The organism is Sulfitobacter sp. 1A12056 (assembly GCF_043558125.1).
Lineage (GTDB): Bacteria > Pseudomonadota > Alphaproteobacteria > Rhodobacterales > Rhodobacteraceae > Sulfitobacter > Sulfitobacter faviae.
Map to the genome: position 1 here is coordinate 164,747 of NZ_JBIFFY010000005.1, position 57,003 is coordinate 221,749.

General features: G+C 62.0%; 54 protein-coding genes (1 of these 54 running past the window's edge). 22 read left to right on the forward strand and 32 right to left on the reverse strand.

Features of this window, described 5'->3' with window-relative positions; translation table 11 throughout:
- The 10 genes from ACGYLD_RS11800 to ACGYLD_RS11845 form a co-directional block, all read right to left on the reverse strand.
- Positions 1-1,590: the 5' portion of a cellulose biosynthesis cyclic di-GMP-binding regulatory protein BcsB gene (locus ACGYLD_RS11800; protein WP_271692093.1), read on the reverse strand. Its footprint begins 354 nt before the window's first position; 1,590 of the gene's 1,944 nt are visible here — the first part of the coding sequence; its start codon is at positions 1,588-1,590; its stop codon lies beyond the left edge, outside the window.
- Positions 1,591-1,602: 12 nt separating this feature from the next.
- Positions 1,603-1,938, reverse strand: coding sequence for an Hpt domain-containing protein (locus ACGYLD_RS11805; protein WP_276153926.1), 336 nt, complete (start codon positions 1,936-1,938; stop codon positions 1,603-1,605).
- A 244-nt stretch (positions 1,939-2,182) separates the two neighbouring features.
- Positions 2,183-4,483 (reverse strand): xanthine dehydrogenase family protein molybdopterin-binding subunit, encoded by a 2,301-nt coding sequence (locus ACGYLD_RS11810; protein WP_271692096.1) that lies wholly within the window; start codon positions 4,481-4,483, stop codon positions 2,183-2,185.
- 4 nt (positions 4,484-4,487) lie between these two features.
- Positions 4,488-4,958 (reverse strand): (2Fe-2S)-binding protein, encoded by a 471-nt coding sequence (locus ACGYLD_RS11815; protein ID WP_271692097.1) that lies wholly within the window; start codon positions 4,956-4,958, stop codon positions 4,488-4,490.
- A 150-nt stretch (positions 4,959-5,108) separates the two neighbouring features.
- Positions 5,109-5,855, reverse strand: a complete 747-nt coding sequence (locus ACGYLD_RS11820; protein ID WP_271692098.1) for an SDR family NAD(P)-dependent oxidoreductase — start codon at positions 5,853-5,855, stop codon at positions 5,109-5,111.
- 39 nt (positions 5,856-5,894) lie between these two features.
- Positions 5,895-7,517 carry an ABC transporter ATP-binding protein gene (locus ACGYLD_RS11825; protein ID WP_394402662.1) on the reverse strand — a complete coding sequence of 541 codons (1,623 nt, stop codon included), beginning with the start codon at positions 7,515-7,517 and terminating at the stop codon, positions 5,895-5,897.
- On the reverse strand, positions 7,514-8,353 hold the full coding sequence (locus ACGYLD_RS11830; protein ID WP_271689235.1) for an ABC transporter permease: 840 nt from the start codon (positions 8,351-8,353) through the stop codon (positions 7,514-7,516). The genes ACGYLD_RS11825 and ACGYLD_RS11830 overlap by 4 nt, the downstream gene beginning before the upstream one ends.
- Complete coding sequence (locus tag ACGYLD_RS11835) at positions 8,350-9,321, reverse strand: ABC transporter permease (protein ID WP_271689234.1); 972 nt, start codon at positions 9,319-9,321, stop codon at positions 8,350-8,352. Before ACGYLD_RS11835 ends, ACGYLD_RS11830 begins: the two co-directional genes overlap by 4 nt.
- 75 nt (positions 9,322-9,396) lie before the next feature.
- Positions 9,397-10,971, reverse strand: a complete 1,575-nt coding sequence (locus ACGYLD_RS11840; protein WP_271692100.1) for an ABC transporter substrate-binding protein — start codon at positions 10,969-10,971, stop codon at positions 9,397-9,399.
- 99 nt (positions 10,972-11,070) lie between these two features.
- Positions 11,071-11,889 carry a GntR family transcriptional regulator gene (locus tag ACGYLD_RS11845; RefSeq protein ID WP_271692101.1) on the reverse strand — a complete coding sequence of 273 codons (819 nt, stop codon included), beginning with the start codon at positions 11,887-11,889 and terminating at the stop codon, positions 11,071-11,073.
- Here ACGYLD_RS11845 and ACGYLD_RS11850 point away from each other — a divergent pair.
- Genes ACGYLD_RS11850 through ACGYLD_RS11870 form a run of 5 tightly spaced genes read left to right on the forward strand, consistent with a single transcriptional unit; the run spans position 11,854 to position 18,196 of the window.
- Complete coding sequence (locus ACGYLD_RS11850) at positions 11,854-12,882, forward strand: histone deacetylase family protein (protein WP_271692102.1); 1,029 nt, start codon at positions 11,854-11,856, stop codon at positions 12,880-12,882. The genes ACGYLD_RS11845 and ACGYLD_RS11850 overlap by 36 nt on opposite strands.
- Complete coding sequence (locus ACGYLD_RS11855) at positions 12,879-14,441, forward strand: acetolactate synthase large subunit (protein WP_271692103.1); 1,563 nt, start codon at positions 12,879-12,881, stop codon at positions 14,439-14,441. Before ACGYLD_RS11850 ends, ACGYLD_RS11855 begins: the two co-directional genes overlap by 4 nt.
- 21 nt (positions 14,442-14,462) lie before the next feature.
- Positions 14,463-15,752 (forward strand): ArgE/DapE family deacylase, encoded by a 1,290-nt coding sequence (locus tag ACGYLD_RS11860; protein WP_271692105.1) that lies wholly within the window; start codon positions 14,463-14,465, stop codon positions 15,750-15,752.
- Positions 15,749-16,861: a phosphotransferase gene (locus tag ACGYLD_RS11865; protein ID WP_271692106.1), complete on the forward strand. Its 1,113-nt coding sequence runs from the start codon at positions 15,749-15,751 to the stop codon at positions 16,859-16,861. The genes ACGYLD_RS11860 and ACGYLD_RS11865 overlap by 4 nt, the downstream gene beginning before the upstream one ends.
- 3 nt (positions 16,862-16,864) lie before the next feature.
- On the forward strand, positions 16,865-18,196 hold the full coding sequence (locus ACGYLD_RS11870) for an aspartate aminotransferase family protein (protein ID WP_271692107.1): 1,332 nt from the start codon (positions 16,865-16,867) through the stop codon (positions 18,194-18,196).
- A gap of 10 nt (positions 18,197-18,206) precedes the next feature.
- On the opposite strand, the gene ACGYLD_RS11875 is transcribed toward ACGYLD_RS11870, so the two are convergent.
- From ACGYLD_RS11875 to ACGYLD_RS11915, 9 genes are all read right to left on the reverse strand, one after another.
- The gene (locus tag ACGYLD_RS11875; protein WP_271692108.1) at positions 18,207-19,823 is read right to left on the reverse strand and encodes an ABC transporter ATP-binding protein; all 1,617 of its coding nucleotides are present in this window, start codon (positions 19,821-19,823) and stop codon (positions 18,207-18,209) included.
- A gap of 19 nt (positions 19,824-19,842) precedes the next feature.
- Entirely contained in the window at positions 19,843-20,661 is an 819-nt protein-coding gene (locus tag ACGYLD_RS11880) for an ABC transporter permease (RefSeq protein ID WP_082852164.1), read from the reverse strand.
- Between the two features lie 2 nt (positions 20,662-20,663).
- The gene (locus ACGYLD_RS11885; protein WP_394402666.1) at positions 20,664-21,620 is read right to left on the reverse strand and encodes an ABC transporter permease; all 957 of its coding nucleotides are present in this window, start codon (positions 21,618-21,620) and stop codon (positions 20,664-20,666) included.
- Between the two features lie 82 nt (positions 21,621-21,702).
- A complete protein-coding gene (locus ACGYLD_RS11890) occupies positions 21,703-23,274 on the reverse strand; it encodes an ABC transporter substrate-binding protein (RefSeq protein WP_271692109.1) in 1,572 nt (523 codons plus the stop codon).
- Positions 23,275-23,669: 395 nt separating this feature from the next.
- Positions 23,670-25,280, reverse strand: a complete 1,611-nt coding sequence (locus tag ACGYLD_RS11895; RefSeq protein ID WP_271689223.1) for a BCCT family transporter — start codon at positions 25,278-25,280, stop codon at positions 23,670-23,672.
- A gap of 48 nt (positions 25,281-25,328) precedes the next feature.
- A complete protein-coding gene (locus ACGYLD_RS11900) occupies positions 25,329-26,456 on the reverse strand; it encodes a mechanosensitive ion channel family protein (protein WP_394402668.1) in 1,128 nt (375 codons plus the stop codon).
- 3 nt (positions 26,457-26,459) lie between these two features.
- Complete coding sequence (locus ACGYLD_RS11905) at positions 26,460-28,061, reverse strand: sodium:solute symporter (protein ID WP_271689221.1); 1,602 nt, start codon at positions 28,059-28,061, stop codon at positions 26,460-26,462.
- 60 nt (positions 28,062-28,121) lie between these two features.
- Positions 28,122-28,889, reverse strand: coding sequence for a PRC-barrel domain-containing protein (locus ACGYLD_RS11910; RefSeq protein WP_271692112.1), 768 nt, complete (start codon positions 28,887-28,889; stop codon positions 28,122-28,124).
- Positions 28,890-28,981: 92 nt separating this feature from the next.
- Positions 28,982-29,998, reverse strand: a complete 1,017-nt coding sequence (locus ACGYLD_RS11915) for a sodium:calcium antiporter (protein ID WP_271692114.1) — start codon at positions 29,996-29,998, stop codon at positions 28,982-28,984.
- Positions 29,999-30,205: 207 nt separating this feature from the next.
- On the opposite strand from ACGYLD_RS11915, the gene ACGYLD_RS11920 reads away from it, so the two are divergent.
- Genes ACGYLD_RS11920 through ACGYLD_RS11955 form a run of 8 tightly spaced genes read left to right on the forward strand, consistent with a single transcriptional unit; the run spans position 30,206 to position 38,485 of the window.
- On the forward strand, positions 30,206-30,817 hold the full coding sequence (locus ACGYLD_RS11920) for a gluconate 2-dehydrogenase subunit 3 family protein (RefSeq protein WP_271692115.1): 612 nt from the start codon (positions 30,206-30,208) through the stop codon (positions 30,815-30,817).
- The gene (locus tag ACGYLD_RS11925; RefSeq protein WP_271692116.1) at positions 30,817-32,601 is read left to right on the forward strand and encodes a GMC family oxidoreductase; all 1,785 of its coding nucleotides are present in this window, start codon (positions 30,817-30,819) and stop codon (positions 32,599-32,601) included. Before ACGYLD_RS11920 ends, ACGYLD_RS11925 begins: the two co-directional genes overlap by 1 nt.
- A 23-nt stretch (positions 32,602-32,624) precedes the next feature.
- Positions 32,625-33,443 (forward strand): c-type cytochrome, encoded by an 819-nt coding sequence (locus ACGYLD_RS11930; RefSeq protein ID WP_271692117.1) that lies wholly within the window; start codon positions 32,625-32,627, stop codon positions 33,441-33,443.
- Between the two features lie 8 nt (positions 33,444-33,451).
- Complete coding sequence (locus ACGYLD_RS11935) at positions 33,452-33,952, forward strand: cytochrome c family protein (protein ID WP_271692118.1); 501 nt, start codon at positions 33,452-33,454, stop codon at positions 33,950-33,952.
- On the forward strand, positions 33,949-34,890 hold the full coding sequence (coxB, locus tag ACGYLD_RS11940; protein WP_271692119.1) for a cytochrome c oxidase subunit II: 942 nt from the start codon (positions 33,949-33,951) through the stop codon (positions 34,888-34,890). Before ACGYLD_RS11935 ends, coxB begins: the two co-directional genes overlap by 4 nt.
- Complete coding sequence (ctaD, locus tag ACGYLD_RS11945) at positions 34,887-37,424, forward strand: cytochrome c oxidase subunit I (protein ID WP_271692120.1); 2,538 nt, start codon at positions 34,887-34,889, stop codon at positions 37,422-37,424. Before coxB ends, ctaD begins: the two co-directional genes overlap by 4 nt.
- Positions 37,421-37,750: a hypothetical protein gene (locus ACGYLD_RS11950; protein WP_271692121.1), complete on the forward strand. Its 330-nt coding sequence runs from the start codon at positions 37,421-37,423 to the stop codon at positions 37,748-37,750. The genes ctaD and ACGYLD_RS11950 overlap by 4 nt, the downstream gene beginning before the upstream one ends.
- A gap of 18 nt (positions 37,751-37,768) precedes the next feature.
- Positions 37,769-38,485, forward strand: a complete 717-nt coding sequence (locus tag ACGYLD_RS11955) for a cytochrome c oxidase assembly protein (protein WP_271692122.1) — start codon at positions 37,769-37,771, stop codon at positions 38,483-38,485.
- 5 nt (positions 38,486-38,490) lie between these two features.
- Here the strand turns inward: ACGYLD_RS11955 and ACGYLD_RS11960 are convergent, their stop codons facing one another.
- The 10 genes from ACGYLD_RS11960 to ACGYLD_RS12005 all read right to left on the reverse strand — a co-directional run bounded on the left by ACGYLD_RS11960 (position 38,491) and on the right by ACGYLD_RS12005 (position 47,367).
- Positions 38,491-39,132 (reverse strand): TrkA family potassium uptake protein, encoded by a 642-nt coding sequence (locus ACGYLD_RS11960; RefSeq protein WP_271692123.1) that lies wholly within the window; start codon positions 39,130-39,132, stop codon positions 38,491-38,493.
- 10 nt (positions 39,133-39,142) lie between these two features.
- Positions 39,143-40,612, reverse strand: coding sequence for a TrkH family potassium uptake protein (locus ACGYLD_RS11965; RefSeq protein WP_271692124.1), 1,470 nt, complete (start codon positions 40,610-40,612; stop codon positions 39,143-39,145).
- 36 nt (positions 40,613-40,648) lie between these two features.
- On the reverse strand, positions 40,649-41,344 hold the full coding sequence (locus ACGYLD_RS11970; protein WP_271692125.1) for a c-type cytochrome: 696 nt from the start codon (positions 41,342-41,344) through the stop codon (positions 40,649-40,651).
- Positions 41,345-41,347: 3 nt separating this feature from the next.
- Positions 41,348-41,782 (reverse strand): cytochrome c, encoded by a 435-nt coding sequence (locus ACGYLD_RS11975; protein ID WP_271692127.1) that lies wholly within the window; start codon positions 41,780-41,782, stop codon positions 41,348-41,350.
- Positions 41,783-41,785: 3 nt separating this feature from the next.
- On the reverse strand, positions 41,786-43,390 hold the full coding sequence (locus ACGYLD_RS11980; RefSeq protein ID WP_271692128.1) for a flavin monoamine oxidase family protein: 1,605 nt from the start codon (positions 43,388-43,390) through the stop codon (positions 41,786-41,788).
- Positions 43,391-43,478: 88 nt separating this feature from the next.
- The gene (locus ACGYLD_RS11985) at positions 43,479-44,447 is read right to left on the reverse strand and encodes a Gfo/Idh/MocA family protein (RefSeq protein WP_271692129.1); all 969 of its coding nucleotides are present in this window, start codon (positions 44,445-44,447) and stop codon (positions 43,479-43,481) included.
- 17 nt (positions 44,448-44,464) lie between these two features.
- Positions 44,465-45,109 (reverse strand): hypothetical protein, encoded by a 645-nt coding sequence (locus tag ACGYLD_RS11990; RefSeq protein WP_271692130.1) that lies wholly within the window; start codon positions 45,107-45,109, stop codon positions 44,465-44,467.
- Between the two features lie 200 nt (positions 45,110-45,309).
- Positions 45,310-45,456 carry a hypothetical protein gene (locus tag ACGYLD_RS11995; protein WP_156505615.1) on the reverse strand — a complete coding sequence of 49 codons (147 nt, stop codon included), beginning with the start codon at positions 45,454-45,456 and terminating at the stop codon, positions 45,310-45,312.
- Between the two features lie 17 nt (positions 45,457-45,473).
- Positions 45,474-46,661 carry a zinc-dependent alcohol dehydrogenase gene (locus ACGYLD_RS12000; RefSeq protein WP_394402674.1) on the reverse strand — a complete coding sequence of 396 codons (1,188 nt, stop codon included), beginning with the start codon at positions 46,659-46,661 and terminating at the stop codon, positions 45,474-45,476.
- A gap of 10 nt (positions 46,662-46,671) precedes the next feature.
- Entirely contained in the window at positions 46,672-47,367 is a 696-nt protein-coding gene (locus ACGYLD_RS12005) for an SRPBCC family protein (RefSeq protein ID WP_271692132.1), read from the reverse strand.
- A 206-nt stretch (positions 47,368-47,573) separates the two neighbouring features.
- On the opposite strand from ACGYLD_RS12005, the gene ACGYLD_RS12010 reads away from it, so the two are divergent.
- Both ACGYLD_RS12010 and ACGYLD_RS12015 read left to right on the forward strand, forming a co-directional pair.
- Entirely contained in the window at positions 47,574-48,329 is a 756-nt protein-coding gene (locus ACGYLD_RS12010; protein WP_276155509.1) for a transporter substrate-binding domain-containing protein, read from the forward strand.
- Complete coding sequence (locus ACGYLD_RS12015; protein ID WP_394402677.1) at positions 48,326-49,342, forward strand: cation transporter; 1,017 nt, start codon at positions 48,326-48,328, stop codon at positions 49,340-49,342. The genes ACGYLD_RS12010 and ACGYLD_RS12015 overlap by 4 nt, the downstream gene beginning before the upstream one ends.
- 98 nt (positions 49,343-49,440) lie before the next feature.
- On the opposite strand, the gene ACGYLD_RS12020 is transcribed toward ACGYLD_RS12015, so the two are convergent.
- The gene (locus tag ACGYLD_RS12020; protein WP_271692136.1) at positions 49,441-50,295 is read right to left on the reverse strand and encodes an SDR family oxidoreductase; all 855 of its coding nucleotides are present in this window, start codon (positions 50,293-50,295) and stop codon (positions 49,441-49,443) included.
- A 269-nt stretch (positions 50,296-50,564) separates the two neighbouring features.
- Between ACGYLD_RS12020 and ACGYLD_RS12025 the strand changes: the two genes are divergently transcribed.
- Positions 50,565-50,789: a hypothetical protein gene (locus ACGYLD_RS12025; RefSeq protein ID WP_276153920.1), complete on the forward strand. Its 225-nt coding sequence runs from the start codon at positions 50,565-50,567 to the stop codon at positions 50,787-50,789.
- Between the two features lie 21 nt (positions 50,790-50,810).
- Here ACGYLD_RS12025 and ACGYLD_RS12030 read toward each other — a convergent pair whose 3' ends face one another.
- Entirely contained in the window at positions 50,811-51,224 is a 414-nt protein-coding gene (locus tag ACGYLD_RS12030; protein WP_271692138.1) for a hypothetical protein, read from the reverse strand.
- A gap of 580 nt (positions 51,225-51,804) precedes the next feature.
- Positions 51,805-52,707: a DUF305 domain-containing protein gene (locus ACGYLD_RS12035; RefSeq protein ID WP_276153919.1), complete on the reverse strand. Its 903-nt coding sequence runs from the start codon at positions 52,705-52,707 to the stop codon at positions 51,805-51,807.
- A 221-nt stretch (positions 52,708-52,928) separates the two neighbouring features.
- Between ACGYLD_RS12035 and ACGYLD_RS12040 the strand changes: the two genes are divergently transcribed.
- The 6 genes from ACGYLD_RS12040 to ACGYLD_RS12065 all read left to right on the forward strand — a co-directional run bounded on the left by ACGYLD_RS12040 (position 52,929) and on the right by ACGYLD_RS12065 (position 56,888).
- Positions 52,929-53,180 carry a metal-sensitive transcriptional regulator gene (locus tag ACGYLD_RS12040; protein WP_271693847.1) on the forward strand — a complete coding sequence of 84 codons (252 nt, stop codon included), beginning with the start codon at positions 52,929-52,931 and terminating at the stop codon, positions 53,178-53,180.
- 756 nt (positions 53,181-53,936) lie between these two features.
- The gene (locus tag ACGYLD_RS12045) at positions 53,937-54,908 is read left to right on the forward strand and encodes a hypothetical protein (RefSeq protein WP_271692140.1); all 972 of its coding nucleotides are present in this window, start codon (positions 53,937-53,939) and stop codon (positions 54,906-54,908) included.
- Between the two features lie 34 nt (positions 54,909-54,942).
- Positions 54,943-55,089 carry a hypothetical protein gene (locus ACGYLD_RS12050; protein ID WP_271692141.1) on the forward strand — a complete coding sequence of 49 codons (147 nt, stop codon included), beginning with the start codon at positions 54,943-54,945 and terminating at the stop codon, positions 55,087-55,089.
- Positions 55,090-55,678: 589 nt separating this feature from the next.
- Positions 55,679-55,984, forward strand: coding sequence for a hypothetical protein (locus tag ACGYLD_RS12055; protein ID WP_276153918.1), 306 nt, complete (start codon positions 55,679-55,681; stop codon positions 55,982-55,984).
- 14 nt (positions 55,985-55,998) lie between these two features.
- Positions 55,999-56,379, forward strand: coding sequence for an MFS transporter (locus ACGYLD_RS12060; protein ID WP_271692143.1), 381 nt, complete (start codon positions 55,999-56,001; stop codon positions 56,377-56,379).
- Between the two features lie 2 nt (positions 56,380-56,381).
- Entirely contained in the window at positions 56,382-56,888 is a 507-nt protein-coding gene (locus ACGYLD_RS12065) for an MFS transporter (protein ID WP_271693848.1), read from the forward strand.
- Positions 56,889-57,003 lie beyond the last annotated feature (115 nt).

Consider the following 57,003-nt stretch of genomic DNA (forward strand, 5'->3'; position numbering starts at 1 on the left):
ATAGATCAGGTTGTCTTGACGGTCGCGCACCTCGATCCGGCCCTGATTGAAGGTGATCAGCGGCTCTGCATCGCCGGGGTTCTGGTCAGAGATCACAAAGAAAGGCTCATCCCCCTCAAGCGCCTCGACAGAGGCGCGCGGCAGAATAGGGGCGCGGTCCGGGATCACACTGCCCGCGACACCTGCCAGCCACGGCAGGGTCTGCGCGAAATCAAGCGAAAGCGCGGGGTCGAGCACGACTTGAACGCCATCGGCGAATTCTTGTCTCAGGGTAAAGAAGTCCCGATCCTGCGCTGTGGAATCCGAAAGCAGCAGGGCGCTGCCGGGCAGGATTTGCGCCGGATAGCCCTGCGGTTTGAAACGACATTCGCCGCCCGAGGGCTGGCGCTGGATCGACACGCGCAGCAGGTTATCCCGGCCCAGCAGGCCGTTCGGAACCGAAAAGGTCAGCTGCTCGGGCTTGCCGCTGCCAAGGGGGCGGTTGCCCAACAGCGTGTCATTCAGAAAGACCGAAGCCGTCGCCCCCCGCCCTTCGGGGTCAAGCGCTGCGGCGACATGCAGGTTCACGCCAGACACGCCCTTGCCCGCCGGAAGGTCGGAGGATTGGAACGGCACAAAGAAGTCTTCGGTCGAAACCACGGGACGCGGGGTGAGGTCGCCCTCCAGCGCCGACAGCGGCAAACGGTCGTCAAAGCGGGCCGGTCCCCCGGCCACATCGACCACGGTCGCGCCTTGGTTCGACAGGGGCGACCATTCCGAGACCAGTTGCCACAGCCCCACCTGCGGATCGCTGCCGCGCAGGTTCAAGACGGGCAGGCCCGCTTGATTGTCCACGGTCATTTCGCTCGCCACGCCGGAGGTGGATACGTCCAGTTGGATGACCCCCTCGGACCATGCGCCGGATGTGCTGGCCCCGTCGCCGCCAAAGGTCAGCCGCCCGGCTTCGGCGTCGAACAGCGCAGCGGCGCGGGTCGCAGCGGCCAAGGCGGCGAGGGAGTCGTTGCCCCCGATGGCCAGACGCGTATCCGCAGGGCGCAGCCCGGCGAATGCCGCCGATGTGTCGATCTCAGACGGGTCCAATTGCAAGGTCACGGAAGAGGACGCCGTGATCTCAAGAAAATCGCCCGAAGCGCGTTCGTCCACGCAGACCCGATCGCTGAAAGCCCCGGAATAGGACAGGCCCACGGCGATAAACCCGCCCGACACGTCCTCGGGGCTAAGCGGGACCGGAACGCTCAGCCGCCCTGCCCCATCGGGCAACGCCTGCGAGGTCACCGGACGGCCCGCGACCGAGACTTGCAAATAGCGGTCCACCTCGGTGGTGGAGGCATGTTCAAGCTCAAGCTGCAAACTGCCCGAACTCAGCGCATCCGGGTTGGGCAGCGGGATATAGATCGTCGCATTGCCCGAAAGCTGCCGGAAGGACAGACCGTTTTGAAAGCCAAGCTCCGCCAGATCGAAGGTCCGCGCGATCAGCCCCTCCTGAACCTGCTCAGCAGGGACGCTCACCGCGCCCTCACCCGTGGTTGTTTGGCCGTGAACTTGAAACGGCAGCAGAGCCGCCAACAAACCGATTGCGGGATACTTCATGGAGAGGCTTTCTTAAATTTTTTCAGCGACGCTGCGGGCATCAGACAGAGCCATCTTAATTATACGAATATCGTCAGTCGACAACGGCGAAGAGGATTCATCGGCATCTTCGGCAACGCGCAGCCCTTTGCGCAGGCAGTCTTCAATCTCAGCATATTCCAACATCGCGGCATTGCCAGCCAGATCGTGCAGCATGCGGTGGACCTTGCGCGCCTTGGTCTCGCGCGGGTCAGCCCCGTCCGTCTCCCGGAGCGCGTCAGAGACGGCCTGCAACCGCTCTGGCATGCCTTCGATGAAACGCTTTCGCGTCGCGGCGACGCGTTGTTCATATGTCTCGGTAGGTGCCACAGATCGTCCTTCGTACCCGCCCGTAAAGGAGCCCAGATAGCTCGTTTAGATTATTGTTCGAAACCTGTCAGAATTATGGCGCAATGGGCGATTTTCTAAGTTTTTAAGCGTGAATGCCCAAAATTTGAGCCGTTGAATTTAGGCAACCGCCGCGCTGCCCGGCGAATGCGCAGCCCACCTCACCAGCCGGCGCCCTCAGACCAAATGGAAGGCGGGCGCGACATGCCGCGCCCGCCTTCTCCTATCAGCTATCCAGCGCCGCAAGAATCGCATCGCCGGTGATTGGCAGATGACGCACCCGCGCCCCGGTGGCGTTGAAGATCGCATTGGCAATCGCCGGGGCGATGACCGTGGTGCCCGGCTCTCCGAGACCCACGGGCACTTCCGTGCTCTCGACGAAAGCGACCTCGATCTGAGGCACATCGACCATCCGCAGCGGCGTGTAAGACCCAAGGTTCAGGTCGATGACATTGCCGTCTTCGATCCGCGTGCCCTCATGCAGAGCCATGGACAGACCCCAAAGCGCCGCGCCCTCGCATTGCGCGCGCGCGCCGTCGGGATCGACCACGGTGCCGCAATCAAAGGCCAGCCACATCTTCTCGACCGCGACGTCACCGGTTTCGGCATCCACCGCCAGTTTGACGGCGGCGGCGGTCCAAGTCGGCATGGTGCGCGATTGGCCAAAGGTGGTGGCGATCCCGATTGCCGTGCCCTCGGGCAACTCCGTCTGGCCATAGCCTGACATCTCGGCCACCCGCTGCAAAACAGCCGCTTGCCGCGACGCCCCGCCCACCGCATTGGGGGCGGAACCTGCGTTGATGCCTTCGGCCTTCAGGTGGTCCAAACGGAACTGCAACGGGTCGGCACCGATCTTATGCGCTGCCTCGTCCATGAAGCTTTCGACAGCAAAGTTGGTCCAGCCCGGCCCGACCGAGCGCAACCAACCGGGGCGGAAGGTCGCGTTTGCCAGATCGTTCGAGATCGCCCGCACACGGTGCGCGCCGACGCTGTACCAGTGATCCGCACCGTCGATGGCGAAGGGATCGTAAGGCTCTTCGTTGACACCTTTGGGCATGAAACCCGGTGCCATCACCTGCGTCGGCCAACCGGCGGCGGCGTGATGCTCCATCCCGGTGATGGCCTTGCCCTCATCGAAAGCCATGCGCAGCTTTTGCACCGAAGGCGAGCGGATGCTGTCAAACTGGGCGTCTTCCTCGCGGGAGAAGACCAGTTTCACCGGCTTGCCCACGGCCTTGGAGGCCAGCGCGGCGGGCACGATGTAATCGCCGTTCAGACGACGGCCAAAGCCACCGCCCAGCATATAGCTGCGCATCACGATCTTGTCGGCGGGCACCTCCAGCGCGGCCGCTAGTGTCGGCAAAATCAGCGATTGCCACTGGTTGCCTGCATGGGTCTCCCAAACGCCATCGGCGTTTTGGAAGACGGTCGCGTTGACCGGCTCCATCTGGAAGTGCAGCACGGATTGCGTGGTGTATTCGGCCTCCAGCGTCTCGGCGGCGGCATCGAAAGCGGCGCGAGTCTCGGGCTGCTCGGTATGCAGGATCGACCCGGCATCGCTGTCGATCAACGCGCGAGAGCGGGCGTAGATATCGTCTTCTGAGACATCCGCCGTTTCGCCCGCCGTCCAATCGACGCTGATCTCATAGGTGGCCATCCGTGCGGCATGGAGCGTCTTGCCCAGCACCACGACCCAGCCCGGCACGGTGCCCGAGGGATCATCCAGCACCACGGTCTCAAGGTAGCCTTTGACCTCTTTCGCGGCGCTGTCATCGACAGAATTCACCTTGGAGCCATAGCGCGTCGGCGGCAGCATCGGCACGCCGTAGACCATGCCGTCGACCTTGGCATCCAGACCATAGATCGCCTGCCCCGTGGTTTTCGTATCCAGATCAAGCGGATGCACGTCCTCCCCCACAAGCCGCAGATCGGCATGGGGTTTCAGCGGCAGGGCCGCCAATTCGTCTTCGGTAAAGCTGCGGTCAAGGCCTTCGGCCACCAGATCGCCATAGCTGATGCTCTGCGTGCCATCGCTCACGGCCCCGTCGCGCGCGGTCAGACCGGCGGGATCGACGCCCCATTTGGCCGCCGCCGCTTCGATCAGGGCGGTGCGCCCGGCGGCACCCGCCTGACGGTAGACCGGCCAGCTTTGCCAGATCGACCAGCTGCCGCCGGTGACCATCAGGCCCCATTTCTCAGCCGTGTCGACATGGGTGATGTGCACATTTTCCCACGCGACCTCCAACTCATCAGCCAAAATGCGGGCGATGGCGGTGCCGACGTGCTGGCCCATCTCGGCGCGGATGATGTTGACGTTGACCTGACCTTCGGCGTCGATCCAGTACCACATCGACGGCTCAAAGGGCTGGCCATTGGGCGCGATCGGCGTGCCATCGGGCACGGCAGGGTTCATCGCGGCATTCGACGCTTGCGGGAAGCCAAAGGCAACGCCCGCGGCGGTCATCGACACCAGAAACCCGCGGCGGGTCATCTGCGGTTGCGCGTCGGAGCCTTTCAGGCGGGACATCAGATTAGCCATTGTCGGAGCCTCCCATTGCGGTGGCGGCGTCGCGCACGGCTTGGCGGATACGGGGATAGGTCATGCAACGGCAAAGGTTGCCGGTCATCACCGCGTCGATGTCTTCGTCGCTGGGGTTGGGCGTGCCTTGCAACAAAGACGCCGCCTGCATGATTTGGCCCGACTGGCAATAACCGCATTGCGGCACGCGCAGGTTGCGCCATGCTTCTTGAACCGGGTGCTTGCCCTCTTCGTCCAGCCCTTCAATCGTGGTGACCGACAGCCCCTCGACGTCGCCCAGATAGGTGATGCAGGACCGTGTCGCGGTGCCGTCGATATGCACGGTGCAAGCGCCGCACGCGCCGATGCCGCAGCCGAATTTGGTGCCGGTGAGGCCGATCTCATCACGGATTGCCCACAGTAGGGGCATGTCCGGGTCAGCATCGATAGAAATCGACCGCCCGTTCAATTCGAATTTTATCATGAAGTGGTGTCCCTTGGGGTATGCTTTGCCTGAGGGGAGCGCGCGTATAGCTGCCCTGATTGAGCGGCTGTACATAGGTCTAATGGCCGGGGATGACAGCGCAAGACTGCGCTGATCACGCGATTGTCAGAATGGTCGCGCGCCGCGCGGTCAGACGTGCTGCCCGCCGTTCACCTCGATCTCGGTCCCCGAGACATAGGAGCTTTCCGCGCTGCACAGGAAATAGATCGCCCGCGCGACCTCATCAGGCTGGCCGAGGCGGCGCATGGGGATGTCGCGTACGATCTTGTCGGTGCCCTCGCTGAGGATCGCCGTCTCAACCTCGCCCGGGGCGATTGCGTTGACCCGCACGCCAAGGGGGCCGAAATCATGGGCCATCTCGCGTGTCAGCGCCGCCAGCGCCGCTTTGGAGGTGGCATAGGCCGCCCCGGCAAAGGGATGCACCCGCGACCCGGCGATGGAGGTGACATTCACCACCGACCCACGCCCGGCAGAAAGCTCATCCTGAAGCCCGCGCGCCAGCACCACGGAGGCGAAGAAATTCACATGAAACACCTCGCCCCATGTCCGCAGATCGGTGTCGAGCGTGCTGAGCCGCGCGCCATCCTCGCCCTTGGGTGAGACGCCCGCGTTGTTGACCAGAGCATGCAAAGGGTTACCGCCCAAAAGCCTTTTGACCTGCGCGACCGCCTCGATCGTCTGGTTCGGATCGCTGAGATCGACCTGCACATGGTCCTGCGCCCCGCCCGGCCAAGGGCATTCGGGTGAAAACGCCTGCCGCGAACAGCCGATCACCCGCCAACCCTTGTCGGCGAAAGCCTTGGCCGTGGCATGGCCGATGCCCCGGCTGGCACCGGTCAGCAGCAGCGTCTTTTGGTCGTGATCCACAGGTTTCATCGTCTGATCCATCTTGGGCGCAGCGGCTGAGGTAGCGCCCTAATCGGCCGCCGCCAGCGCGCGTTCATAGTCCTGCCCCGGAATAGCGTCGAGCAGGCTGCGCGTATAGGCGGTATCGGGGTCGTGCAGCACTTTGCTGACCGGCCCCGCCTCAACGATCTGGCCCTTTTGCATCACGATGATCCGATCGCAGATCCGCGCCGCGACGCGCAGGTCGTGGGTGATGAAAAGCATCGACAGATGGAGCCGGGTTTTCAACTCGGCCAGCAAGTCGAGCACCTGCGCCTGAATGGAGACGTCGAGGGCCGAGACGGCCTCATCCGCGATGATGATCGACGGGTCCAGCGCCAATGCGCGGGCGATGCCGATCCGCTGCCGTTGCCCGCCCGAGAACTCATGCGGGAAACGTTTCATCGCGCTGTCGTCCAGCCCGACCAGTTCCAGCAACTCGCGCGCCTTGGCCTTGGCCTCCTTATCCGGGGTGCCATAGGCAACCAGCCCTTCGGTAAGGATGCGCGACACTCGCGCGCGGGGGTTGAGTGACGAGAACGGGTCTTGAAAGATCATCTGCAACTTGCGCCGCTGCGCCCGCAGTTCTGGCCCCGACATCTCGGCGATGTCGACACCGTCCATCAACACGCGCCCCCCGTCAGGGTCAAGCAGCCGCACCAGAGAGCGCCCGACGGTGGATTTGCCCGAACCGGACTCCCCCACGATGCCGATGGTTTCGCCTGCAAAAAGCTCAAAACTCACGTCCTGCACGGCCTTCACCACCCGACGCTTACCAAAAAGCGTACCAGAGCCGGTGGAGAAGGTCTTTTGCAGACCCTCGACTTTCAAAAGTGGGCTGCGTTCGACTTCTGCCGCGGCTTCGGTCTTGGTCAGCCGGGGGATCGCGTCGATGAGGTCGCGGGTATAGGGGTGTTGGGGCTTCAGCAGCACCTCTTGGACCGGGCCAGCCTCGACGATCTCCCCTTTTTTCATGACGATCACCCGGTCGGCGATATCGGCCACCACGCCAAAGTCATGGGTGATGAAGATCACCGCCATGCCACGCTTGCGCCGCAGGTCTTCGATCAGCTTGAGGATCTGCGCCTGCGTGGTCACATCAAGCGCGGTGGTCGGCTCATCCGCGATCAGGATGTCAGGCTCCAACGCCAAGGCCATCGCGATCATCACCCGCTGCCGCTGCCCGCCCGAAAGCTGGAAGGGATAGGCCCGGATCGCCGCTTCGGGGTCGGGAATGCCGACCTCCTCCAGCAGCTTGAGCGCCCGCGCGCGGCGTTCGGCCCCTGTGAGCGCGCCATGGGCCTCGAACACCTCGGCGATTTGCGCACCGATCCGCATCAGCGGGTTCAGCGCGCTCAGAGGTTCCTGAAAGATCATCGAAATGCGGCTGCCGCGCAGTTTCAACATCTCTTTCTCAGACAGCCCAAGGATCGATTGCCCGTCAAAGGTGATGCTGCCCTTGTCGGGCAGAACCCCCTGCGGCAAAAGCCCCATCACCGCATTGGCCGACATGGATTTGCCCGACCCGCTTTCGCCCACAATGCAGAGGATCTCCCCCGGGGCGAGGTCAAAGTTGATGTCCTTCGCGGCATAGAGCCGATCCGCCCCCATGGGCAGAGCGATAGACAGGTCACGGATGCTAAGCAGGGTCATTCGGATTTCCTCGTCAATCGCGGGTTCAGCGCGTCGTTCAGACCTTCGCCGATCAGGTTCAACGCCAGCACGGTCAGCAGGATCGCCATGCCCGGCAGGAAGGACAGCCACCAAGCGGTGCGGATCACGGTGCGCGCGGCCCCGATCATATAGCCCCAGGACATGATGTTCGGATCGCCCAGCCCCAGAAAGGACAGCGAGCTTTCCAGCAGGATCGCCTGCGCCACCATGAGCGAGGCCAGCACGATGATTGGCGGCAGTGCGTTGGGCAGGATGTGGCGGGTGATGATCTGAAGATTGCCGAGGCCCGACAGGCTCGCCGCCTCAACGAACTCACGGGTTCTGAGCGACAGCACCTCGCCCCGCACCAGACGCGCGACCGGGGGCCATGACACGATGGAAATCGCGATGATCACAAAGGTCAGGCTGGGCTGGAAGATCGCCAAGAGCACGATGGCGAGCGCAAAGCTCGGGATGGTCTGAAAGAACTCGGTAAAGCGCATGAGCGCGTCGTCGATCCGGCCTGCGAAATACCCCGCCGCGGCCCCCACCGGCACGCCGATGGCCAGCGCCACAATGGTCGAGACCAGCCCGACCAGCAGGCTCACATAAGCGCCATGGGCAAGCCCCGCCATGACATCACGGCCAAGCGCATCGGTGCCCAGAAGCAGCCCGTCTTGGGTGAAAGGCGGTAGGAAGGGGCGTTGCACCATTTTCCACGGGCTCTGCGGAAAGAGGATGGGCGCAAGGATGGCGGCGGCTATGACGAAGGTCAGGATAACCAAGCCGATCACCGCGCCACGGTTATAGCTGAAACGTTTCCAAAAACTCATCATGTCGTCAGCCTTATCCGCGGATCAACAATGACATAGATGACATCCGTGATCAGGTTGAACAGCAGCACCATGGCCGCCGAGATGTAGAAGACCCCGAGGATCACGTTGTAATCCCGCTGGTTGATCGCCTCGAACATCAGCCGCCCGATGCCGGGCCATGCAAAGACGGTCTCGGTCAGGATAGCCCCGCCAAAGATTTGCCCGGCCTGAAGCCCGGCCAGCGTGATCACCGGCAAGAGCGCGTTGCGCAGGATGTGCCGCCGCTGGATTACGCCGCGGTTCAGCCCCTTGGCGCGCGCGGTTTTCACGAAATCCAGCCGCGAGACTTCGAGCATCGAGGCCCGCGTCATGCGCATGTAGATCGCCGTGAAGAACAGCCCCAGCGTCGACGCGGGCAAGATCAGATGTTTCGCCACATCCAACACATGAGCGAGGCCGGTATAGCCCGCGCCGATGGTGGAATAGCCAAAACCCGGCAGCCATTCGAGCCAGACCGAGAACACCAGCGTCGCCATCAGCGCCACCCAAAAGAGCGGGGTTGCATAGAACAGCAACGCGAAGGTCGAGATGATCGTGTCACCCCACCGCCCCTGCCGGGCAGAGGCTGCGACGCCGGCGGTCACGCCCAGCACCAACGACAGCACAAAGGCCACCCCGGTCAGCAAGAGCGTCGCCGGCAGGCGGTCGCCGATCATCTCGGCCACCGGCATCTGCTGGCGGAAGGAATAGCCAAGGTCGAGCTGCACCGCGCCTTTGATGTAAATCCACAACTGCATGTAAAGCGGCTGGTCCAAGCCAAAACGCGCCCGCAGGTCTGCAAGAAATTTCTCGTCCGCCGCCCCGGCTTCGCCCGCCATGACCGCCGCAGGGTCACCCGGTGCCGCATGGATCAGCAGGAAATTGAAGACAAGGATCGCCAGCAGGATAAACACTGCCTTGACCAACCTGCCCAATATGAAACGTATCACGCTATCCGCCCCGTGTTGTTCTGATAGATGCCCGAGCCGCCGCGGCGGCTCGGACCTTGAGCGTTGTCGCTCTTGTTACTTATCAAGCCACACGTCGCGGAAACCGTCGTTCACGCCAAAGGCGGTGTTGACCGGGTTCTTCACGTCGCAGCGGTAGATGGTGGGGAAGCCCAGTTCCAAGAGCCAGATGTTCGGCACATCCTCGACGATCGCGTCTTGGATCTCCTTATAGGCGGCCTTGCGCTCTTCCGGGCTGGCCATCAGGGCCGCTTCGGCAAAGAGCTTGTCCGTCTCAGGGTTTTGATAGTTCGCTACATTGTTCCAAGGCGAACCGGGGGCGGCATTGTCGCCCATATAGGTCCGCGAAACGCCAAGCGCGGGATCGCCGTATTGGTAGAGGTAGGTAAAGGCGAGGTCGAAGTCGCGGTCGGCAACCTTCTGGTTCCAGCCCGCCACATCCGAGGGCACGATCTCGGACTTCATGCCGATCTCGCTCAGGTTCTGTTTGACCGCCTCGGCCCAGCGCTGCCAAGTCTCACCGTAAGGCAGGCCCAGAATGCGGATGGTCTCGCCGTCATAGCTGCTCTCTTCCAGCAGGGCTTTGGCCTTTTCCGGATCATAGGAGATATCCGGCGTATCGCCGTCATAGAAACGCGTGGAGGACGACAGCGGCCCGGTCGAAACCTTGCCCAGACCGTTCCACAGCGCGTCCTTGGCGAACTGGCGGTCGACGCCATGCATAATCGCCTTGCGCACCTTCACATCGTCGAGCGGCTTGTTGTCGTTGTTCACCCACATCCAAGACAGCGGGCCGAAATATTCCCAGCCCTTGTCGGTGATGCAGGTATTCTCCATCGCCTGAATGCGCGCCACGTCGAAATTCTCGACCGAGCCGCCGGGCAGCACGTCGACCTTGCCGGTCTCATAGGCCACCGCGCGGGAGGCCGCGTCAGGGATCACATGGTAATAGACTTCGTCAACGTAGGGTTTCCCCTCCATATAGTAGTCTTCGTTCTTCACCAGATGGATGAAGCTGCCTTTTTCCCATTTGTCGAACTTGAAGGGGCCGGTGCCGATGGGCGTATTGTTCGCCTCGTTATTGGCGAAATCCGTGCCTTCATAGATGTGCTTTGGGATCATCGGCGCGGTGCCCGGCTCGAAAATACCGATGAAGGGGCCGAAGGGCTGTTTGAGGTTGAAGACCACCGTGTGGTCATCAGGCGTCTCGATGCTCTCGACATGTTCCATATAGGTGCGCATCCGCGAGTGGCTCTCGCGCAGGAACTTATCCATGGAGAATTCGACATCCTCCGAGGTGAAGGGCTCACCGTCATGGAACACCACGCCCTCGCGCAGCTTAAAGGTATAGGTCTTGCCGTCTTCGGAAATCTCCCATGATTCAGCCAACTGCCCTTCGGGCTGGAGGTCGAAATCATAGCGCAGCAGGCTTTCGTATATATCGCCGCCGACCATCTGTGTCGGGCCGTTCTGCACAAGGCCGATCATCAGGCTGGGCGGCTCGGGCTGGATCACGACGTTAAGCGTGCCGCCGGACTTCGGCTCACCATCCTGCGCGGCCAAAGGCCCGGCCATCGCCAGCGCCAGAACGGCTGCGGTTAATTTAGTGGTTTTTAGCATGTAAATCCCCATTGGTTTTGCTGAAACTCGCCCAAGGGCAGCGTCCGATCTGACGTCGGCTTTTTGCAGTCGCTTGGGTGGTCGCCGCGAGATGGGCGGCGTCTTGGTGGCTCATTCACCTGTGGTGAATGATTGGATGTATCTTATGATCCCCTCCTTTGCGTCATCGATGTCTGCGCGCATTTCCGCAGCTGCGGCTGCGGGATCGCGATTCTCACAGGCTGCAATAATTGCCTGATGATGTCGAACCAGCCCCATCTGCTCTTGCGCATAGTACCCGGCGATTAGCGGCCCCATGCGGAGCCATAGCCCGCTGAGGATGGCCAGCAGGATCGGCATCTCCGCCGCCTCGACCAGCGCGAAATGGAACTCTTGATTATACTTCACCGCCTGCGGCCAGCGCCCGGCCACCGCTGCGGCCTCGTTCCGCTCCACGATCTTTTTCAAGCGGCGGATTTCCTTGGGGCCGACCATCTCAGCGGCGCGACCTGCGGCAAAGCCCTCCAGCTCGCGCCGGATGCTCGCAATTTCAAGATACTGCGCCTCTGTCAGCACCGGCACGCGCACATCGCGCACGCTGCGCTGGACCAAAGCCTCATCCCGCAAGAGCCGCTGCACCGCGTCGCGCACCGGGGTCGAACTGGTACCCAACCGCTCTGCCAAGCCGCGAATGGTGACCTTTTCATTCGGGCGAAGCCTGCCTTCCACCAAGTCCTGACAGACCCGATCATAAATCGCATCGCCCAATGAAACTTGATTGATCTCGGCCATCGCGCCCTCATCCTTACTGGCCGACTTGCCGCCAGTTTTGATGCATGATGCATCATTTCTATTGAGCCTGCAAATTAAAACTGCAATGCTCCGCCGGAACGACATCAGACCACAGGGAATGTGATGAAAGTCTTTTTCGACGAACGCCAGCTTGGCCATGCGCCGACACATTACTTTCGGCGTGGCGCGGCCATGCCGCATCAAGAACAGCCACAACGTGCTGAAATTCTACGCGATATGTTAATCGGCGAAGGGTTCGAGATCAGCAAACCCCAAGACCACGGCCTGGCGCCGATCAAGGCGGTGCACAACCCCGATTACGTCGATTTCCTGCCCGATGCCCATGCCCGTTTCGTCGAAAGCGCGGGGCCGGATGCGCTGGCCATTCCCACCATGCACCCCGGCGTGCGGCGCGGCAAAGAACCCAAAGACATTCACGGGCAATTGGGCTGGTGGATGACCGACACCTCGACCCCGCTGACCGAAGGGTCATGGGACGCGGCCTATTGGTCTGCCCAAACCGCCATTGAGACGGCCCAAACAGTCGCGGCAGGTGCCCGCGCGGCCTATGCGCTCTGCCGTCCGCCCGGCCACCATGCGATGCGCGATTGCTCGAACGGGTTTTGCTTTTTCAACAACGCCTGTATCGCGGCAGAGCACCTGACCCAGACCTTCAAAAAGGTCGCGCTGATCGACATCGACGTGCACACCGGCAACGGCTCGCTCGACATCCTCTATGAACGCGGCGACATCTTCTTTTGCTCGCTGCACCCTGACCCGGCAACATATCCCACCTTCTACCTCGGCCATGCGGATGAGACGGGCGAAGGCGACGGGGCGGGCAAATCGCTGAACCTGCTGCTGGAGCAGGGCGCGAGCCAAGATGAGGTGCTGGCCCTGCTCGACAAAGGTATCGCCGCGATCCGGGAATTTGGAGCCGAGGCGCTGGTCGTCTCGCTGGGCTTCGACATGGCCGCCGACGATCCGCTGGCTGCCGTGAAGGTCTACCCCGACGGCTTTGCCGAAATGGCGCAGCGCTTGGCGGCGCTGAACCTTCCCACCGCATTGATCCAAGAGGGCGGCTACCTTGGCCCCTCCCTTGCCGATAACGCAAAATCATTTCTCACGACATTCCGCGAGGCCACAGCATGAGCAAGACACCCAAAGAAATGAACGGCGCGGAAAGCGTTGTGCGCAGCCTGCATGCGGGCGGGGTGGAGGTCTGTTTCGCCAACCCCGGCACCTCCGAGATGCAATTCGTCGACGCGCTGGACCGCACCAAACTGATGCGCTGCGTTCTGGGCCTGTTCGAGGGGGTGGTGACCGGCGCCGCCGATGGCTATGCGCGCATGGCGGGCAAACCAGCGGTGACCCTGCTGCACCTTGCGCCCGGTTTCGCCAATGCCGCCGCCAACCTGCACAACGCCCGCAAGGCGCGGGTGCCGATGGTCAACCTCGTGGGCGATCACGCGCTGCGGCATCAGAAATACGACGCGCCTCTGTCGGCGGATGTCGAAGGCGCCTGCGCGCCCTTCAGCGATTGGGTGCGTTCGGGCCGTGATGCGGGCAGCTTTGCCGCCGATGCGATGACCGCCCTCGCGGTCGCCCAGGGCAAGCCGGGCAAGGTCGCCACGCTGATCGCACCCGCCGACATCGGCTGGGACGCGGGCGGCCAGATGGCCGAGGTCGTGGCCCCCGCGGCCCCTGCCCCGCTGGACGAAGCCGCGCTTGATGCCGCGGTCAAAGCCTTGGAAAGCGGTGAGAAGACCGTGCTTCTGGTCGGCAGCGGTGTGCTGGAAAACCAAGAGGCGATGGCCTTGCTGCACGGCATCGCGGAAAAGACCGGGGCCGATATCCTCGCCCCAACTTCGAACCGCCGGTTGGAGCGCGGACAGGGGCGGTTTGCCGTCAACAAAATCCCCTATCCGATCAACGCGGCGCTCGAATGCCTTGCACCTTACCGCCGCGCCATCCTGATCGAAACGCCGCCGCCGGTCGCCTTTTTCGCCTACCCCGAAAAGCCGAGCCTGCTGTTGCCGGTCGATTGCCATAACGTGACGCTCGCCCCCGTCGATGCGGATGGCGCCACCGCATTGGCCGCCCTGGCGGACCGCATCGGTGCGAAACCCGCCACCCCGCGCGACCACGCACGGCCCGCGGCACCACAGGCGGGAGGCATCAGCCTGCAAAACCTCGGCGCAGCCTTGGCCAATGCGCTGCCCGAAGACGCAATCGTGGTGGATGAGGCCGTCTCTTCGGGCGGGGCGACTTTCCCGGCGGGCGAAAGTGCCGCGCCGAACACTTGGCTCGCGCTGACCGGCGGGTCGATCGGCATTGGCATCCCCCTCTCCGCCGGGGCCGCCATCGCCTGCCCCGACCGCCCGGTGATCACGCTGCAAGCCGATGGCTCGGCCATGTACACCATTCAGGCGCTCTGGACCCAAGCGCGCGAGAATTCCAACGTCACCACCATCATTCTGGCCAACCAGTCCTATGAGATCCTCAAGGGCGAATTGCACAACGTCGGCGCCCAACCCGGCCCCGACGCGCTGAGCATGCTGAACCTCGACCGCCCGCAATTGGATTTCGTGGCCATGGCCAAGGGCATGGGCGTGCCCGGCAAACGGGTCGAAGACATTGCCGAGTTGATGCGCACCATCGAAGAGGCCGCGAAAGAGCCCGGTCCCTTCCTCATCGAAGCGATGCTGTAACCCCCCCCGAAAGGACACGCCATGCCCCTTGATCCAGACCTCAAGTCTCGCATCCTTCAGGCTGTCGAAGACGGATTTGCCGAACAGGTGAGCTTTACCCAAAAGCTCGTGCAATTGCCCTCCCTGCGCGGCCATGAACATGCGATCCAAGACCTGCTGTTTCGCAGCCTGCAAAGCCGTGGCTACGCGATGGACCGTTTCAAGATGGACCGCGCCGCGATTGAGGCGCATCCCGGCGGATCAAAATACTCGGACGATCATTCCGACGCGCCCATCGTCGTGGGCATCCACCGCCCGCGCGATGAGCGGGGCCGCTCGCTGATCCTGCAATCGCATCTCGATGTGGTGCCCGAGGGTTTGCACGACATGTGGGACGATCCGCCCTATTCGGCCAAGATCGACGGCGATTGGATGTATGGCCGGGGTGCGGGCGATATGAAGGCGGGGGCGGCTGCAAATATCTTTGCGCTCGACGCGCTGCGCCGCATCGGGCTGCAACCGGCGGCGACCGTCTATGTGCAATCCGTGGTCGAGGAGGAATCCACCGGCAACGGCGCTTTGCAGACTTTCCTGCAAGGCTACACCGCCGATGCGGTTTTCATCCCCGAACCCGAAGAGGAAATGCTGGTCCGCGCCAACACCGGCGTCATCTGGTTTCAGGTGCAGTTGCGCGGCGTGCCGGTCCATGTGCGCGAAATGGGCGAAGGGGCCAATGCCATTGATGCCGCCACCCGCGTCATCACCGCCCTGCGCGAGATGGAGGAGGATTGGAACGCCGAGAAGGGCCAGCATCCGCATTTCGAAGACGAAGCGCATCCGATCAACCTCAACATTGGCAAGATCGAAGGCGGCGATTGGGCCTCATCGGTGCCGTCATGGTGCAACATCGATTGCCGCGTTTCCATCTATCCGGGCCGCAGCGCCGAGGACGCCGCGCGCGAGATCACCGAGCGGGTCAAAGCCTTCGCCCAAAGCGACAACTTCCTGTCGAACAACCCGCCCAAGGTGGTCTTCAACGGTTTCCACGCCGAAGGCTATGTGCTGGAGCCGGGCAGCGAGGCCGAAGCCGTGTTGGAACGCGCCCATGAAGAGGCCATCGGCGCGCCGCTGCAATCCTTCATGACGGCGGGCTACCTCGATACGCGGGTCTATGCGCTTTACAACAAGATCCCCGCGCTCTGCTACGGGCCGAAATCGCGCAACATTCACGGGATCAATGAATCCGTCAGCCTCAGTTCGGTCAAGAAGATCACCCAAGCCATGGCGCTCTTCATCGCCGAATGGTGCGGGACCGAAGGCACCACCCCATGACCGAGGCCGGGATCACGCCCCATGGCGGCCTGCCCCCCTTCCTCAGCGGCGTGCTGGTCGAAGAGGCCGGGGCCCAGACCGACCTGCTGGCGCAAGACCCGCCTGCCTTTGACGCGGCCCGCGCGGCAGAGGTCGCGCTGCGCTGCTATGGTATCTCCGGTCAGATCGAACCGCTTGCCGCTGAGAAAGACGCGAACTTCCTGATCACCCTGACCACGGGCGAAAAGGCACTGCTAAAGATCACCAACGCCGCCGAAGACCGTGCGGTGACCGACATGCAGACCGCGGCACTGATGCATCTGGCTGCCGCCGATCCCGAACTGCCCGTGCAACGCATCTGCGCCAGCCTGAACGGCAAAGCTGCCGAGGTCGCCACCGCCGCCGATGGGCAGCCCCATGTCGTTCGTCTGATATCCTTCCTCGGCGGCACCGTGCTCAGCAATGCGACCCCGCAACCGGGCCTCTACCGCGCCTTGGGCGATTTTCACGCGCGGGTCACCCTTGGGCTGCGCGGCTTCTTTCACCCCGCGGGCGGGCATTTTTTGCAGTGGGACATCAAACAAGCGAGCCACCTGCGCCCCCTTCTGGCGGATGTGCGGGACGCCGCGCTACGCCAGCAGTTGCAGCATAGACTTGACCAGTTTGACGCGGAAACCGCCCCGCAACTGCCGCATCTGCGGGCGCAGATCGTGCATAATGACTTCAATCCCCATAACATTCTGGTCGACGCGCTACAGGCGCAGCACCCCGTCGGGCTGATCGACTTCGGGGATATGGTGCATACGCCGCTGGCCTGTGATTTGGCGGTGGCCTGCTCCTATCAACTCGGCCAAGGCACAGACCCGCTCGGCGCCATCTGCGAGATGGTCGCGGGCTTCGCCGCACGGCTGCCGCTGGAGGCCGAAGAGGTCGCGCTTCTGCCCAGTCTGATCCGCTTGCGCCATGCCACCACCTTGGCAATCGGCGCCTCCCGCGCGCGGCGCTATCCCGAGAATGCCCCCTATATCCTGCGCAACGCCGCCGCATCGCAACGCGGGCTGGTCGCGCTCGACCAAGTGGGCGACGCCGCCGCGATCAAAGCCCTGCACCATGCTGCGGGAACGGAGTGACCGATGACCATGATTAACGCCTATGACAGCGCCCAAGCCGAGGCCCTCAGCCCCGCAGACCGCCCCCTGATCGACCGCCGCGCCAAGGCGCTCGGCCCCGCCTATCGGCTGTTCTACGACCAGCCGCTGCATATCACGCGCAGCGAGGGTGTCTGGCTTTATGATAAGGACGGGCGCAGATATCTCGATGCTTACAATAACGTCGCATCGGTCGGCCATTGCCACCCCCGCGTGGTCGAGGCGATCACCCAGCAGTTGGGCGTGCTGAACACTCACACCCGCTATCTGCATGAAAACGTTGTCATTTACGCCGAACGGCTGCTCGCCACCATGCCCGAGGCGCTTGGTCATGTCATGTTCACCTGCACCGGGTCCGAGGCGAATGACATCGCCCTGCGCATCGCCCGCAGCTATACTCGGCGCGAGGGCGCCATCGTCACCCGCCTTGCCTATCACGGGTTGACCGAAGCGGTGGCCGAACTCTCCCCCTCTCTGGGCGACTTCACCCCGCGCAGCCCGCGCATCCGGCTGATCGACGCGCCCGACACGCTGCGCATCCCCGAGGCGCAACAGGGTGCCAAACTCGCCGCCGATCTGGCCCAAGCGATTGCCGAGATGCGCGCCGATGGGATCGAGCCTGCGGCCTTCATCGTCGATACGATCTTTTCCAGTGACGGGCTGCATCCCGATCCGGCGGGGTTCCTGCAACCGGCGGTCGACCTGATCCGCGCCGAAGGGGGGCTTTTCATCGCCGACGAAGTGCAACCCGGCTTTGCCCGCACCGGTGATGCCTTCTGGGGGTTCCAGCGCCACGGTCTGGTGCCTGACATGGTCACGATGGGCAAGCCGATGGGCAATGGCTTCCCCCTTTCCGGCACCGCGATGCAGCCAGAGCTGGTGCAAGAATTTGGCGAAAAGGCGCGGTATTTCAACACCTTTGGCGGCAACCCCGTGGCCGCCGCCGCAGGCATGGCGGTTCTCGACGTGATCGCGGATGAGGGATTGCAGGACAATGCCACAGCCGTCGGCGGTTTCCTCAAGAGCGGTTTGCAGGACATCGCGACCCGCTACCCCGAGATCGGCCATGTGCGCGGCGCGGGGCTGTTTTTGGCGGTCGAATGCGTCACCGCGCGCGAGACCAACGCCCCCGATGCCGCCTGCGCCAAATTCGTGGTCAACCATCTGCGTCAGAATGGCGTCTTGATCAGCGCCACCGGGCCGGGGGCCAATATGCTGAAAATCCGCCCGCCGCTTGTCTTACAGCAGGCCGAGGCCACGCTGTTCCTCCACGCAACAGAAGCCGCCTTCGCCGCTGCGCGGGCCGAGGGAGTTTAACCCTGCGGCCCTACTGCGCCTCGCGCAGGGACCGCTCCCGCGCGCGGGCCTTGGTCAGCCATTCCGGGTCCATCTGCGGCACCGATGTCAGCAGCCGCTTAGTATAGGCCTGCTTTGGATCGCCGAAGATCTCGTCACGCCCGCCCTGCTCCACGATCTGGCCATTCTTGAGAACGATCACCTTATGGGCAATCGCCTCAACCGTGGCCAAGTCATGGGTGATGAACATGAAGGTCAGGTCCAGCTCGGTCTGCAACCGCACCAAAAGCCGCAGGATCCCTTCGGCCACCAATTGGTCCAGCGCGCTGGTAACCTCGTCACAGATAATGAACTCCGGTTCGGCTGCCAGCGCCCGCGCGATGCCCACGCGTTGCTTCTGCCCGCCCGAGAGTTCGCTGGGTTTGCGGTCAAGGAAAGCGCGGTCGAGGTCGACCAGATCCATCAGTTCCGCCACCCGCGCCTGAAGCTCTTGCCCCCTGCGGCCCGTGAACTTGCGCACCGGTCGGGCCAAAATCTCGCGGATACTGTGGCGCGGGTTCAGCGAGGTGTCCGCCGATTGATAAATCATCTGGATATTGCGCAGCGTCTCGGCCCCGCGTTTGGCCAGTTGCGGCTCAAGCGGCGCGTCGTTCCAGAAAAACTGCCCGGCGACGGGGGGCAACAGCCCCGCGATGACCCGGGCGAGGGTTGATTTACCCGACCCGCTTTCCCCCACCACCGCAGTGGTCTGGCCGCGCGGAAAGGTGAAGTTGAGATTATCCAGAACCGTCATCGGCCCATAGGCCGCCGAAACCCCCTCGCAGCGGATCAGCGCCGGAGCCTCCCCCGCCTCTGCATAGGGGCGGCGAAACGACCGCACGGCCCAGAGCGAGCGGGTATAGTCCTCTTGCGGGGCGTCGAGCATGGTCTTGGTCGACGCGGTCTCCACCGCCGCGCCATCCTTCATCACGCAGATGCGGTCGGCCATCTGGCTCACCACCGCCAGATCATGGGTGATATAGATCGCCGCCGTGTCATATTGCTCGACGATATCGCGGATCGCCCCCAGCACTTCGATCTGGGTGGTGACGTCTAGGGCGGTCGTCGGCTCGTCAAAGATGATCAGGTCGGGGCGGCAGGCCATGGCCATCGCCGTCATCGCCCGCTGCAACTGGCCGCCCGACACTTGGTGCGGGTAGCGAAAGCCGATCTCTTCGGGGTTGGGCAATTGCATCTGACGGTAGAGCGCGACAGCGTCCTGCTCTGCCGCCGTGCGGCCCGCGACACCGTGCAGACGGGGCGCTTCGGTATATTGGTCGATCAGCGTCTTGGCGGGGTTAAAGCTTGCCGCCGCGGACTGGGCGACATAGGCGATGCGCTTGCCGTGCAACCGGCGCAATTGCCCGCGCCCCATGCCGATCAACTCGGTCCCGTCGAATTCGACGCTGCCCCCGGCAAAGCGCACCCCGTCGCGGACATAGCCCATCGCCGCCAAGCCGGCGGAGCTTTTGCCCGCCCCGCTTTCGCCGACAAGGCCCAACACCTCACCCCGGTCAAGCTCCAGATCGAGCCCCTTGATGATCACATTGGGCCGCGCGCGGCTGCCTGCCTCAAGCCGGAGACCGCGAATGTTCAAAAGATTTCCCATATGCTTGGCCCCTGCTTGGTTAACTTTTCAGACCGCTGGCGCGGTGCAGCATCCAATCGACGATCAGGTTGATCGCAACGGTCAACAAAGCGATGGCAGCCGCCGGGATCAGCGGCGTGATATCGCCAAAGCTGATCAGGGTGGCGTTCTCTTTCACCATCGATCCCCAATCCGCCGTGGGCGGCTGAATCCCGATGCCAAGAAAGGACAGCGCCGCGATAAAGAGAAACACAAAGCAAAAGCGCACGCCGAATTCAGCGATCAGGGTGGACCAGATGTTGGGCAGAATCTCGCGCCGCAGCAGCCACGGCGTGCGCTCTCCGCGCAGCTTGGCCGCCTCGACGAAATCAAGACCGACAACATTCATCGCCGCCGCGCGCGACAGACGGTAGACAGGGGCCACATAGATCACCGCGATAACACCGACCATATTGGGGATCGAGGGGCCGACAATGGCCAAAAGCATCAGCGCCAAGATCAGCGGCGGCACGGCCATCAGCACATCGACGAGCCGCGACAGGACTTCATCCAGCCAACCCCCTTTGAGCGCGGCCAGCATCCCCAACGTGGCCCCGACCGAAAAGGAAATGGCCGTGGTCAGCAGCGCCAGCCCGACCGTATTGCGCGCGCCAAAGATCATGCGTGACAGCATATCGCGGCCAAGATTGTCGGTGCCAAGCGGATGCGCACCACTCCACGGCAGATAGGCGTCGCCCACCACCTCCGTCTCGCCATAGGGCGCGATCCACGGGGCGAAAAGTCCGGTGATGGCCACGAGGACCAGCACCACCATCCCAAAGATCGCCGAAGGAGGCGCGGATTTCAGCAAAGATTTCATCGTTATCTCCCGTGCCGCAGACGCGGGTTCGACATGATCGAGATGATGTCGGCCAGAACGTTCAGCGTGATATAGACAGCGGCAAAGAACAGCCCCACGGCCTGCACCACCGGGAAATCCCGGCTGGAGACGGCATCGACCAGTAACTGGCCAAGACCGGGGTAGGAAAAGACGACCTCAACCACCACCACGCCGACCACCAGATAGGCAAGGTTCAGCGCCACGACATTGACGATCGGCGCCAGCGCGTTGGGCAGCGCGTGTTGCAGAATGGTGCGCCAGCGCGGCACGCCCTTGAGGCGGGCCATCTCAATATAGGGCGAGGCCAGCACGTTGATGATGGCCGCCCGCGTCATCCGCATCATATGCGCCACGACCACCAGAATAAGCGTCAGCGCGGGCAGAAAGCTGCGATAGAGCGCGTCCCAAAGCCCCGTGGCGCTGTCGATCCGTGCCAGCGTGGGGAAGACGCCCGCTTTGATCGACAAAAACAGGATCAGGACATAGCCCACGAAAAACTCGGGCATGGAGATGGCGGAAAGCGCGGTCAGGTTGACGCCGCGGTCAAACAGCGTGTTGCGCCACAGCGCCGCCAGAAGCCCAAGGATCACCGCCAGCGGGGCGGCGATGACGGCGGCATAGACGGCCAGAAACATGGTATTGGCAAGCCGCGGGCCCAACAGCTCAGACACCTCGCGCCCCGAGGCCAGAGAGGTGCCGAAATCACCGCGCAGCACACCGCCGAGCCAATCGAAATACCGAAGATGCGCAGGCTGATCGAGGCCAAGCTCGGCGCGAAAGGCCGCGAGGGTCGATTCAGTCGCCGATTGGCCAAGGATCTGCTGCGCCAGATCACCTGGCAAGAGTTCGATGCCAACGAACATGAGGGCGGATACGACAAAGAGGGTCAGAATGCCGAGGGACACTCGGCCGATAACAAGCTTCTGAAGCCGGGACATTTTAAGGTTTTCTCCGGCCCGGGGCGGGCCATTGGTGCGGGAAACGGACGGCCCTTGGGGGCCGCCCGCGTGAAGCTGTGGCTTAGGACATCCACCAGCGTTCAATGAAGCGCTGGCTGTCGAGATCCCACATCTCGGACACTTCCTCGGGCATCTGAACGCTCTCGCTCATGGCCGAGACATATTGACCAAAGGCCGGGATCAGCGCGCCGCCCTGCTCTTTCACGATCTTCTGCATCTCGCCGTACATCTCGGCGCGGCGGGTCTGGTCCAGCTCGGGCCGGGCCTGCAACAGCAGCTCATTGAAGCGCTCGTTGTCCCATTTGGTCTCGTTCCACTCCGCATCGGCGGCATAGCCGGTCGAGAACATGAGGTCAGGCGTCGGGCGACCACCCCAATAGGAGCAGCAGAAGGGCTTTTGCAACCAGACGTTCGACCAATAGCCGTCATCCGGCTCGCGCTTCACGTCGATGTTCAGCCCCGCAGGCCGCGCGCTTTCGGCGAAGAGCACGGAGGCATCCACGGCCCCGTTGAACGCCGCATCCGAAGTCGAGAGCGTCACGTCGAGGCTTTCCAGCCCCGCCTGTTTCAGATGGTACATCGCCCGCTCCGGATCATAGGTGATCTGTTCCAGATCGTCGTTGTAATAGGGCATGGAGCGCGAGATTGGTTGGTCATTGCCCACGGTGCCATAGCCGCGCAGCACCTTTTCGATCATGTCTTCGCGGTTGATGCCGTATTTCAGCGCCATGCGCACGTTCAGATCATCGAAGGGCGCCGTGTTGGTCTGCATCGGCATGATGTAATGCAGCGTGCCGTCCTGGGTGTGGATCTTCACATTGGGCGCGCGGCCCAGAAGGTTGATGGTTTTGAGGTCGGGCCGGTCGATCAGGTCGACCTCACCGGTCATCAGCGCGTTCATCCGGGCCGCCGGATCGCCGACTTTCAGGATCACGACCTTGTCGAAATGCGCGCGGCCTTCTTTCCAGTAGTCATCGCGGCGCGAGAGTTCGACCCGCACGCCCGGCTCAAAGACATCGATCACATAGCCGCCGGTGCCGATGCGGCTGTTGGGGTCAATCGTGCCATCGCCGGTGTCTTGACGAATGCCGAGGTGGTAATCATTGAAGATGAACGGGAAATCCGCGTTCCCGGCGGCCAGTTCAAACACCACAACCTTGTCGCCATCGGCGCGGATGTCGGTGATCTGCTCAAGCAGCGGTTTGATACCGGATTTGGACTCCGGCCCCATGTGGTGACGGATCGAGGCGATCACGTCATTCGCTGTCGCCGTTTTGCCGTCCGAGAATTGCGCGTTGTCGCGCAGGCGGAAGGTCCAAGTGGCGGCATCGCTGCTGGCTTCAAAGCTTTCCGCAAGGTCGGGCTGTGCGGTGCCATCGGGGGCGATCTCGGTCAGGGTGTTGAAGACCGCGTAGCCGCTGGCGAACATGAAGTCGTTGTTGAAGGTCGCCGGATCAAGGCTGTCGGAAGTGGAGCCTTGGGTAAAGCCCACCCGCAGGGTGCCGCCCTTCTTGGGTTGCGCCTGTGCCCGCGCTCCGCGTGGCAGGATCAGCCCTGCCCCCACGGCGGCGGCGGTCCCGGCTAGAAAGCTGCGACGGCTCGGGCCGTTTTGACGGTTTGTGAAATTGGTCATTGTATCCCCCTTTGTTTGTTTTCTTGCTCGAACGCTCTGACAAAGCGCTCGGCGTCTTGCTGCGGTGCCGCGTCATTGGCCGCCGCCCTCGCACTGGCATGGGCGCTCTGCCCAGCTGCAGGCGCTGTCGAAACACGCGGCCAAAGGATGGCGCGCGCCCCTCTGCGCTGCGATCCGTCGCGGCATTTCGCCCGCCGCAACGATCTTGGCCATAGGCATAGCCGGTTCCGACGCCGGGGTATAGATACCCCGGTCGCCTGTCGCGAAGTTACGTTACGGCTAGTGATGTTTTACGGGAAGATCAAGATGTTAAGGGGTGGCGGGTGAAAGACCTCCCCCGCCGCCCCCTCCTGCGACCGCTGCAAACCGGCGGTCGGTCGGGGCTACAAGCCGCCTTAGAAATCCCTTAGCTTTGGCCGCCCGTTCACGGAAACATTGTCGATATCCTCAAGCTTAAAGCCACGCACCAAGGACGGTATCATCATGCAGACCAGCACAAAGATCGGCAGCCCCACCACGGTGATCACCTGCTGCAAGGCGGTCAGCCCGGTGTCGCCGGTCAGCAGGATCAGCATCGCCGCGACCAGCCCTTCGGCAAGACCCCAAAAGACCCGCTGGCGCACGGGGCCGGGTTTGGCATGGCCGGTGCAAAGCATATCGACGACCAGTGAAGCGGAGTCCGACGAGGTGGCAAAGAAGATCGCCACGATGATGATCGCCACGCCTTGGACGAAGAGCGTGAATGGGAAATGCTCAAGGAAGACGAAAAGCGCGAGGGGTATGCTCTCTGCCACCGCCCGGCTGATCTCGCCCGCCTGATCGCCCATCGCTTCCCGCGCCGCCGTGCCGATGCCGTCAAAGCCGATGGCCTGCCAGCCGAAGATCGAGAACCAGATCAGCGTGAAGGCCGTGGGCGCAAGCAGGACACCAAAGACAAATTCCCGAATGGTCCTGCCCCGTGAAATCCGCGCCACGAACAGCCCGATGAAGGGCGACCAAGTGACGGTCCAAGCCCAGTAAAAGACCGTCCAATCCCCTTGCCAGCCCCAATCCCCGTTCGACGGGTTTCGATTGGCCAGCATATCGTTCCAAAAAGCCAGCCGTGGTAGGTTTTGCAGGTAAAGGCCCGCAGTTTCGACAATGCCACGCAAGAGAAACAGGGTCGATCCGGTCACCAGCACGAAGATCATCAGCAGAACCGCCATGCCGATGTTGATATTCGACAAAAGCTTCACCCCGCTGTCGAGCCCCGCCACGATTGAGCCGACAGCGACCATGGTCAGCACGGCGAGGATCATGATCTTCAGAAAGGTCGAAGCATCCCAGCCAAAAAGCTCGGACAGCCCCGCCGCGATCTGCGAAGAGCCGAGACCGAGAGACACCGCCACGCCGAAGATCGTGCCCAAGATGGCCACGATATCAATGGCTTTGCCCACCGGCCCGTGAATACCCTCACGCAGCAGGGGATAAAAAACCGAGCTGACGCGCACCGGCAGATCATAGCGGTTGATGAAATAGGCGAAGGCCAGACCGGGCAGCGTGAAAATCGCCCAAGTGTGCAGCCCAAGGTGATAGATCGCGATTGAAATCGCATCTTTCGCCGCCTGTTCCGAATAGGGCTCTACCCCCGGCAGGGGCGGTTTCTGGAAATGGCTGATCGGTTCGGCCACGCCCCAGAACATGAGCACGGTGCCAATGCCCCCGGCGAAAAGCATGGTGAACCACGATAGGTTCGAATACTCCGGCTCAGACCCTTTCGGCCCCAATCGAATATGGCCGTGGCGCGAAGCGGCGGCCCAAATCAGAAAACCCAGCCAGACATTCACGCCAAGAATGAAGAACCAGCCAAGATTGGTCACGACCCATGCCCGACCCACGGCAAAGATGTCTCCGATGGGTTCGGGCACCGCGATCAAGAGTAGAACGAAAAGCGCGGCGAGCCCGGCTGAAATGAAAAAGATGACCGGGTCCGTTTTCAGACCAAGACGCCGTGCGAGATTTTCCACGTATTTTTTCCTTTATTGTTCGTTTCCTTGGTCGGCCCTGCGACCCCTCTAGGGCATCACCGGGGCCTCGCCTTTCGATGACATGTCCGGCTCATCACGGCTGCGGATCTCCATATTCCCGCGCAGACGCGGCAGGGCTTGAGGATGCTCTTTTTGCAGCCAATCGATCATCTTCTCGCGGATTTCACAGCGCAGATCCCATGCCTGTGGTGAAGTCCGGGCGCTAACAAGGCCACGCACGGCGATACTGTCTTTCTCGGTCTCGGAAACCTGCAGGTTGACCACCTGCCCGTCCCATAGGGGGGAGGCTTTGGCCAGTTCCTCAAGCTTCGCGCGCATTTGGCCAATCGGCACCGTGTAATCGAGATACCAAAACACCGTGCCGATGATCGACGCGCTTTCACGGGTCCAATTCTGAAAGGGCTTTTCGATAAAATAGGACAGCGGCACCACCATGCGCCGCCAATCCCACAGACGCACGACGACATAGGTCGCGAAGATCTCTTCCACCCAGCCCCATTCGTCTTCGACGATCACCACATCTTCAAGCCTGATCGGCTGGGTGATTGCGATCTGTAGCCCCGCGATAAGGTTGGTCAGTACGGGGCGCGCCGCCAACCCGACGACCAGACCCGCCGCCCCGGCCGAGGCGAACAGACCCGCCCCGTATTTCTGCACGCTTTCAAAGGTCAACAGCACCCCAGCGGCGGTGAAAATCCCCAAGATGATGGTCACGGCCCGGCGCAGCACGCGCGCTTGGGTCACGAACTTGCGGGCCGAAAGATTGTCTTCGACATCCAACCGATGCCGCCGCACGGCGCGTTCCGCGAAATGATTGGTCAGAAGGATCAGCGTCCAGCCGACGAGGATGATCAGCAATACCAGAAACAGATGCGCCGCCCCGTCCTGCCAGCCGTAAAGCCGCACATTGGGCAGAACCCAAGCGAGTGCTGCGACCACGGCGGCAAGGCGCAGCGGCCTGCGCGCCCGGCGCAGCAAGGACCGCCCGGTGATGTTCTTTTCCGAGATTACGCGGTCGAGGATACGGTATCCGATCCAATGCACCGCCAGCCCCGCCGCACAGGCCAGAAGCACGGCAAGAAGGGGGCTGACGAAATCGGGCGCGGCCTCAAGCTGCGTTGAAATACCCGTCGCTATGCGGTCCAGCGTCTCCATCGCTTAGGCCCACCAAACCACCATCGCCAGCGTGGCCACGACAAGCAGCCCGGCCCAGAGGGTGCGATCCTGCCACAGCGGTTTCTCCCATTGAGTAAAGATCTCCTTGGCTTCTTCCCCCTGCCAGACAAGGTCTTCGATATTCTCTTTTTCCTTCGGCGAGGTGGCGTAGGAAATACCGAAATGCAGGATGATCCCGATGGTCATCATGATCGAGGACATCACCGTATAGTGGATTTCCGGCAGCCCCATATAGGCCCAGTAATTCGTCACCTCTTTCAACACGAAAAGCGGAATGCCGATGATGAGGCCAAACATGATCGTCCAAAACGCGCCGTTGCCGTTCAACCGTTTGAACATCAGGCCGAGGATATAGACCACCACGATGGTCGGCACGATATAGGACAGCGAGGATTGGAAATAGCTGAACAGGCTTTCAAACCCGGCAATCATCGGGGCATAGATCGCGCCGAAGACCATGACACCCGCGGTGACCAGTTTGCCCATCCAGACCTGACGCTCTTCGCTCACGTTGAACATCGGCTCGGCAAAGTCCTTTACCACCAAGGTCGAAGCAGAGTTCAAGGCAGAGTCGAGCGAAGACATGATCGCCGCGATCAGTGCCGCCATAATCAGGCCGCGCACGCCAATCGGCATCAGCTCAAACGCCAGCGTGGGGAAAGCAAGGTCAGGCGTTTCAAGATCGGGGTAGAGCTTGAGCGCGATCACCCCCGGCAGCACCATCAAAAAGATGTTCGGCAGTTTCAGGAAACCGGCGAAGATCGCCCCGATCTGCCCTTCTTTCAGGTCCTTCGCGCCCAGCGTCCGCTGCACGACGAACTGGTTGATCGTCCAATAGTAAAAGCCGAGCAAGATAACGCCCAAAAGCCCCGTCCACGGCAAGAAATCATCGTCCGCGGGCAAGATCATATGGGTCATATCCTCGGGCGTGCCGGTAAACAGCTCCTCCCAGCCGCCGATCTCATCAAGGCCGATCCAGAACAGGGCGGCGGCCCCGATGATCAGCAAGATCGCCTGCACCGTATCGGTCACGACAACCGCCGAAAGACCGCCCAGAATGGTGTAGATGCCCGCGACCAAAGCCAGCACGGCGACGGCGGCCCAAAGGTTGAGGTAGCCGGTGACATTCGAGATCACCAACCCACCCGCATAGAGGGCGCCCGCCGTATCGATGAACATGATGGCGAGGATGGTGAAAAGCGAAAACGCCCGGCGCGAACGGACGTCATAGCGCTCTTCCAGAAATCCCGGCACGGTCGAGATTTTCGCCCGCAGGTAGGACGGCAGAATGAAGATCGCGAATAGGATCAAGACCAGCGCGGCGGTCCATTCATAGTTGAAAATGACGACGCCATTCGCATAGGCCCCGCCCATCAGCCCCACAAAACTGGAGCCGGACATGTTGGAGGCGAAAAGCGAGAAACCAATCAGATACCAAGGCAGCGACCGACCGGCGAGGAAGTAATCCTCAGACCCGCCTGATTGTTTGCGCGAAACGTAAATACCATGGGCAACGACACCGATAAAATAGGCCACCACAATCGCATAGTCGATCAGGTGTAGATCAAATTTCGCGCTCTCCATCTTGCTCTCCTAAAATATTCTTTGCGCTCAATTCCGAGGTTGGCCCGCGCGGCCTCTGGCTCAGTTGTCCTCTTCCCAAGGTTCCATTTCCTGCAATTCCTTCTCGGTCGCCGAGACATAGGCCCGCAGATCGTCCCCGCCCAAACGGCGCAACTCGATCATATCCAGCGGCACGGCGACCTGCGTTTCGCCCAATCCGAGGAAGCCGCCGATGTCGAGGATCACCATTTTGATCTGGCCATCTTCGCTAAAGGTGACCTGCGAAATCTCACCAATCCAATTGTCGTTCTGGCCAAAGGCCGCGAGCCCGAGGAATTCTTCGGAATCCAGATCGCTCAATTTAACGATCTCGATCTTTTCGCCGCCCTCGCGCATATCGGCGGCGCGCAGGCGCACGTCGTCTTCGTTGTATTCCGGGGCGGATTTCAGGTCTTCTTTCTGCCCGGTATAGAGCAGGAAGAACTCGTTCTCTTCATCCGCATCCGGCAGGAAACGCAGATCATCAAGGGACAGCACCCGCGTGGCCCCCTTGCCGAGAAACCCGCCTGCATCGACGATGATGCCGCGTAGTGTCCCATCGCGGCTGATGACGACTTCGGACACCTGCCCGGCCATGGTCCAGCCTTCCAATGGCTCTTTCAATTCTTCGAGGTCGATCTCGGCCAGCGGCTCATCCTTTGCGGGCAAGAACAGCTTGTGGCCATTCAGGCTCGACAAGGCGATCATCGTGTCTTGGGGAATGAATTGCGGTGTCTCAGTCTCGGATCGCAGTGCCGTGGCGGCAAGGCTGCCAATCAGCGTAATTGCTAGAAGCGGCGCGTTTCTCATGATTATCTCCTGCTGAAAATTCGGTCGGGCAAGGCCGGTAGCATCATGGGGATAACGGGATCTTGATGAGATAGTTCCCTTGTTACGTGAATTTAGAGAACCTGCACCGCAAGCGCGCCTGCGTAGATCACCAGAAGGCCGATACTCTCCCAACCAATCCCTTTGCGCTGCCGGAAGATCAGGCCAAGGATCAGAACCGCCGTCATCATCATCGCCACGGTGAGCCAAAACAGGTCATCCGCAGTGATCGCGTGATAGAGCGATCCGTCGCGATAGCCGATGTCCGACAGGGTGAGGAACAGCGTGTCGAACGTATTGCCGCCGATGATCCCGCCCACGGCCAATTGCAGCGCCCCGCGCCGCACCGCGACCAAGGTGGTGACAAGCTCAGGCAGAGACGTAAGCACCGCCGTCATCGTGGCCCCCACCACGGTATCCGACAGGTCAAACCGGTCCGAGATTTCCGCCGCGATCCGCGCCACGGCGAAGCCGGAAAGACCCATGAGCACCAGCAAGATCAGAAAGGGCACGACCAATGCGCCCACGGGTTTCTCGGCCTCTTCATCGTCCTCAGGCTCATCCGCGCGGGTGTCCGAGGTGGACACTGGGTGCCACATCGGCTCTTCCCGCAGCCGGGCGGTGGCGCGCATGCCATAGGCGTAGAGCGCGAACAGCGCGACACTGGCGGGATGGATGCCCCAGAACGCCACCTCTGGCGCGGTGAAGGCCATCAGCGGCACCGTCAGCAGAAGCAGCAGCAGCCCCGCCTGAAAGACATTGGCCAGATCAGCCGCCGCATGTTCGAGGTTGGCCCGCCGATAGATCATGTCCGCCAAGGCCAGAAAGGCCGTCTGCGCCGCGATGCCCCCGATGCCGTTCGAAAAGGCCAAAGATGCCCGCCCGTCCAGCGCTGAGGTCAGTGAGACGACGGTGCCAGACATGGAAGTGGCCGCGCCGAGCAGGGCCGCGCCAACCAGCGCCTCCCCCCAGCCGGTCCGGTCCGCGATCTGGTCGCTGAGCCCCGTCATACGGTAGCCGGTCACGAGAATGACAAGCCCGGCGAGACCGCCAAGAGCGAAGAGGATCGGGGTGGAAAGGCTTGCAAACATGCCCGGTCAACGCGCGAGGGGGCGATCCGTTCGCGCCAATTAGTGAAAAAGTTCACAAAGTTCCGGAACCCCACGGGAAGTTTACCGTTGATGTGATGCAGACCAAAATTTCAAGCGGAGCCGCAATTTATGGCAAAGCTCTTTTCACGGCGAGCTATTTTAGCCCAAATCGCACTTGGTACAGGTGCCGCGACTGTCGGATTACCGGTGCAACACGCCTTTGCCGCCCGCGATGACCGGCCTTGGGCGTTTTTTAAGAATGACGAAGCACAGTGGATGGCTGCCGTGGTCGACGTGTTCATCCCGCAGGATGAGTTCCCCTCAGCCTCGCAAGCGGGCGTCGTCGACTTTATCGATTTCCAGATGGCCACCGCTTATGGCGCGGGCAAAGGTCTTTATCTTGAGCCGCCTTTCCCTGAGGGCGCCGTGGCCGAGCAGGGCTATCAGCTTGAATTCACACCGGCACAACTCCTCCGTCAGGGGATAGAACAGGCGCGCCAGCTGGGTGACTTCGCCACGATGGACGCCGCAGCCCGCGCCGATCATGTCGAAGAGCTATCGAAGCGGGATGACTTTATCGGCACGCTGATTGCGGAACTGTGGAAGCTGACGCGACAAGGCTATTTCGCCGATCCGATCTATCTGGGCAATCATGATTACGCCGGCTGGCGCATGGTCGGGTTTCCGGGCGCTCATGCCTATTACACCGAGCGGGTCGACGCCCACGAACGCTCGGTCACGCCGCCGCCGCGCGGCATTGCCCATGATCGTGGCGGCTCCCCCTACCCGCCCCGCGCGATTGGCGGAGGGTCTGACTGATGGCACCCAGAACGCTTCCCAAAACCGATGTCTTGATCATTGGCGGCGGCTGGACCGGTCTGACTGCCGCCTACGAATTGGCCCATGCCGGGCAGCGCTGCGTCGTGCTGGAACGCGGCAAACAACGCCATACCGCCACATCTTTCGGCGCGCCCGAGGAACATGACGAACTCAAATACGCCCACCGCTACGAACATATGGTCGACGTCAAGAAAGAGACGCTGACCTTTCGCAATAATCGTGACCAACAGGCGCTGCCAATGCGGCGGCTGGGGTCCTTCCTGCCCGGATCGGGGCTTGGCGGCGCGGGCATTCATTGGAACGGCCAGCTGTGGCGGCCCCTGCCCTCTGACCTTGAAATGCGCAGCCACTACGAGGACCGCTACGGCAAGGATTTCATCGGCCCCGAGCTTAGCATTCAGGATTGGGGCGTCACCTATGACGAGCTTGAACCCCATCTCGACTTCTTCGAACGGATTTGCGGAGCCGCCGGGCAGGCTGGCAATCTAAACGGCGAGGCGCTTGCCGGGGGGAACGTTTTTGAGGGGCCGCGCAGCGCGGATTACCCCAACCCGCCAATGCGCCAGCCGATCTCCAACACGCTCTTTGGCGAAGCCGCCGAGCGGATGGGGTTGAACCCCTTCCCCATGCCCTCGGCCAATGTGACCAAAGCCTATGTGAACCCCTATGGCGCGCAGTTGCACCCTTGCACCTATTGCGGCTTTTGCGAGCGTTTCGGCTGCGGCTACTATGCCAAGGCCGACCCGATCATCTGCGTCTATGACCGGATCAAGGACCACGAGAATTTCGAGATCCGCCTGAACGCACAGGTGTTGCGCATCGAGAAGAGCGAAGACGGCAAGACAGCGACCGGCGCGATCTACCTCGATGAGAACGGCGAAGAGGTTTTCCAGCCCGCCGATACGATCTGCATGAACGCCTATGCGCTGTGGAACGTGCATCTGATGCTCGTCTCCGGCCTTGGCAAACCCTATGACCCCGAAACCCGCACCGGCGTCGTTGGGCGCAACTACAGCTATCAAACCGTGGCCGGGGTCGATGCCTTCTTCGACGACAGCGTGAAAACCGACCCCTATATGGGCGCGGGCGCGCTCGGCGTGGTGATCGACGATTACAACGGCGACAATTTCGACCATAGCGATCTGGGCTTCGTCGGCGGCGGCTATATCGCCTGCAAGCAATACCACGGCCGCCCCATCGGCTATCAGCCGGTGCCCGAGGGCACGCCGAAATGGGGTGCGGAGTGGAAACGCGCGGTGCGCGAGAACTACAATCATCACGCTGATTTGGTGGTGCATGGCTCCTCGGTGTCGACGCCCGAGAATTACCTCGACCTCGATCCGACATGGACCGATGCCTACGGCCGCCCGCTGCTGCGCATGACCTTCGATTTCCCCGAGAATGACCGCAAGATGTCAGACTATGTGATGCAACGCGCGATGGAGGTCGCCCGCGAGATGGACAATGTGACTTCCGTCAGCGGCAGCAACAACGCGGCGATCGACAGCCACTATGACATTGTCCCCTATCAGACCACCCATAACGTCGGCGGCGCGGTGATCGGCACCGACCCCGAGACCAGCGTGGTCAACCGCTATGGCCAGATGTGGGACCATCACAACGTCTTCGTCTTCGGCGCCTGCCTGTTTCCGCAGAACCTTGGCTACAACCCCACAGGGCCGCTGATGGGCCTCGCCTATTGGACACTCGAACACATGAAACGCGACTACCTGCCGAACCCCGGCCCCTTGATGGATGCCTAAGACAGATCGAAAAGGACCGCCCCATGACATTCCGTACCGTTCTGACGACCTGTAGCGCGATCGCCGTTCTCGGCATTTCCGCCGGTTTCATCCGCGCCCAGAATTACGAGGCCGCCCCCGGCATTTCGGCGATGGAGCAACGTTTGCAAGACGACGTTCTGCGCTTCAATGCGACGGTGAACACCGAGGTCGACGACGATGTGCTGGAGCTGGGGCGGCTGGTCGCCATGGGCGGATCCGAGGCGGGCGACAGCGGCATGGCCTGCATCACCTGCCACGGCGGCGATGGCGCAGGCGACGGCTCGGGCGCCTTTCCACGGCTGGCCGGTCAGGCTGGGTGGTACACTTACAAACAGCTCAAGGACTATGCCTCGGGCGACCGGCAGAACCGCGTCATGTCGGGCATCGCCAAGAAGCTGACCGAAGAAGAGATGGAGGCAGTCGCGGCCTACTACGCCACGATCTCGGCTCCTTACACCCGGCCCTTGGGCGATGTGGACGGCATGACATTGCAATGGGGCGGCCAGCTTGGCGCGGTCGGCTCGGCTGAGCGCGGCGTGCCCGCTTGTGTGAATTGTCACGGGCCAAGCGGCCTCGGCAACCCGCCCTCGGTGCCCTACCTTGCCGGGCAATATGCCAGCTACATGGCGCATCAATTGCAGATGTGGAAAGAGGGCAAGCGCGACAACGATGTGGACAACGTCATGTCCGCCATCGCCAAGAAGATGACCCAGAAAGACATCGACGCCGTCAGCGCCTATTACAACCGTGTCCGCCCGACGCAGCCGCTGCCGCCCGAGACGTCACCGCTGTTGGAGCCTTCCACGGCGCCGACGCAGTGAGCTGAGGCATGCGCGTCTTCACCGTCATATCGGTTCTGTTGCTGACCACCCTCGCGATGGTCTGGTCCGCACTGCCGCCGCAAAGCAGCCTTGCCGCCGCAGTGGCCGATCCGATGCGAGAGGCCTCTCGGCAGGTTTCGGACTGGGCCCGGATCAACATACGCCAAGGTCTGGTGGAAAAGACCCCGGATTACGAAGCCGCCTCGCGCCGGTTTCTGGATGCCGACCCGCAGCGCGGGGTTGCCCTGATCCGGCTTCATGGCTGCGGCGCTTGCCACCGTGTGCCGGGGCTGCGCGATGCCCAAGGTACCGTTGGCCCTGATCTGCATGATTTCGCCCGACAATCCTATGTGGCGGGCGTCTTGCCGAACCGCCCCGGCGATCTGACCCGTTGGTTGATGAACCCGCCCGCCCATAGCCCTGAGACCGCCATGCCGAACCTTGGCCTGAAACGTGACGAAGCGCGCGACATCGCTGCCTATCTTTTGGGATCGGAGGTGCGCGAATGAGCGAGACCGCACAGTCCACGCTTGGCGAATACGGCGTGCAATCCGCCCTGGCGCCTGAAGGGGTTGGCGCCACGGCGATCAACGGGCTGACCATCGGCATGACGGTCGCTTTCGGCGTGGTCTTCGTGCTGCTGCTGCTCTTCGTCTGGGGCGTCCTCGCCGGTAAGCTCGCGCCGCGCAAATGGTGGATCTGGGCGGGGGGCATTGCCCTGCCGCTCGTCTCGGTTCTGATCCTGATGGGCTTTTCCACCGTCATCCTGCAACGCATCACCTTGGAAGACCCCGAGGCGCTGGTCATCGAAGTGACCGGCAAACAGTTCTGGTGGGACGTGGTCTATGACCCCGAAGGCTGGGCCATGCGCGGCGCCAATGAGATCATCATCCCCAAAGGCCGCCCGGTAACCTTTCGGCTGAAATCGAGCGACGTGATCCATTCCTTCTGGGTGCCCAAGCTTACCGGCAAGATGGACATGATCCCGGGCCGGGTGAACAGCCTGCCGGTCATGGCGACCGAAACGGGGCGTTTTCGCGGGCAATGTGCTGAGTTCTGCGGGTTGTCGCACCCCAAGATGGCCTTTGAGGTCGTCGTGATGGAGCCCGAAGACTTCGACGCTTGGATGCAGCGCAGCAGTGGCGAGGCGCGAGACGCGGCCACCGCGGAGTTGACCCGCGGGCGCGATGTCTTTGTCGAGGCGGGATGCCCCGCCTGCCATACCATCCGCGGCGTGGCTGAGACCGGAACGCTTGGGCCCGACCTGACCCGCGTGGGCGCGCGCGGCAGTCTTGGGGCGGGGATGTACCGCATGAACCAAGGCACGCTCGCGGGTTGGATCGCGGATCCGACCGCGATGAAACCGGGGGCCAAGATGCCTTCTTACAATCATCTGCCGGGGCCCGACCTGCGCGCGCTCTCGGCCTATCTGGCGAGCCTTAAATGACGGACCGTAAAGCATATGTCGTGGATCTGCCCGAGGATCAGACCTATTCCGGCAGTGCCAAGGGCGCGCCGGACAAGGGGTTCGAGCGGATCTGGGACGCCCCGCCGGGCATCCGCTATCTGTCCTCGGTCAGCCACCGGGTTGTGGGCAAGCGTTTCCTCGTCACTGGCTTCGTCTTTTTTCTGATCGCTGGTTTCCTCGCCCTTCTGGTGCGCACCCAGCTTATCGTGCCGGACAATACCTTCCTCGATTCCGAGACCTACAATCAGGTCTTCACGATGCATGGCACGATCATGATGTTCCTCTTCGCGATCCCCATGCTCGAGGGGTTCGCGGTGCATCTCATCCCGCTCATGGTTGGCGCGCGCGACCTTGTGTTTCCGCGGCTCGGGGCCTTTGGCTATTACTGCTACCTCTTCGGCGGCATCATCGTGCTGTCGTCCTTCGTCTTCGACGCCGCGCCCGCGGGGGGCTGGTTCATGTATGTGCCGCTCTCGACCAGCGCCTATACGCAGGACCTCTCGGCGGATTTCTGGCTCATCGGCATCACTTTCGCCGAGATCGCCAGCGTGACCGCGGCGGTGGAGATCATCGCCGCGATCCTCTGCACCCGCGCGCCGGGGATGAGCCTGACCAAGATGCCGATCCTGATGTGGTATCTGCTGATCACCGCCTTCATGATCGCCGTGGGCTTTCCGCCGCTGATCATCGGCTCGATCCTTCTGGAGGCCGAGCGCCTTTTGGGTCTGCCCTTCTTCGACATCGCGCTTGGCGGCGACCCGCTGCTCTGGCAGCACCTGTTCTGGCTCTTCGGCCACCCGGAGGTCTACATCATCTTCCTGCCCGCCGCGGGCATGGTGGCGACGATGCTACCGACTTTCGTGGGCAAGCCGCTCTTCGGCTACGGGTTTGCCGTGGCGGCGGTGGTGACGATGGGTTTTCTCAGCTTCGGCCTCTGGGCGCACCATATGTTCGCCACGGGCCTGCCGGTGATGTCGCTGACGCTGTTCTCCGCCGCCTCTACGATGGTGGCGATCCCGACGGGGGTACAGATTTTCTGCTTCCTCGCCACGCTGGCACAGGGAAAGCCGCGGATGGAGGTGCCAATGCTCTTCATCCTCGGGTTCCTGTTCATCTTCGTGCTGGGGGGCCTCACCGGCGTGATGGTGGCCGCGGTACCCTTCAACCTTCAGGCCCATGACAGCTACTTCGTGGTGGCGCATCTGCACTATGTGCTGATCGGCGGCTTCGTCTTCCCGATGTTCGGCGCGCTCTACTACTGGATGCCGCATTTCACCGGGCGGATGATGTCGGACACGCTGGGCCGCTGGGTCTTTTGGCTGATGTTCATCGGGTTCAACGTAACCTTCTTCATGATGCATCTCACGGGCATGCGCGGCATGCCGCGTCGGATCGCCAGCTACCCCGAGGGGCTGGGCTGGGACCGGCTCAACATGCTGTCGTCGATCGGCTCCTACATTCTGGCCGCGGGCGTGGTGCTCTTTGTCTTCGACTTCTTTTGGCACCAGCGTCACGGGCTGCGGGCGCGGCGCAATCCTTGGGGCGCGGGCACGCTCGAATGGCTCTCTCCGCCAATCCCGCCGGGGTTCAACTTCCACGCCATTCCCACCGTCCGCTCGCGTGAGCCGCTCTGGGACCAGCCCGAGTTGCTGGACCGCCCGGCGCATAAGGTCGAAGGCGCGCTGCGCCCCACCACCGACCACCGGCGCGAGACTATGGGCAATGACCCCGTGACCGGCGCGCCGATGCAGATCGTGCGCCTGCCCCATCCGACATGGGTGCCGCTGATCACGGCCTTCGGTCTGGCGCTTGGCTTTGGCGCGACGCTGGCTTCGGCCTATTGGCTGGTGGCGGTCGGTTTCGCCATCGCGCTGGCGGGGATCACCGCGTGGATTTGGGAGCCGTCGGACAGCGGCGTGCTGCGCGACAGCGGCTTGGGCAAACTGCGCCTGCCGGTCAATATCGTCGACCCGCGCAGTCACCTGCATTTGGCGGTGGTGGGCACGATGCTAATCTCCGCCGCGCTCTTTGCCTCACTGCTCTTTGCCGGGCTTTACCTGTGGAACACCCAGCCCCATTGGGCCGAGACGACACCCGCCGCTGATCCGCTCATGGCGGGTCTGGCAGCCCTCGCCGCTTTGGGCCTGCTGCTGTTCAGCTGGGCCAGCCGCCGGGCGGCCTATGGGGCCAAGGTCAAATTGGTCATCGCCGTCGATCTGGGACTGGCCGTGGGGGCCATCGCCTTGGGCGCGCTGTTGTTCCTGTCGATCCAAGAGGTCGATCCCTATGGGTCGGCCTATGCCGCCGTGGGCTGGGCGCTCTTCGCCTTCGTAGCGGGATACCTTGCCGTGGTGCTCTACTGGTCGCTCATCAATGCGCTGCGCAAAGCCGTGGGCGCGGTTCAGCCGGGGCAAATGCTGCCCAACCTGCTCATCGCCACATTCGCCAAGGTGGTGGCCATCATGGGCGGGGTCACGGCGGCGGCCTATCTGCTGGCAGGAGGCACAATATGAGAGGTCTGACCGAAGGCATCGCCAAACCAGCCCTGCTCTGGGCGCTGCATTTCACGCTGATCTACGCGCTGATCTCAGCCGCCTGCGCGCCGCGCGCACTGCTGGGGCAGGACCACCTGCTGATGATCGCCGTCGTGCTGACGCTTGCCATGGCAATGGTGCAAATCTTTTGGATGTGGCGGGGCGCACATAGCGGTCGGCGGTCGGACCTGAACCGGGATGAGACCGCCCTTCTGCGCGCGGGATGGTGGACCGGGCTGATCTCGCTCATCGCCACGCTGGCCAATCTAACCCCGGTGCTGATCCTGCCCGGCTGCCACGGATAGAGAAAGAGGAGACCCCTCATGCAACAGGACGCCTATACCCCATTCTGCGGCACACCGCCCCTCCCCGGAGAGCTTTTGACCCGTTGGACCCTCGACCCCTTTCTGCTGGTCGGGCTGCTGGCTTTCGCGGCCCTGCTCTGGACGCGGGCCGAGCGGCGGGGCCAAGCGCTGAGCGGTGCGGCGCTGGTGGCGTTCTTGTTCATCTCCCCGCTCTGCGCGGCCTCGATGGCGCTGTTCTCGGCCCGGGTGGGACAGCATATTCTGCTCACGCTGATTGCCGCACCGATGATCGCGGCGGCGCTGCCGAAGGTACGGCTGCCGCTCTGGCCCCTCGCCTTGGTCTTCGCCCTGCTGTTTTGGGGGTGGCACAGCCCGACGCCCTATGCGGCGACCTTGCAGTCTGACCTTGTCTATTGGGCGATGCATCTGTCGCTGACAGGCTGCGCGATTGCGCTCTTCATGGGGTTCCGCGGGGCCGGGGCGCAGGCGGCGGTGCCTGCGGTCTTTACCGCGGCACAGTTGACCGCCTTCGCGGTGACCCTCACCCTCGCCCCCACGGTGTGGCATGGCTGGCACGAGCTGACCGCCCTGCCCTATGGGCTTTCCGCCTTGGCTGACCAGCAACTCGCGGGCGCGCTCATGTGGGTCGCAGGTGGCGGCCTGTTCATGGTGCTGGTGGCGCTTCAGGTGCGGCAACTTCTGCGGCAAGATACGCTGGCCCAAAGCGCGGGCTGAGCGGCTCAACCTGCCGCGAAGGCTTTGGTCAGGTCTTCCTGCCTGTCGCGCGGCAGCACCACGATCAAAACGTCGCCCTCTTGCAGGGTCACATCCCGCCCCGGCAACTGCTCTTCCCCGTCACGGATCAGCGCGACAAGGCGGCCTTGCCCCGGCAGGTCCAACCGCTCCCCGGCCAAACGCTCGGGCACGGTGACGCGGGTCAGCAGCAGATCATCCTGTAGCAGCGGCTCTTTCATTGCCTCGTCATCGCCGGTCAGCATATCCACGATGTCTTCGGCGACCTTGGCATGGGGGTTGATCACATCGTCCAAACCCAATTCGCAACAGACCCGCAGCAGCGCATTCGAGGTGATCTGCGGGATCACCCGGCCATAGCCGATAGAGCGGCCAATGAGCGCCGCCAGAATGTTGATCTCGGAGGCGTTGGTCACGGCGATGCACACATCGTCTTCGTCGCGAAAGGCTTCCCGCAGCACGTCTGGGTTGCTGCCGTCACCCTCTATCATGCCGCAGTCGATCCGCTCTGCCGCTTGTTCTAACAACTCACGCGACTTGTCGATCAACACGACCTCGCGGTCGGTTTCGATCAACTCCTCCGCGATGGCGAGGCCAAAGCTCGACGCGCCGATGATGACGATACGCATGGGTAATCTCCTAACTTGGGCGGGTCCAACTGCGTGGCAGCAAAAGCGCCAGCACCGCGATGAATTCCAACCGGCCCAGCCACATGGCGAAGGCGACCGAAAGTTTCAGATCGCCGGGCATGTCCGCCCCCACCGCCCCGGTCGAGAGGCCCACGGTCGAAAGCGCTGAAATCGTGTCGAACAAAGCGGGCAACGGGGGGTAGCCATGGGCCACGAAGTGAAACCACAAGAGCCCCGCAAAGCTGAAATAGATGAGCACCAGCGCCAAAAGCGACACAACCGCTTCGGTCGAGACGGGCCGGCCACTGTGGCGCAGGGGGGCGATGGCATGTTCAGTGAGCCGCACATGCTGCACCGCATGGACCACTGCGCCGATACAGACATGCAGACGGCTGAGCTTAAGCCCCCCCGCCGTCGATCCGGCATCTCCGCCCCAAAGCATCGCCAGCAACAGGATCAGCAACGCGGGACCGGCATCATAGACCGGCCCCGTGGAAAACCCCGCCGTCGTTAGCCCCGAGATCAGGTTCAGCGCATGGGCGTAGAGCGTAAGTTCGCGATCTTGGGAGGTGGTCAGCACCGCAGCAAGGTAAATGACCAAGGCCAGTGCAATCGCCACCAGCACCCGCTGGACCGAGCCGAGCTTCCAAGCCTCACGGTGCCGCCCCTGGCCGACAAAGACAAAGACCAGCAGCGATATCGCGCCCAACACGCAGGACAAGATAACCATGCCCTGCCCGAGCGGCGAATAGCTGGCCAGACTGTCGGCCCGGGGGGAAAACCCTGCGGTCGAAATCGCGGCGAGGGTCAGCACCAATGCCTCACGCCAATCGGGGATCACCAGCATGGTCAGCAGCACCATGACCAAGGTCAGCGCGCTATAGACGGTCAGAAGCTGCCGCGCCTGCTCTCGGGTCGAGGAAATGCGATCCCCCTGTTGGATATCGACCCGCCCCAAACGCCGCGCCGGGCGCCCCCGCGGTAGCAGCAGGGCCAGCACCGCCGTGGCGATCACCAAGCCGCCGCACCACTGCATCCAGCCGCGCAAGACATGGCCCGCGAAAGGCCAGCTTTCCGCCTCCTGCGCGACCGTAAGGCCGGTGGTGGTGATGCCGCTCACCGCCTCGAAAAACGCATCTATGGGGGGCATGCCAAGGGTGACGAAAGCGGGTGTGGTCAACAGCGCGGCGATGAGAAAGACCAAAGCCACGGTCATCATCGCTTCCATCCCGCGCAGATCATCGGGCAGCGGGCGCGACCGCACCGCGACATGCACCACGCCCGAGAGGACAACAGGCGCGAGCAGGACCAGCGCCAGCAGCAAATCCCCCTCGGCCAATGCCCAAGCGCCGGGTGGCAGGCACAACGCGCCAAAGATCGGCGCGTGTTTGCCGAGGGTCAGCGCAATTACACGCGGCCGCGCGACGGTCATCACGGTCGAGGATCCCGACCGGAAGAAAGAGGCCGGGCGAATTGCCATCAGCTTGGGGCCATCTGTATCCGTGGTGGTGTAGCTTTATTCCGCATCAGGCGGCGTCTGCTGGTAGTATAGGGCAACCGCGCGGATTTCCTCATCGCTAAGCGATTTGGCGATGTCTTCCATGACGTTAAGCGGCCCATTCGCCCGGTCGCCGTTCTGCCAAGCCACCAGTTGATCGGCGATATACTGCGCCGATTGCCCTGCCAAACGCGGAATCGCCGCGCCGCTTGTGTCGCTGCCACCGTGGCATTGGTTGCAGGCTGGCACGCTGTCACTGCCAGAGGCCGCAAGCGCGCCGCCCTGTTGCACCACATCGGTCGGGGCACCGTGATCGAACTTGGACAGTTTCGGCGCGACGGAGGCGTAGTAATCCGCCACGGCCAAACGCTCTTCTTCGGTCAACTGGGTGGCGATGGGCACCATGATCGGCGAAAACCGTTCACCCGCCATGAAAGCCTGAAGCTGCGCTTCGATATAATCGGCGGGCAACCCGGCCAGACCGGGCATCTCGCCCAAGCCTGCGCCTGCGTCATCCAGACCGTGGCAGGCCATGCATTTCATGCCGACACCGCCCTGCTGCGCGCCACCCGAGGCGACGGTGCGGCCCAAAGCGGTATCCGGGGCACGTTCCACGCCGCCATCATCGGCGTCGTCAAAGAGCGGTGGCGGAGACTGCGCCGCAGCGGCACAGGCGATGAAGGTGGCAAAGGGAACAAGAATTGAAAGTCGCATGGTCTACCCCTCCTCCAGATCGGCGAACTCGGCCCGCATACGCTTGACGTCTTCGGCGGTGACATCGCCTTCGTAGTCATTGCCCAAGTTGGTTTGGATGTAGGACACGACGGCGGCGACCTGTTCATCGTCCAGCCAATCGGCAAAGGCCGGCATGGCGCCATTGCCTTCAAGGATCAGGTTGACCGGATAGCGCTTGTGCCCCAGCCGCGGGTTGGCGGCCAAAGCGGGGTATTTCCCGGCCCCATATGCCCCCTCGCCCTCTGGCCCGTGACAGCCCGAACAGGCGCGGCGGTAAAGATCGGCCCCCTCGCTATCGGTGAATTTCTCGGTGGTGGAGCCCAGATCACGCCGGCCGACATCGACCTGAGAATTGTCCTCCTGCGCAAGGCCCGGCGTGGCGAGCGTCATGAGCAAGGGAAAGATGAGATAACGCATGGTTCAACCCTCCTTCACCGCGCGGTCATGGACCTGTCGCACCGCATCCAGAGCGGAGAGCAGAGAGCCTTCCTGCCAGCCCGGCAGATAGCTGATATGCTCCCCCGCGCAGACGAAACGGTTGTCCATGGTCGCGGCGATCTCATAATCGCGACCCCGGTCATCCCAATCGGAATAACAGCCCAGCATCCACGGCACCCGGTGCCAGCTCAGCACCACACCGCTGCTGAATTCATCCCGGTACTGCGGGTGGATCCGCGCGCCCTGCTCCAGCACGGTTTCAAGCCGCTCTTCGGGCGACATCGAATTGAAGGCATAGGCATGTGGCCCATAGGCATAGCAGCCCAGTAGCACGCCCGGACCATCGGAATGCATCTCAGCCGAGGGATAGCTGATCTCGGCAATGGGCAGGTCGGTTAGGGTGATGCCGCCGTAAATCTGCTCATCCCGTTCCCAAAAGCGGCGTTTCATCTCAAGCCCGGCTTTCACCGCCTCATGGTAATGCAGCGCCCGCATGACGCGGCGCATGTCGGCAGAGACATCGACATCAAGCTGGCTGAGCACGGTAAAGGGGATGGTGCAGATACAGTAATCCGCCGTTTCAACCCCGCCGCTGCCTTCGCCATCGGCGCCGGAATACTCGACCTCGACCCCGCTTTCGGTCTGCCGGATCCGGTCAACCTTGGCGTTATAGGTGATCGTATCCTCCACCTCCCGGGCAAAGGCATGGGCGATCTCCTCCATGCCGCCCACGGGCTGGAACATCGGCGCATGGTGGCGGTAGGTCGTGTGGTTGCGCATCTTTTCCCAAAAGCGGGATTTCAGCAGGTCCTCCAAGGCAATCGGCTCAGAAGGTTCGGGCGCGGCGTTGTAAAGCCCCCCGCCCGGCGCGCCATTCTCGGGATAGCCGCGGTATTCAGCGGTATCGAGACTGGCCTCATAGCTGTAATCATTGTTGAGGATGCCAAAGGATTTCAGGGATTCCAAAAGGATCTCAGTGTCCTCTTTGGTCAGCGCGCTATCAAGCCGCCCTTTATCGACCGATTTGGCCAGCAATTCCGTGATCTGGCCCACGTAATCCGCCCAAGCATGGCCATAGCGAATTGGTTTGCCGTCGAATGCCGTTTGCGAATGGAGATAGGCGTTTTGGTTTTCCTGAACGAATACTTCAAGCGGCACGTTCAACCGGTGACAATAGTCTAAGAGCGCCAGATGGTGATGCGGAATGCGCCAAGGGCCGATGTTGATATATTGCCCTTTGGAGAATTCGACCTTTTGCTTATAGCCGCCCAATTCTTCGAATTCATCGCCGCCTTTGAGGGTCCAACAGCGGCCCCCGGCGCGCTTTTGATACTCTAGGATGCTGACTTCGTAGCCCGCGTTGCGCAGCTCCAGCGCGGCGCACATGCCCGCAAGACCCGCCCCCAGCACAACAACCTTGCGCCCCTGAGGCGCGCCGGAAAGTTCGATGGGGCCTTTGTAAGGGCTTTGCCGGGCATGCCCGAGGGAGGACATGGCGTGCAGCATAGTGGAGGAACCAGCGGCCAGACCGATCATTTTCAAAAGATCGCGCCGTGATGGGGGCCGGACGTTGGAGGGGTGGGACATAAAGACCGCTCCTATTTCAGGTAAATTTTTTGACCAATTAACGAAAGAACGCCTGCCGTAGGTCATTGTTCCAAGAAGGTCGGAAAAATCACGATCCGCCGCGATTGAGTTTCATTGCATCGAGCAAGACATTGACCTGCGCGGCGTCCTGCGGCGGCACAAGGCCGGTCGCATCCTTGCCTTCCAAAGTGTCCAAAAACGGCTCTACCCCCTCGCCTGCATCAAGTGGGGGAAGCTCTATGCTTTCGACCGGTTTCTGCTGCCCTCTGAGGCCGAGGTCCAGCACACCCGCCCGCAGACGCGCCCAACCGGCCTCGCCCACGATGTCCAACTCAAGGCGCATTTCGCTATCCGTCCAGCCTGCCTCAACCACGCCGGTGCCGGGCGGGGCCGCGAATTCGATCAGGGCCGCGCCGTGGTCATCCACCGGCCAGCCAAGCGCGTTGCCGGTGACCGCATGGCCCGAGACGATGGGGCCGACAAGCCATTGAAAAAGGTCGATGACATGCACCGCCTCATCCACGAACCCGCCATAGCAGGCACGCGCCGGGTCGGTCATCCAGCAATCGAGGTCGAGCCAATCGGCATAGCCGCCGTCATGGGAAAAGCGTCCGCGGGCCTCTAGCACCTGGCCCAATGCGCCCCGCGCGATACTCTCGTGCAGGTGGTTAAGCGCCGCGGATCTGCGTAGGAAATACCCCGTCGCCAAGACCAAGCCCTTTTCGCAGGCCAAGTCAGCGCAGCGGCGCGCCGCTTCGGCGCTGCCCGCCATCGGCTTTTCGACAAAAACCGGCAGACCGGCGTTCAGGGCGGCGGTGATTTCCTCCTCATGAAACACCGTTTCGCTGCACACAATCGCGCCGCGCACATCCAATCGGGCAAGGTCAGTCAGCGCGACCCGGCTGGCCTTGAGCTGGCTACAAAGCGCCACTTGGCGCGCCTCATCCCGGTCGAAAACCTGAGAGACGCGCCAGCCGCGCTGTGCGATATGCGCCAGATGGTCGGACAGATGCACATGCGCCCCGCCGAGCAGAACCAAATTCTTTTCAGTTGCCATAGCTGTTTCCCCCCGCATCAATCGCCCAGTAGAAAACGCGACAGCGTGATCTGAACCGCGAAGACTGTGTCGCCGCCCTCGGTGTGGTTCACATAGCTGAGCAATGACGCATCGAGCGGCGCGTTGCCCTCGTCGAGATCGTAGTTCACCCCGACCTCATAGCCCGTATAATCCAGAATATCGTCCCGCTCGACAAAGGCATAGGCATCAACGCGGTCGTTGAACGTATAGCCGCCTTCGAGCTTATAGACCCAATCGCCCCGCTCCGGCTCGCCCCCCAGATCGACGGTGGCTCGCCACTCTTCGCTCACGCTATAGTCGAATTTGCCATGCAACTCGCCGCGCACATCGCCCGTCTCATCGCGCAGAAAGCGGGTGTAATAGGCGTCATAGGCCAGTTTCTCCGTGAGATCGCCACGGTGGCCCAGCGTCAGTTCGAATTGCGCGTCATCCCTTGGGTCGTCCAGCGATAGAACGAGGGCGTGGAAATAGGCCGGGCCATAGGCGACCTCCGCAAAAGCCTCGATCTCCGCGCTTTCGGCGGCACCGGGGCCATCGTTGAGACGGTAAAAGAATTTCGGCGTGACGCCCACCTCTAGGCTCCAATCCGAGGCGGAGGTGTTCCGCTCCATCTCCGGGGCTGTGGTGGATGTCTGATCCACCGTTTGCGCCAAGGCCCCAGCGGGGCCCAGAAGGCATATGAGCGATAGGGTTTTGTGAAACTGTGGCATCCTTTTCTGCCTTTCTATGAAATCGGTTAATATTCGCGGGGTCTAATCTGCCCCTTCTGCGTGCGTGAGATGGCGCCCGGAAAATGCCCGGGCGATAAAAGCAGCGCGATTTTCTCGCGCTGCTTTGCCGTTCACTTCTCTTGCTTCACCACCTTTTGCGGGTTCTTTGGGTCGAACTCCTCGGGGCGGTGCGCCGCGCCCTCGTGGTCGTCCTGCGCATTGTGGCGCTCACGATGGGGCGGGCGTTTCTCTTTGGCGTGATCTGGCTCGTTCGGCATGTCACTCTCCTTTTTTGCTATGCAGCGGCCTGCATGCCGGGTTTGAGGACCACTTTGGTCCAGTCGTTCTGATCGAAGCGGAAGTTGTGATAGCCCTTGGCGGCCTGCTCCAGCGGCAGGCGGTGGCTGATCATAAAGCGGGTGTCGATCTCGCCCTCGGCGATGCGGTGCAACAGCTCCTTGGTGTAGCGCTGCACATGGGTCTGGCCGGTGCGGATTTGCAGACCTTTCTCCATCATCGCGCCCAAGGGGAACTTGTCGAGGAAGCCGCCATAGACACCGGGGACCGAGACGCGACCGCCCTTGCGGCAAGCCATGATCGCTTCACGCAGCACATGGCCTCCGTCAGCACCGACGCCGACCACCTGTTTGACGTTGTCCATCATCGTATCGGGCGCGAAACCGTGGCTTTCCATGCCGACCGCATCAATCACCGCATCGGGGCCGTGACCGCCCGACATCTCCATCAGCGCCTCCAGCACATGGGTCTGGGTGTAGTCGATGACCTTGGCCCCCATCTGCCGCGCGAGGTTCAGCCGGTTCGGGTAGTGGTCGATCGCGATGACCTGTGCGGCACCCATCTTGAGCGCGCTTTGCACGGCGAAAAGCCCCACCGGGCCGCAGCCCCAAACGGCGACGGTGTCGCCCTCTTCGATGTCGGCGTTTTCGGCGGCCATCCAGCCGGTCGGGAGAATATCCGACAGGAATAGCACATCGTCATCGTCGAACCCTTCGGGAATGACTATCGGGCCCACGTCAGAGAAGGGCACCCGCACATATTCTGCCTGTCCGCCGGGATAGCCGCCGGTCAGATGAGAATAGCCAAACAACCCGCCGACCGCGTGGCCGAATTGCTTTTCGGTCAAATCCTGTTTGTCCGCCGGGTTGGAGTTGTCGCAGGCCGAATACTGGGTCTTTTTGCAGTGAAAGCAGGAGCCACAGGAAATGGTGAAAGGCACCACCACCCGCTGGTCTTTCTTGAGGGTGCTCTTGGGTCCGGTCTCGACCACCCGGCCCATGAACTCATGGCCCAGAATATCGCCCGCCATGACGCCGGGGATCACGCCATCATAAAGGTGCAGGTCAGAGCCACAGATCGCGGTCGAGGTGACCTCGATAATGGCGTCGCGGGGGTTGACGATTTCCGGGTCCGGGACCGTATCGACCCGCACGTCGTGCTTGCCTTGCCATGTCAATGCGCGCATGTCTCTCTCCTCACTTGTCCGATTTGCGATTGGCGGAGGTGGCGATCTCGCCGGTCTCCATCAGCATTTTGAACCGCTTCAAATCCCGCCGCCCCTGAAGCGCGGGTTCGGTCTGAAACAGCTTGGCGATCCAGCGCCCCAACTCCCCGGCGGGCGGGTTATAGGCGATGATCGCCTCCACCTCGGTGCCCCGGTCGCCCGGCGCGTCGCGGAACGAGACTTTGCCCTCGGTATCGATCTGCGAACCGTCGAGGGCGCGCCACGCGATCTCTTTTCCCGGTTTGTCACTGACCACCTCGGTCTCGACCCGCAGGTCTGTCCCCGCCGGGCCTGCGATCATCCAACGGAACTGACCCTTCGCGGCGTCGATCGGCTCGACCGCCTTCACGTTCTCCATGAACTCTGAGAGCTTTGTGAAGTCGCGCCAGTGGCGGTAGAGTTCGTCACGCGGGCGATCGATCGTCACCGTGCGTCCGACGACGGCATAATCGCCGAAACGCGCCTGTTTTGCGCTGCGTCCGGGCGCGGAATCTGCTGGCCGATGGCTCAGCCCGTCACGATCCCGCCGCGCGGCGTAGAGCGCATAGGCAGAGGCCCCAGCAAGCGCGCCGACGCCGAGCCCCCAGAACAGCGAGCTTTGCCGCTCTGTCAGCGCGTCCCGCGCGCCTTCGGCGGCGCTGCGCTGATCGTAAGGATAAGATGTCATCAAGAAACCTCCTGTTGCTAAGTATGGCAGACCGAGTGTTTCAACTGGAACGCGAGGATCGCGGCAGGTGTTCCGAAGAAGTGGCTCCAAAGCGCGGCTCCGGCGGAAATCAACCCATCGTGTGCAGCGGTCGCGCTGCCCCTAACAGGAACTTTTCGGGAAACCGCCCGTTGATCCCCTGCGATCCGGCCCAAAGGAATAATGTAATGACGCCCCGCGAAACTACGCCGCATGGTGCCAAAGGCGTGGACAATTCAATTGTTTTGAAAGTTTTGATCCCCCTCGCTGCCCTAAGCCTGCTCGCCGCTTGCGACGACCTGCGGTTCCCTCGGGATGTGGAAGACACCCTCAAAACCGTTCTCTCAGACCAGAAAATGGCCGTTGCGGTATCGGAAAACCCACCATGGGTCGTGCTGGCAGACGGCCAGCCGCCACAGGGGGTCGAAGCCGATCTGACCCGCGCCTTTGCCGAAGCCTTGGGGGTGGCCATCGAGTGGAAGCACCTCGGCGCCTTCGCAGCGTTGGAGGGGTTGGAAAAGGGCGACATCGACCTTGCCATCGGGGGTTTCACCCGCAAGGACGTGACCCCGGTAAAAGGTGCCGCGCCGAGTTACGCCTATTTCGAGGAGTCCTTCGTCATCGGCAGCCGGGGGCCAGACGCCCTGCCCCATGACATCGAAGGCCAACGCGTTTTCGTACCGCCCCACCTGCCCCTTGCCGCGCTGGTTGAAAAGGAAGGCGGCATTCCGGTGGATCAATGGGCGGAAGGTCTCAACCTCGCCGCCGTCCCCCATTGGCAACTTGATGAGAAAGACCTTACCGCCACCGAAACCACGCTACAGCGGGCGCAGCATGTCGTTGCCGTGCAGCAGGGCGAGAACGCTTGGCTGATGGAGATCGAAGGCTTTCTTCGAGATGAGGCCGGAACCATCGGGGCGCGTTTGCGCGCATCCGCCCCATGACCCGCTCCATCCGCGCCATGCCCGAAGCGCAGAAAAAGGCGCTGCACCGCGCGCGTTGGCTTGAGGTCATTTGGATCGCGGTCTTGGGGTCGATCGTGGCAGCGATCTATTTTGCAGTGGGCAGCAGCCAAGCGATGAAAACCGCTTGGATCGAAGACCTGCTCAGCTTCGTGCCGCCCATTGCCTTTCTGGTTGGCTCGTGGATCGAAGGATGGAAGCCCAACCGCCGTTTCCCACTGGGCTATATCCGCGTCACATCAATCGCTTATCTGATCAGCGCCGTGTCGCTCGGCGGGGTCGGAATTTTTCTTATCGTCGACTCTTCCATCGCACTGTTCAAGCAGGAGCACCCCACCATCGGCAGTGTCGAGCTTTTCGGCACCACCATTTGGTTCGGCTGGGTGATGATCGCGGCGCTGGCCTATAGCGTCGTGATGCCGGTCATTTTCGGCCACTTGAAAATGAAGCCCGCCAAGATCCTCCATGACAAAACGCTCTATGCCGATGCCATGATGAACAAGGCGGATTGGATGACAGGGCTTGCCGGGATCGTGGGCATCCTTGGGATCGGGATGGGCTGGTGGTGGGCCGATGCGGTCGCGGCCATCGTGATCGCCTTGGACGTGCTGCACGACGGTTTCAAACACACCGGCGCGGCGATCCGGGACCTCAGCGATGAGATGCCGCGCACGATAGAGGATAAAGAGTTCGACCCGCTGATCGAAGAGGTGCAGAATACTTTCAACGCGCTGCCATGGGTCCGCGAAAGCCGCCTGCGCCTGCGCGAAGAAGGGCGCTTTCTGACCGGCACGATCTATGTCGTAGCGCATGAAAACGGCGGCACGCCCGAGAGGGTCGAGGCGGCGGAGGCCGAACTGCTCGACCTGCATTGGCGCATTCACGACATCTCGATCATGCCACGGACCGAGATTGCGGAGTCGGTCACGATTGAAGGGGCGGATGACGGCACTCTGCCGCTGCGGTCCGGCGCCCGGCGGCGTCCGGTGGGGTGACCGGGGGCGCATCGCGTCCAATTTAAAACTGACCTACAGCCACGCCCCCGCATCGACTTTGCCCCGCGCCATCGCACGCGGGGCAACATTCATCTGGCTTATCCGCCGACCAACGTGCCGCCGTTCGGGTGCAACACCTGCCCGCTCATATAAGACGAATCCTCGCAGGCGAGGAACAGCAGCGACGGGGCCACCTCATTCGGCTGACCGGGGCGGCCAAGGGGGGTGTTTTCGCCGAATTCCTCGACCTTATCCGCCGGGAAGGAGGCCGGGATCAGCGGCGTCCAGATCGGCCCCGGGGCCACGCCGTTGACCAAAATACCCTTGGGCGCCAGCTTGCTCGCCATGGCCCGCAGGAAGGACAGGATCGCCCCTTTAGTCGACGCATAGTCAAGCAGTAGGTCCTGACCCTTATAGGCGGTGATCGAGGTGACACAGATGATCCGCGCGCCCTTTTTCAGATGCGGCAGCGTTGCCTGCGTCATCAGGATCATGCCGATGATATTGGTGCGGAACGTGCGTTCGATCTGCGCTTCTTCAATGTCTTCGAGGCTTTCCTGCGCGTGCTGTTCGCCCGCATCATTGACGAGAATGTCAATCTTGCCAAAGCTCTCCATCGTGCGGCTTACGGCATCTTTGCAAAAGGCTTTCTCACCGACATCGCCCTCCAGCAACAGCGCCCGACGGCCCTCGGCCTCGACCAAACGCTTGGTCTCTTCCGCGTCGCGGCTTTCGTTGCGGTAGACGATGGCGACATCCGCCCCCTCACGCGCATAGAGCAGCGCCGTGGCGCGGCCGATCCCGCTGTCGCCCCCGGTGATCAGCGCCACCTTATCCTTGAGCCGGTCGGAACCGGGGTAGCGCGGGGTATAATCGGGCGCGGGGTCCATCTTATGCTCCCGCCCGGGCTGGCTCTGCGGGCTGTCGAGGGCATCAAAATTCTGATCTGTCATGGTGCATTCCTATCTGTTGTGGCCCCACGCGGGCGGGGCGTTCAAAAAACTAGGGTTACAAAGGGGCAATGATCGCTTTGCCGGTCTGGTTTCAGCGCGGCAGCGGGATGAGAGAAATTTCGCGCATCACGGGTGTTGCGCTCAGGGGCCGGTCGCCTTTCCGCGTCGCCCCTTCCAGCGGTGGCAAGCCCCCGCCAATCAAAGGCGGGCCAAGGAACCAAGCATCAGCCCCATGGTTTTTCAGGTAACCTTGAGAAGGAGTATACCCCATGCGAATGAGCGCATTGCTGATCTTCGGCGCCGGTGCCGCGAGCCTCGCCTATCTGATGAACCGCCAGTCCCGCGCCCAAAGGGCGGTGGCATATGACCACGCGCGAGACCACGTCCGCGTCGCGGGCCCGCGCGAGATGATCGACCCACCCCGCAAATGGAATATCGTGGATGAGGCGGTCGACGAATCCTTCCCCGCCAGCGATCCGCCCGCGACCTATTGATAGCGGGCTGCGCGTGGCCGGTTAGAATACGAAGTTCCGATTCTGAGCCACCGCGCTTTCCGTCAGGTCGCCTTGCAGAAAGATCACCCCATGCGCGCCGAGGCCGACCGCAACACCGCCCTCTCGCGCCGTGATTTCAAGATCATCGAGCCCCCTGATGCCAGACAGTGAGAGCTGGATCACGTCGACGCCGGGGGCGAAGTCGGTGATGATATCGCCCGTGGCCACTTCGCCCTCGGAAAAGCCGAAAACGTCATCGCCGGTCCATCCCGTGACGGTGTCTGACCCCGCCCCGCCGACGACCGTGTCATGCCCGATGCCGCCGTTTAGCTGGTCTTGCCCCTCCCTGCCGGAAAGCTGATCGTCGCCCCGGTTGCCCAGCAGATGGTCATCCCCCTGCTGGCCGATTTTCAGCACCTCGGCGATATCGTCCACTCGCGGCGTCCCACCGGTTCCAATAGCGCAAGGTTAACATACTTTGCCCGTGTGCAAGGTCTTTTCCAAGTTCGCAGGCGAGGTACAAGGTCAGACGCTCGCCAAAAACAAAAGCACCGCAGCGGTCAGAATTGCGATCATTCCCCCGACCCGCCAATTACCTGGCTGCGGGGCGACGGCATAGGCCGAGAGCAAGAGAAACCCGCGTCAGTAGTCCTGCGCTTTCCACCGCGCCCGAGGACGCCCGCCAGACCGATACGCCAAGAAGCGCGATCACCAGCCATCCGACCCAATAGAGCCATTCCGGCGTAGCCTCGAAAACGATATGCGAAATTGCCACGAAGGGCCCGAAACACAACGGCAACCAGCAAAGAGCGGCGCAAAGCCGCAAGTTTGACCCTGCGCCAGAAGCGGCCCCGCGCTGCGAAAGTGACAGCAGCAGGAAGCCGATGATCCCGATTATGAGGCTGGCTGTCACTCTGGGCACTCCGCGTTTGGGCTCACCCTATTGGGAGGGAGCGAGATTGCGCAAGTCGTGGCCGAAGGGAGGGCACCCATCCGACCTGCCCCTTCCGACCCGTTACATCTCGCTCTTGCAGTCCAAGAATCCGCGGTAGCCAACGGTCAGTCCCCGGTCGAGGTGAAATTTTAACTCGGCTTCCGAGCGGCTCAGGTCGCCGTCCGTATCGGTCCATTCCGCCCCGGCGAGGGGGGAAACGGTCACGTCGACGCCATCGGTGGTGAAGCCCGCACCATCGGCAAGGGCGGCTTGGTCAATGCTCTCATTGGATTGCATTTCAATCAAGGTGCCCGACAATTTAATGCCCCCGGTGGTGCCCGCCATCACGAGGCTCGGATCGCCTTCGTTGGTGCGGCTGAACTGACAGGCGGCCTCAGCCCCCAGCAAGCTGTCTACATCCTCTGCGGTCAACGCCGCCGGGTCGACCGCGGCCACGTCCGCCGATAACAGAGCCTCTTCCACCGTGCCGACCTCCGCCGCACCTTCTGCTTTGCCAAGCTCGGGGTCGACCGCATCGCCTTTCTCTTCGATATCGGCGATCAGACTGCGCATCTCGGCGATTTCCTTGCGCTGTGCCGCAATGATGTCATCGGCCAGTTTGCGCACGCGTGGGTCGGAAAGCTCAGCCCGCTCAGAGGTCATGATTGCGATCGAATGGTGCGGAATCATAGCGCGCATATAGCTGGTATCGCCGACGGTAACTTGGCTGCGGACCAGCCATAGGGTGAGCGCGAAGACCACGATGGAGCCGATATAGATGGCGATGTTGATGGCTTTGCTCGAATACATCGACAACATGAAACTAAGCATGATGACCGCCATCACGGCCCCCATCAACAGCGCCATATAGGTCCGCGTTTCACTGAAGAAGACATGTTCGAACGCGTAGGTGTTGAGGTACATCAGGCCAAACATCACGATGGTGGAGGTCGCGATCATTGCGGCGAAACGCCAATAGGACATGGGTGTCTCCTTTATCAACTCTATGCGCGAAGCGGTTTGGCTCCGTGGCAATCAAGGGCCGGGGAGGCTATGATCGCCAGAGCCAATGGGGGCTTTTGGAACGCGCCGGCAGAATGCGAGTGAGGCGGCCCCAGATACCCCCATGTGGAATGTGAACCGGCGACGGTCGTCTTAGTTCCGATGGGTGGAGGCATCAGACGTGGAAGCAGAACAAGGCAGCGATCCTCGAGCGGCTGGCGCGGCTGGAAGGGCAATTGCGCGGCGTCACGCGGATGGTCGACGAGGGGCGCTATTGCGTCGACGTACTGGTGCAAACCGCCGCCGTCCGCTCGGCCCTGCGCGCCGTGGAGCGCTTGGTGATCGAAGATCACGCCAACCACTGTATGGAAGAGGCGATCCTCTCCGGCGACCGTGAGGAGCAGCGGCAGAAGTTCCGTGAGTTGGTTGCGTCGCTGGAGAAGGCGCGGGATTGAAGGGGCAGCGGTTTAGGGCTTTGCAGGCGGCGACATCAACGGAATTTTCAACTTGCCTTTGCGCTCCGGGCCAAGGTCCGCGACGGTCAAGTGGTGTTGTGGCTGAAATCCATCTGGGATCACCCCCTCAGCTTTTAGCGTTGTTTGGCGTTTGCAGGAAGGGGCCACGGCGATTGAAACCGCGGTCCTCTGGCGCCGAAAGACGACGATGTGCTGCCCGTGAAATTCGGAACGGATGGCAGGCTGTGCGTTCAGCCCCCTGAATTACAACGCAAAATGCCGACCCTTTGGGATCGGCATTCCGCAAACTCATTTTTCGACAGTTTATAAAACCGAGCGCTTCCGAAACGGCCAGGCGCGATCTGCCACCGACCTATACCTAAAGCACTGATTTAGTTGATGTCGGAAATCGTTGGCGCCAGCTGGCCTGCCACCACGGCGGGTCATTTTTTGCCACTAAAACTTTCCGCATCTACAACCGCCTTGCTCAGCGCTGAAGCCATAGGTGATTAGCGATGCCATCAGTTAATTATCATGGTCGTCGGGCGCGACGAAGACCGACGCTTCCGGCCCTATGCCGTCATTCGTCCGACAGGCCGCGTTGCGACGCAGCCTCGCCAAACCGGACATCGGTGGCATTTGGCAGAAAGATCGGGCACCTAAAGGTCAGCTCCCCGCCCAGAGCGGTCATTGCCCTTTTTCAGTAGGCCCATGATAAAGTAGCATAGTCTTTTGGCCCGCACGGGGAGTTCCGGAATGAAATTTAGTCTGTCGTTGGCTCTGATCCTGGCCGCAGGGCCTTCTCTTGCTCAAACCGTTCCGGGGCTGGCCCATCTCCGGGACACATCCGAAAACGGGCTCCCTCTGTCCGTGTCGATCTGGTATCCGTCTGAGGAAAAATCATCAGGCACTGTCGGCGGAAATCCTGTTTTCGAAGGGGTTGCAGCAGCGCCAAATGCGGAGTTCACGCAAAGCTCGCTTCCGCTGGTCATCCTATCACATGGCGGCCTGCGGTCCGCGACCGACTCGGGTGCTTGGCTCAGTTCCTCCATTGCACGGGCAGGCTTTGTTGTGGCCGAAGTCAATGCGCAGCGCCCGGACAACGCCGAAGCTGCTGTGAACGAAATCTGGCAAAGACCACAGAATATCAGCCGCGCGATTGACTTGGTGCTGGCCGATTCAACCTGGGGGCCGCGAATTGATGAAACCACGGTGTCAGTCGCAGGATTTGCACTTGGCGCGACCGCTGCCCTGTCCGTCGGCGGAGCGGAGCTGGATGTCACCGGCTACCTTCACTCTTGCGCGCCGGAAAGAGAGCAGCCCGGACCGGATTGCGGGTGGTTTGCTGCCCAAGGTGTCGACATGTCGGCCACCAATCCGGACGGCCTTGCCGGGATGGCGCGGGACCCCCGTGTGACTTCGGTCATAGCGATAAACCCGGAATACTCGGAAGACTTGGGCTCAACGCCGGCGGATGTTCGGGCGCTATCGATTTCCCTTGGCGAGCTCGCGCGCACATTGGCTGATGGTCAGCCGGCTCCGTCCCTTGTCATGCCCCAAGCGTCGGCATTCGATGGCTTCGCCGCTTGCACGGTCGCCGGACCGAAGATCCTGATGGAGGAAGAAGGTGATGCATCGATCTGTGGTGGTTCTTTGGACGCACGCCGGGCGATCCACAAGGATGTTTCTGACGCAATCATATCGTTCCTGAATGGAGGCCCCGTATAAGCTGAGGCTGACCGTCAAACCGGCCGTTGACCGTATGACCAAGCGCGGCGTTGCGGCGTTCTCCGAAGCGGACATTGGCATTGAAGCGCAGCATTTTGACGGAGCTGATGACTGCAATGCGGACTTACCGGCGAGAGCTGAGCCTGTTAACCAAAAGGAAACTGAAGCTCGCTGGAACTGAGCATACGAGATGGAAAACCTTAGTTTCCCCTTATTATTCTAGCCGAGACAAAACCAATCAACCCAAACAATCCGAAGGTGAACAGCATCCGAACCCATTGAAAGGTTTCCGGCACTCTAGGCGATATCGAGCTCGATACGACAACAACCAGTGCCCCGGACAATATGAAAAAAGCAATGGCAGAAAGATATTTTAGCAAATCGAGCCTCCAACTTATCGGCCTTGACTGCCACCCTTTCTTAACTTGATTGAACAAACGTTCACTAAAATGCTGAGGTAGAGCCGGTTCCCAGCGATGTCATAAAGCCGCATTTCACTTAATTTTAGAAGTTTATCGTAAAATCGTTAAACGTAAAAGCGGTTTTCGATCCGATGAACTAGCGATCCACAGTTTCAGCAGTGAGAGTTTAACACTATTGATAGTAGCGTAGAATCTATCTCGGCGGCTTTCATTTTGCGGAGGCAAGCTATGCGAATTTTTTCGCCCTTCGCTGCGTGGTGCAGCAAGGTCCGCTGAGAGGGACGAAGCTGCCATTGATTTGTTAGGCGCGCGCGTGCTTTGAGGACATGCACCTTTCCTGGAGCTACCATGACTTTCTCTGCGTCCGAACGGAACAACGCTGTCCCGAAACGCCTACCTGTGCCCGTCACTGTCTGGATGCTGGGTTTCGTGAGCCTGCTGATGGACGTCTCCTCGGAGATGATCAATGCGCTGCTCCCGCTCTATCTTGCCGGTGGTCTGGGCGCGTCGGCTCTGGCGATCGGCTTCATAGAGGGCTTGTCTGTGGCGGTCGCCACACTGTCCAAGTTCCTCTCCGGCGTGCTGGCCGATGTCAGCAGACGTGCGAAGCCGTTGGCGGTTCTGGGCTATGGACTGGAGCGCTGTCCCGCCTGATCTTTCCCTGGGCGATGAGCCTGGACCAGATCGTTCTGGCGAAGGCCATGGATCGGGTCGGCAAGGGCATTCGGGGCACGCCGCGCGACGCATTAGTTGCCGCCGCCAGCCCGCCGGAGATCCGCGGCGCGAGCTTCGGGTTGCGGAAGTCGCTCGATGCCCTCGGCGGCTTCCTGGGGTCGCTCGTCGCGGTCGCGGGCATGATCGCATTCGCAGGCGACATTCAGTCAGTTTTCTGGATTGCCGTTCTCCCCGCGGCGCTCTGCATGATTGTGCTGGTCTTCCTTGTGAAGGAGCCAGCACAAACCCATCCAATGAAGCGCGGTGACTTCCGGATTGCCGATGCCTCCGGCTCAATCGTGCAGTCTGGGGTGCAATCGGACTGGCCTCTGTGATCATGCTGGCGCGGTTCAGCGAGGCTTTCGTGCTGCTGAAGGCCCTCGAGGCCGGTTTCTTGCCGGCCTGGGTTCCACTGTCCCTCGTTGTCATGCATGCGGCCTACAGCCTGACGGCATTTCCAGTCGGCAGGCTCTCGGACAGGCTGGGGACTTCGGGTCTGCTGATCTGGAGCCTTGGATTCCTGGTCGCGGCGCATCTGACGCTTGCTCTTGCCATGACCCCCTGGGTCTATGTTCTCGGCACCGTCTTCTGGGGTCTGCACATGGGGTTCTCGCAAGGATTGCTGGGCGCCATAATCGCTGCCGCGACGCCGGACCAACTGAAGGGCAGCGCATTTGGAACGTTCAATCTTGTGACCGGCCTGGTCGTGCTTCTGGGGAATACGCTTGCCGGGTGGCTCTGGCACAGCACGGGATCGGCAACACCATTTCTTGTCGGGGCGGGCATTTCAGCTGTCGCGATGATATTTATCGCTATGCGAAAACCGCGGCGTACCCGGCTCTGACCCGTTGGTATGGGTCCGCTTCGGGCTCGAAGCTGCCTTGCGGCAATGCGACATTATCCCCAAATCAGCCAGTAATGCCCCGCCAGCCCCATACGTGCTGCAAAAATACCTATCG

Excerpts from the sequence above, each read along its gene's own strand:
- ACGYLD_RS11840 (WP_271692100.1), bottom strand. The coding sequence starts at position 10,971 with ATGGGGATTTACATGCTAAAAACCACTAAATTAACCGCAGCCGTTCTG.
- ACGYLD_RS11935 (WP_271692118.1), top strand. The coding sequence starts at position 33,452 with ATGCGCGTCTTCACCGTCATATCGGTTCTGTTGCTGACCACCCTCGCG.
- ACGYLD_RS11915 (WP_271692114.1), bottom strand. The coding sequence starts at position 29,998 with ATGTTTGCAAGCCTTTCCACCCCGATCCTCTTCGCTCTTGGCGGTCTC.
- ACGYLD_RS12020 (WP_271692136.1), bottom strand. The coding sequence starts at position 50,295 with ATGACAGATCAGAATTTTGATGCCCTCGACAGCCCGCAGAGCCAGCCC.
- ACGYLD_RS11855 (WP_271692103.1), top strand. The coding sequence starts at position 12,879 with ATGAGCAAGACACCCAAAGAAATGAACGGCGCGGAAAGCGTTGTGCGC.
- ACGYLD_RS12000 (WP_394402674.1), bottom strand. The coding sequence starts at position 46,661 with ATGCGCGCATTGACATGGCAAGGCAAGCACGACGTGCGGGTCGATACG.
- ACGYLD_RS11870 (WP_271692107.1), top strand. The coding sequence starts at position 16,865 with ATGACCATGATTAACGCCTATGACAGCGCCCAAGCCGAGGCCCTCAGC.
- ACGYLD_RS11910 (WP_271692112.1), bottom strand. The coding sequence starts at position 28,889 with ATGAGAAACGCGCCGCTTCTAGCAATTACGCTGATTGGCAGCCTTGCC.
- ACGYLD_RS11975 (WP_271692127.1), bottom strand. The coding sequence starts at position 41,782 with ATGCGTTATCTCATCTTTCCCTTGCTCATGACGCTCGCCACGCCGGGC.
- ACGYLD_RS12050 (WP_271692141.1), top strand. The coding sequence starts at position 54,943 with ATGACCAAGCGCGGCGTTGCGGCGTTCTCCGAAGCGGACATTGGCATT.
- ACGYLD_RS11965 (WP_271692124.1), bottom strand. The coding sequence starts at position 40,612 with ATGGCAATTCGCCCGGCCTCTTTCTTCCGGTCGGGATCCTCGACCGTG.
- ACGYLD_RS11905 (WP_271689221.1), bottom strand. The coding sequence starts at position 28,061 with ATGGAGAGCGCGAAATTTGATCTACACCTGATCGACTATGCGATTGTG.
- ACGYLD_RS11880 (WP_082852164.1), bottom strand. The coding sequence starts at position 20,661 with ATGAAATCTTTGCTGAAATCCGCGCCTCCTTCGGCGATCTTTGGGATG.
- ACGYLD_RS11890 (WP_271692109.1), bottom strand. The coding sequence starts at position 23,274 with ATGACCAATTTCACAAACCGTCAAAACGGCCCGAGCCGTCGCAGCTTT.
- ACGYLD_RS11860 (WP_271692105.1), top strand. The coding sequence starts at position 14,463 with ATGCCCCTTGATCCAGACCTCAAGTCTCGCATCCTTCAGGCTGTCGAA.
- ACGYLD_RS11885 (WP_394402666.1), bottom strand. The coding sequence starts at position 21,620 with ATGTCCCGGCTTCAGAAGCTTGTTATCGGCCGAGTGTCCCTCGGCATT.
- ACGYLD_RS12035 (WP_276153919.1), bottom strand. The coding sequence starts at position 52,707 with ATGTCCTATTGGCGTTTCGCCGCAATGATCGCGACCTCCACCATCGTG.
- ACGYLD_RS11970 (WP_271692125.1), bottom strand. The coding sequence starts at position 41,344 with ATGCGACTTTCAATTCTTGTTCCCTTTGCCACCTTCATCGCCTGTGCC.
- ACGYLD_RS11830 (WP_271689235.1), bottom strand. The coding sequence starts at position 8,353 with ATGATGAGTTTTTGGAAACGTTTCAGCTATAACCGTGGCGCGGTGATC.
- ACGYLD_RS11980 (WP_271692128.1), bottom strand. The coding sequence starts at position 43,390 with ATGTCCCACCCCTCCAACGTCCGGCCCCCATCACGGCGCGATCTTTTG.
- ACGYLD_RS11825 (WP_394402662.1), bottom strand. The coding sequence starts at position 7,517 with ATGACCCTGCTTAGCATCCGTGACCTGTCTATCGCTCTGCCCATGGGG.
- ACGYLD_RS11815 (WP_271692097.1), bottom strand. The coding sequence starts at position 4,958 with ATGATAAAATTCGAATTGAACGGGCGGTCGATTTCTATCGATGCTGAC.
- ACGYLD_RS11925 (WP_271692116.1), top strand. The coding sequence starts at position 30,817 with ATGGCACCCAGAACGCTTCCCAAAACCGATGTCTTGATCATTGGCGGC.
- ACGYLD_RS12055 (WP_276153918.1), top strand. The coding sequence starts at position 55,679 with ATGACTTTCTCTGCGTCCGAACGGAACAACGCTGTCCCGAAACGCCTA.
- ACGYLD_RS11995 (WP_156505615.1), bottom strand. The coding sequence starts at position 45,456 with ATGCCGAACGAGCCAGATCACGCCAAAGAGAAACGCCCGCCCCATCGT.
- ACGYLD_RS12015 (WP_394402677.1), top strand. The coding sequence starts at position 48,326 with ATGACCCGCTCCATCCGCGCCATGCCCGAAGCGCAGAAAAAGGCGCTG.
- ACGYLD_RS12005 (WP_271692132.1), bottom strand. The coding sequence starts at position 47,367 with ATGACATCTTATCCTTACGATCAGCGCAGCGCCGCCGAAGGCGCGCGG.
- ACGYLD_RS12010 (WP_276155509.1), top strand. The coding sequence starts at position 47,574 with ATGACGCCCCGCGAAACTACGCCGCATGGTGCCAAAGGCGTGGACAAT.
- ACGYLD_RS11850 (WP_271692102.1), top strand. The coding sequence starts at position 11,854 with ATGAAAGTCTTTTTCGACGAACGCCAGCTTGGCCATGCGCCGACACAT.
- ctaD (WP_271692120.1), top strand. The coding sequence starts at position 34,887 with ATGACGGACCGTAAAGCATATGTCGTGGATCTGCCCGAGGATCAGACC.
- ACGYLD_RS11810 (WP_271692096.1), bottom strand. The coding sequence starts at position 4,483 with ATGTCCCGCCTGAAAGGCTCCGACGCGCAACCGCAGATGACCCGCCGC.
- ACGYLD_RS11875 (WP_271692108.1), bottom strand. The coding sequence starts at position 19,823 with ATGGGAAATCTTTTGAACATTCGCGGTCTCCGGCTTGAGGCAGGCAGC.
- ACGYLD_RS11985 (WP_271692129.1), bottom strand. The coding sequence starts at position 44,447 with ATGGCAACTGAAAAGAATTTGGTTCTGCTCGGCGGGGCGCATGTGCAT.
- ACGYLD_RS12045 (WP_271692140.1), top strand. The coding sequence starts at position 53,937 with ATGAAATTTAGTCTGTCGTTGGCTCTGATCCTGGCCGCAGGGCCTTCT.
- ACGYLD_RS12060 (WP_271692143.1), top strand. The coding sequence starts at position 55,999 with ATGAGCCTGGACCAGATCGTTCTGGCGAAGGCCATGGATCGGGTCGGC.
- ACGYLD_RS11960 (WP_271692123.1), bottom strand. The coding sequence starts at position 39,132 with ATGCGTATCGTCATCATCGGCGCGTCGAGCTTTGGCCTCGCCATCGCG.
- ACGYLD_RS11950 (WP_271692121.1), top strand. The coding sequence starts at position 37,421 with ATGAGAGGTCTGACCGAAGGCATCGCCAAACCAGCCCTGCTCTGGGCG.
- ACGYLD_RS11845 (WP_271692101.1), bottom strand. The coding sequence starts at position 11,889 with ATGGCCAAGCTGGCGTTCGTCGAAAAAGACTTTCATCACATTCCCTGT.
- ACGYLD_RS11865 (WP_271692106.1), top strand. The coding sequence starts at position 15,749 with ATGACCGAGGCCGGGATCACGCCCCATGGCGGCCTGCCCCCCTTCCTC.
- ACGYLD_RS12065 (WP_271693848.1), top strand. The coding sequence starts at position 56,382 with ATGCTGGCGCGGTTCAGCGAGGCTTTCGTGCTGCTGAAGGCCCTCGAG.
- ACGYLD_RS11900 (WP_394402668.1), bottom strand. The coding sequence starts at position 26,456 with ATGGAGACGCTGGACCGCATAGCGACGGGTATTTCAACGCAGCTTGAG.
- ACGYLD_RS12025 (WP_276153920.1), top strand. The coding sequence starts at position 50,565 with ATGCGAATGAGCGCATTGCTGATCTTCGGCGCCGGTGCCGCGAGCCTC.
- coxB (WP_271692119.1), top strand. The coding sequence starts at position 33,949 with ATGAGCGAGACCGCACAGTCCACGCTTGGCGAATACGGCGTGCAATCC.
- ACGYLD_RS11820 (WP_271692098.1), bottom strand. The coding sequence starts at position 5,855 with ATGAAACCTGTGGATCACGACCAAAAGACGCTGCTGCTGACCGGTGCC.
- ACGYLD_RS11955 (WP_271692122.1), top strand. The coding sequence starts at position 37,769 with ATGCAACAGGACGCCTATACCCCATTCTGCGGCACACCGCCCCTCCCC.
- ACGYLD_RS11930 (WP_271692117.1), top strand. The coding sequence starts at position 32,625 with ATGACATTCCGTACCGTTCTGACGACCTGTAGCGCGATCGCCGTTCTC.